Source organism: Methylocystis sp. (assembly GCF_051061285.1).
In the GTDB taxonomy this organism is placed as follows: Bacteria; Pseudomonadota; Alphaproteobacteria; order Rhizobiales; family Beijerinckiaceae; genus Methylocystis.
Window position 1 is genome coordinate 112868 of record NZ_JBPFEA010000012.1, and the last position, 56441, is coordinate 169308.

Annotated in this window: 53 protein-coding genes and 1 pseudogene (2 of these 54 running past the window's edge); 36 read left to right on the plus strand and 18 right to left on the minus strand. The window is 63.4% G+C overall.

The window, feature by feature from the left end; genetic code table 11:
- The 5 genes and pseudogenes from ACR65T_RS04375 to ACR65T_RS04395 all read left to right on the plus strand — a co-directional run.
- Positions 1–860, plus strand: partial view of a TonB-dependent receptor plug domain-containing protein gene (locus ACR65T_RS04375; protein WP_434495335.1) — the 3' end only. It extends 1219 nt beyond the left edge of the window; the window shows 860 of its 2079 coding nt (coding positions 1220–2079); its start codon lies beyond the left edge, outside the window; the stop codon is at positions 858–860.
- 26 nt (positions 861–886) lie between these two features.
- Entirely contained in the window at positions 887–1486 is a 600-nt protein-coding gene (locus tag ACR65T_RS04380) for a DUF7676 family protein (RefSeq protein WP_434495336.1), read from the plus strand.
- Between the two features lie 54 nt (positions 1487–1540).
- Positions 1541–2095: a hypothetical protein gene (locus ACR65T_RS04385; protein WP_434495337.1), complete on the plus strand. Its 555-nt coding sequence runs from the start codon at positions 1541–1543 to the stop codon at positions 2093–2095.
- Between the two features lie 355 nt (positions 2096–2450).
- Positions 2451–2708 (plus strand): annotated as a pseudogene (locus ACR65T_RS04390) (histidine kinase dimerization/phosphoacceptor domain -containing protein); the annotation flags it as partial.
- 39 nt (positions 2709–2747) lie between these two features.
- The gene (locus ACR65T_RS04395) at positions 2748–3098 is read left to right on the plus strand and encodes an ATP-binding protein (RefSeq protein WP_434495453.1); all 351 of its coding nucleotides are present in this window, start codon (positions 2748–2750) and stop codon (positions 3096–3098) included.
- A gap of 131 nt (positions 3099–3229) precedes the next feature.
- Here ACR65T_RS04395 and ACR65T_RS04400 read toward each other — a convergent pair whose 3' ends face one another.
- Entirely contained in the window at positions 3230–4195 is a 966-nt protein-coding gene (locus tag ACR65T_RS04400) for a LysR family transcriptional regulator (RefSeq protein WP_434495338.1), read from the minus strand.
- A gap of 244 nt (positions 4196–4439) precedes the next feature.
- On the opposite strand from ACR65T_RS04400, the gene ACR65T_RS04405 reads away from it, so the two are divergent.
- From ACR65T_RS04405 to ACR65T_RS04425, 5 genes are all read left to right on the plus strand, one after another.
- Positions 4440–5099 carry a DUF938 domain-containing protein gene (locus tag ACR65T_RS04405; RefSeq protein ID WP_434495339.1) on the plus strand — a complete coding sequence of 220 codons (660 nt, stop codon included), beginning with the start codon at positions 4440–4442 and terminating at the stop codon, positions 5097–5099.
- 31 nt (positions 5100–5130) lie between these two features.
- Positions 5131–5877 (plus strand): SDR family NAD(P)-dependent oxidoreductase, encoded by a 747-nt coding sequence (locus ACR65T_RS04410; RefSeq protein WP_434495340.1) that lies wholly within the window; start codon positions 5131–5133, stop codon positions 5875–5877.
- 33 nt (positions 5878–5910) lie between these two features.
- The gene (locus ACR65T_RS04415; RefSeq protein ID WP_434495341.1) at positions 5911–6534 is read left to right on the plus strand and encodes a DUF1326 domain-containing protein; all 624 of its coding nucleotides are present in this window, start codon (positions 5911–5913) and stop codon (positions 6532–6534) included.
- A 17-nt stretch (positions 6535–6551) separates the two neighbouring features.
- Positions 6552–7331, plus strand: a complete 780-nt coding sequence (locus ACR65T_RS04420; RefSeq protein WP_434495342.1) for a DUF2182 domain-containing protein — start codon at positions 6552–6554, stop codon at positions 7329–7331.
- Between the two features lie 348 nt (positions 7332–7679).
- The gene (locus ACR65T_RS04425) at positions 7680–8390 is read left to right on the plus strand and encodes a L,D-transpeptidase (RefSeq protein ID WP_434495343.1); all 711 of its coding nucleotides are present in this window, start codon (positions 7680–7682) and stop codon (positions 8388–8390) included.
- Between the two features lie 70 nt (positions 8391–8460).
- Here the strand turns inward: ACR65T_RS04425 and ACR65T_RS04430 are convergent, their stop codons facing one another.
- Entirely contained in the window at positions 8461–9000 is a 540-nt protein-coding gene (locus ACR65T_RS04430; protein ID WP_434495344.1) for a cob(I)yrinic acid a,c-diamide adenosyltransferase, read from the minus strand.
- 316 nt (positions 9001–9316) lie between these two features.
- Here ACR65T_RS04430 and hemA point away from each other — a divergent pair, with 316 nt between their 5' ends.
- A complete protein-coding gene (gene hemA, locus ACR65T_RS04435) occupies positions 9317–10603 on the plus strand; it encodes a 5-aminolevulinate synthase (RefSeq protein WP_434495345.1) in 1287 nt (428 codons plus the stop codon).
- Between the two features lie 71 nt (positions 10604–10674).
- Here hemA and ACR65T_RS04440 read toward each other — a convergent pair whose 3' ends face one another.
- The 4 genes from ACR65T_RS04440 to ACR65T_RS04455 form a co-directional block, all read right to left on the minus strand.
- Positions 10675–12990: a S8 family peptidase gene (locus ACR65T_RS04440; protein WP_434495346.1), complete on the minus strand. Its 2316-nt coding sequence runs from the start codon at positions 12988–12990 to the stop codon at positions 10675–10677.
- A gap of 284 nt (positions 12991–13274) precedes the next feature.
- Entirely contained in the window at positions 13275–13664 is a 390-nt protein-coding gene (locus ACR65T_RS04445; RefSeq protein ID WP_434495347.1) for a YybH family protein, read from the minus strand.
- Positions 13665–13689: 25 nt separating this feature from the next.
- Positions 13690–14994 (minus strand): UDP-glucose dehydrogenase family protein, encoded by a 1305-nt coding sequence (locus tag ACR65T_RS04450; protein WP_434495348.1) that lies wholly within the window; start codon positions 14992–14994, stop codon positions 13690–13692.
- Between the two features lie 145 nt (positions 14995–15139).
- A complete protein-coding gene (locus ACR65T_RS04455; RefSeq protein ID WP_434495349.1) occupies positions 15140–17434 on the minus strand; it encodes an NADP-dependent malic enzyme in 2295 nt (764 codons plus the stop codon).
- A 290-nt stretch (positions 17435–17724) separates the two neighbouring features.
- On the opposite strand from ACR65T_RS04455, the gene ACR65T_RS04460 reads away from it, so the two are divergent.
- Positions 17725–18651: a hypothetical protein gene (locus ACR65T_RS04460; protein WP_434495350.1), complete on the plus strand. Its 927-nt coding sequence runs from the start codon at positions 17725–17727 to the stop codon at positions 18649–18651.
- A gap of 134 nt (positions 18652–18785) precedes the next feature.
- Here ACR65T_RS04460 and ACR65T_RS04465 read toward each other — a convergent pair whose 3' ends face one another.
- Positions 18786–19613 (minus strand): DUF3616 domain-containing protein, encoded by an 828-nt coding sequence (locus tag ACR65T_RS04465; protein WP_434495351.1) that lies wholly within the window; start codon positions 19611–19613, stop codon positions 18786–18788.
- Positions 19614–19924: 311 nt separating this feature from the next.
- Here ACR65T_RS04465 and mutS point away from each other — a divergent pair, with 311 nt between their 5' ends.
- Positions 19925–22606, plus strand: a complete 2682-nt coding sequence (gene mutS / locus ACR65T_RS04470; protein ID WP_434495454.1) for a DNA mismatch repair protein MutS — start codon at positions 19925–19927, stop codon at positions 22604–22606.
- Between the two features lie 242 nt (positions 22607–22848).
- A complete protein-coding gene (locus ACR65T_RS04475) occupies positions 22849–23271 on the plus strand; it encodes a hypothetical protein (RefSeq protein ID WP_434495352.1) in 423 nt (140 codons plus the stop codon).
- Between the two features lie 26 nt (positions 23272–23297).
- Here the strand turns inward: ACR65T_RS04475 and rsmD are convergent, their stop codons facing one another.
- Both rsmD and ACR65T_RS04485 read right to left on the minus strand, forming a co-directional pair.
- Positions 23298–23855: a 16S rRNA (guanine(966)-N(2))-methyltransferase RsmD gene (gene rsmD / locus ACR65T_RS04480; protein WP_434495353.1), complete on the minus strand. Its 558-nt coding sequence runs from the start codon at positions 23853–23855 to the stop codon at positions 23298–23300.
- Between the two features lie 2 nt (positions 23856–23857).
- The gene (locus ACR65T_RS04485; RefSeq protein ID WP_434495354.1) at positions 23858–25876 is read right to left on the minus strand and encodes a pseudouridine synthase; all 2019 of its coding nucleotides are present in this window, start codon (positions 25874–25876) and stop codon (positions 23858–23860) included.
- Positions 25877–25934: 58 nt separating this feature from the next.
- Here ACR65T_RS04485 and ACR65T_RS04490 point away from each other — a divergent pair, with 58 nt between their 5' ends.
- Positions 25935–26381, plus strand: a complete 447-nt coding sequence (locus tag ACR65T_RS04490) for a nucleoside deaminase (protein WP_434495355.1) — start codon at positions 25935–25937, stop codon at positions 26379–26381.
- Between the two features lie 107 nt (positions 26382–26488).
- Here the strand turns inward: ACR65T_RS04490 and ACR65T_RS04495 are convergent, their stop codons facing one another.
- Positions 26489–27352, minus strand: coding sequence for a patatin-like phospholipase family protein (locus ACR65T_RS04495; RefSeq protein WP_434495356.1), 864 nt, complete (start codon positions 27350–27352; stop codon positions 26489–26491).
- A complete protein-coding gene (locus ACR65T_RS04500; RefSeq protein ID WP_434495357.1) occupies positions 27349–28233 on the minus strand; it encodes an alpha/beta fold hydrolase in 885 nt (294 codons plus the stop codon). The genes ACR65T_RS04495 and ACR65T_RS04500 overlap by 4 nt, the downstream gene beginning before the upstream one ends.
- 210 nt (positions 28234–28443) lie before the next feature.
- On the opposite strand from ACR65T_RS04500, the gene ACR65T_RS04505 reads away from it, so the two are divergent.
- Positions 28444–29028 (plus strand): carbonic anhydrase, encoded by a 585-nt coding sequence (locus tag ACR65T_RS04505; protein ID WP_434495358.1) that lies wholly within the window; start codon positions 28444–28446, stop codon positions 29026–29028.
- A 126-nt stretch (positions 29029–29154) separates the two neighbouring features.
- Here ACR65T_RS04505 and ACR65T_RS04510 read toward each other — a convergent pair whose 3' ends face one another.
- From ACR65T_RS04510 to ACR65T_RS04530, 5 genes are all read right to left on the minus strand, one after another.
- A complete protein-coding gene (locus ACR65T_RS04510; protein ID WP_434495359.1) occupies positions 29155–29499 on the minus strand; it encodes a rhodanese-like domain-containing protein in 345 nt (114 codons plus the stop codon).
- A 17-nt stretch (positions 29500–29516) separates the two neighbouring features.
- Positions 29517–29870, minus strand: a complete 354-nt coding sequence (locus ACR65T_RS04515) for a carboxymuconolactone decarboxylase family protein (RefSeq protein WP_196394169.1) — start codon at positions 29868–29870, stop codon at positions 29517–29519.
- A complete protein-coding gene (locus ACR65T_RS04520) occupies positions 29867–33103 on the minus strand; it encodes an efflux RND transporter permease subunit (protein WP_434495360.1) in 3237 nt (1078 codons plus the stop codon). The genes ACR65T_RS04515 and ACR65T_RS04520 overlap by 4 nt, the downstream gene beginning before the upstream one ends.
- Positions 33100–34089 (minus strand): efflux RND transporter periplasmic adaptor subunit, encoded by a 990-nt coding sequence (locus ACR65T_RS04525; protein ID WP_434495361.1) that lies wholly within the window; start codon positions 34087–34089, stop codon positions 33100–33102. The genes ACR65T_RS04520 and ACR65T_RS04525 overlap by 4 nt, the downstream gene beginning before the upstream one ends.
- A 129-nt stretch (positions 34090–34218) precedes the next feature.
- Positions 34219–34458, minus strand: coding sequence for a high-potential iron-sulfur protein (locus ACR65T_RS04530; RefSeq protein ID WP_434495362.1), 240 nt, complete (start codon positions 34456–34458; stop codon positions 34219–34221).
- A 196-nt stretch (positions 34459–34654) separates the two neighbouring features.
- Between ACR65T_RS04530 and ACR65T_RS04535 the strand changes: the two genes are divergently transcribed.
- The 12 genes from ACR65T_RS04535 (at position 34655) to xth (ending at position 43971) form a co-directional block, all read left to right on the plus strand.
- Positions 34655–35014: an ArsR/SmtB family transcription factor gene (locus ACR65T_RS04535; protein WP_434495363.1), complete on the plus strand. Its 360-nt coding sequence runs from the start codon at positions 34655–34657 to the stop codon at positions 35012–35014.
- 9 nt (positions 35015–35023) lie between these two features.
- On the plus strand, positions 35024–35224 hold the full coding sequence (locus ACR65T_RS04540) for a YgaP family membrane protein (RefSeq protein WP_196404778.1): 201 nt from the start codon (positions 35024–35026) through the stop codon (positions 35222–35224).
- Positions 35225–35290: 66 nt separating this feature from the next.
- Positions 35291–35980: a Crp/Fnr family transcriptional regulator gene (locus ACR65T_RS04545; RefSeq protein ID WP_434495364.1), complete on the plus strand. Its 690-nt coding sequence runs from the start codon at positions 35291–35293 to the stop codon at positions 35978–35980.
- Positions 35981–36078: 98 nt separating this feature from the next.
- On the plus strand, positions 36079–37362 hold the full coding sequence (locus ACR65T_RS04550; protein WP_434495365.1) for an NAD(P)/FAD-dependent oxidoreductase: 1284 nt from the start codon (positions 36079–36081) through the stop codon (positions 37360–37362).
- Between the two features lie 38 nt (positions 37363–37400).
- Positions 37401–37559, plus strand: coding sequence for a cytochrome oxidase putative small subunit CydP (gene cydP / locus ACR65T_RS04555; RefSeq protein ID WP_434495366.1), 159 nt, complete (start codon positions 37401–37403; stop codon positions 37557–37559).
- Positions 37560–37578: 19 nt separating this feature from the next.
- The gene (locus ACR65T_RS04560; RefSeq protein WP_434495367.1) at positions 37579–39156 is read left to right on the plus strand and encodes a cytochrome ubiquinol oxidase subunit I; all 1578 of its coding nucleotides are present in this window, start codon (positions 37579–37581) and stop codon (positions 39154–39156) included.
- Positions 39157–39170: 14 nt separating this feature from the next.
- The gene (gene cydB, locus ACR65T_RS04565) at positions 39171–40310 is read left to right on the plus strand and encodes a cytochrome d ubiquinol oxidase subunit II (protein ID WP_434495368.1); all 1140 of its coding nucleotides are present in this window, start codon (positions 39171–39173) and stop codon (positions 40308–40310) included.
- 17 nt (positions 40311–40327) lie between these two features.
- Positions 40328–40429 carry a cytochrome bd-I oxidase subunit CydX gene (gene cydX / locus ACR65T_RS04570; protein ID WP_434495455.1) on the plus strand — a complete coding sequence of 34 codons (102 nt, stop codon included), beginning with the start codon at positions 40328–40330 and terminating at the stop codon, positions 40427–40429.
- A gap of 93 nt (positions 40430–40522) precedes the next feature.
- Positions 40523–40708 carry a YgaP family membrane protein gene (locus tag ACR65T_RS04575; RefSeq protein WP_434495369.1) on the plus strand — a complete coding sequence of 62 codons (186 nt, stop codon included), beginning with the start codon at positions 40523–40525 and terminating at the stop codon, positions 40706–40708.
- Positions 40709–40810: 102 nt separating this feature from the next.
- Entirely contained in the window at positions 40811–42427 is a 1617-nt protein-coding gene (locus ACR65T_RS04580; RefSeq protein ID WP_434495370.1) for an urease accessory protein UreH domain-containing protein, read from the plus strand.
- Positions 42428–42497: 70 nt separating this feature from the next.
- Positions 42498–43046, plus strand: coding sequence for a hypothetical protein (locus tag ACR65T_RS04585; RefSeq protein WP_434495371.1), 549 nt, complete (start codon positions 42498–42500; stop codon positions 43044–43046).
- Positions 43047–43185: 139 nt separating this feature from the next.
- On the plus strand, positions 43186–43971 hold the full coding sequence (gene xth, locus ACR65T_RS04590; protein ID WP_434495372.1) for an exodeoxyribonuclease III: 786 nt from the start codon (positions 43186–43188) through the stop codon (positions 43969–43971).
- Here the strand turns inward: xth and ACR65T_RS04595 are convergent.
- On the minus strand, positions 43950–44765 hold the full coding sequence (locus tag ACR65T_RS04595) for a sulfite exporter TauE/SafE family protein (protein ID WP_434495373.1): 816 nt from the start codon (positions 44763–44765) through the stop codon (positions 43950–43952). The genes xth and ACR65T_RS04595 overlap by 22 nt on opposite strands.
- A gap of 132 nt (positions 44766–44897) precedes the next feature.
- Here ACR65T_RS04595 and ACR65T_RS04600 point away from each other — a divergent pair, with 132 nt between their 5' ends.
- Complete coding sequence (locus ACR65T_RS04600; RefSeq protein WP_434495374.1) at positions 44898–45785, plus strand: MBL fold metallo-hydrolase; 888 nt, start codon at positions 44898–44900, stop codon at positions 45783–45785.
- Between the two features lie 10 nt (positions 45786–45795).
- On the opposite strand, the gene ACR65T_RS04605 is transcribed toward ACR65T_RS04600, so the two are convergent.
- Positions 45796–46683: a tetratricopeptide repeat protein gene (locus ACR65T_RS04605; RefSeq protein ID WP_434495456.1), complete on the minus strand. Its 888-nt coding sequence runs from the start codon at positions 46681–46683 to the stop codon at positions 45796–45798.
- 392 nt (positions 46684–47075) lie between these two features.
- Between ACR65T_RS04605 and ACR65T_RS04610 the strand changes: the two genes are divergently transcribed.
- The 7 genes from ACR65T_RS04610 to metH all read left to right on the plus strand — a co-directional run.
- Entirely contained in the window at positions 47076–47453 is a 378-nt protein-coding gene (locus tag ACR65T_RS04610) for a c-type cytochrome (RefSeq protein ID WP_434495375.1), read from the plus strand.
- Positions 47454–47617: 164 nt separating this feature from the next.
- On the plus strand, positions 47618–48250 hold the full coding sequence (gene queE, locus ACR65T_RS04615) for a 7-carboxy-7-deazaguanine synthase (RefSeq protein ID WP_434495376.1): 633 nt from the start codon (positions 47618–47620) through the stop codon (positions 48248–48250).
- Positions 48247–48627 carry a 6-pyruvoyl trahydropterin synthase family protein gene (locus ACR65T_RS04620; protein WP_256033398.1) on the plus strand — a complete coding sequence of 127 codons (381 nt, stop codon included), beginning with the start codon at positions 48247–48249 and terminating at the stop codon, positions 48625–48627. The genes queE and ACR65T_RS04620 overlap by 4 nt, the downstream gene beginning before the upstream one ends.
- A gap of 174 nt (positions 48628–48801) precedes the next feature.
- Positions 48802–50763: an acyl CoA:acetate/3-ketoacid CoA transferase gene (locus tag ACR65T_RS04625; protein ID WP_434495377.1), complete on the plus strand. Its 1962-nt coding sequence runs from the start codon at positions 48802–48804 to the stop codon at positions 50761–50763.
- Positions 50764–51337: 574 nt separating this feature from the next.
- Positions 51338–52348, plus strand: coding sequence for an ArsR/SmtB family transcription factor (locus tag ACR65T_RS04630; RefSeq protein WP_434495457.1), 1011 nt, complete (start codon positions 51338–51340; stop codon positions 52346–52348).
- Entirely contained in the window at positions 52348–53247 is a 900-nt protein-coding gene (metF, locus tag ACR65T_RS04635) for a methylenetetrahydrofolate reductase [NAD(P)H] (protein ID WP_434495378.1), read from the plus strand. Before ACR65T_RS04630 ends, metF begins: the two co-directional genes overlap by 1 nt.
- A protein-coding gene (metH, locus tag ACR65T_RS04640; protein WP_434495379.1) for a methionine synthase crosses the window boundary here: on the plus strand, positions 53244–56441 show its 5' portion. 525 nt of this gene lie beyond the right edge of the window; 3198 of the gene's 3723 nt are visible here — the first part of the coding sequence; its start codon is at positions 53244–53246; its stop codon lies beyond the right edge, outside the window. Before metF ends, metH begins: the two co-directional genes overlap by 4 nt.

Consider the following 56441-nt stretch of genomic DNA (forward strand, 5'->3'; position numbering starts at 1 on the left):
CGCCGTCGCGCGCCGTCCAGACGACATGGTCCGGCTATGCGCAGCATCAATTCACGCTCTTCGACCGGCTCGACATTTCCTATGGCGGGCGCGCCGATGCGGTGAGCAAGAACCAAACGTTTCTCACCTGGCGGACGATGGCGAATTTCCGCATCGATGAGATCGGCATGCGGCTGCGCGGCTCCGCCGCCACCGGCGCCAAGACCGCTTCGCTCTATCAGCGGTTCAGCCAGTACGGCGATCCATCGCTCGCGCCCGAACGCGTGCTCGGCTTCGACGCCGGCATAGATCAGAGCTTTTTCGGCGGCTTCGCGACGGCGTCTGCCTCCGTCTTTGCCAATCGCTATGCGAATCTCGTGCAGTTCGGAAAGGCCGAGAGCTGCATGGCGACGCAGATCTTCGGCTGCTATTTCAACGTCGGGCGCGCGGATACGCGCGGCGTCGAATTTTCGGGTGAAGCCAGTCTCGTGCCCGGCGCTCTGCTGTTGCGCGGCAGCTACACGTTTCTTGCCGCGCGAAATCTCGATGATGACGAGGACAGCATCTATGCCGGACGCACGCTGCTGCGCCGTCCGCGCCACAAGGGCATGTGGTCGGTCATTTATACGGGCGCGCCGGGTCTCGAACTTGAGGCGCGCGCCAATATCGTCGGCGCCGCGCATGATTTGGATTTCATCTTCAACAAACGCGTGATGCTCGCGCCCTATGTGCGGCTCGATCTTTTCGCCAATTACAGGCTGACCGACCAGCTGACGCTGCATGGGCGCATCGAGAATGTGGGCAATGCGCTCTACGAGGAAGTCTACAATTATTCGACGACGGCGCGCGCCTTCTATGGCGGCGTGAAATACGCCTGGTGACCAAAGCAACGGCAGAGGAGATCGATATGGAAGCCAACGCGGACGTGACGCCAAGAACAACGCCAAGACGCATCGTCGAGCCCGATGGCGCGGCGCTCGACGTCTTCGCGCTGCCGACAGATCCGGCGAGTCTCGAAGAACTGTTTCGCGACCTTTTCGAACATCGCTGGCGCGACATCGTCTTCGGGCCGATCATTCAAGGCGCGGCGTGGGAGATCCACGCCGATCGCCCGCCGACGCGGATCAGGCTGCTCGACGGCTATCTCACCGTCGCCTTCGGCGTCACGCATTTTCATGTCTGCATCGGCGAGAATAAGGGATCGCGCGCCCGGCCGACGTCTCCCGAACTTGCAAAGCTTAGACGCACGTCGCGCGCCGAACTCTATCGCCGGCGAAACACGAGCTGCGTGCCGATGTCGTGGGGACTGCAGCTGTTCAACGGCGCCGGCGAGCAGCAGATCACCGTGCTGCTGCCCAATCCCTTCCTCGACGCGGAGACCGACAAGGTTCTCAAAGAGCCGGATTGGTCGCGCCTCGCGCTGTGGGACAAATTGCGCGCGCGCTGGTTTGGCCTGCACGAACCCGATCCCATTGATCGTTCAGCAGGCCGGTTGCGAGGCGACTGATCCGTCGCGCTTTTGATTTTCGACTTCCTTAGTGTTCACCTGAAAGGAAACCTCATGTCGCTGACGCTTTCCACTCTTCCGACGACAAACCGCCGCGCGCTCTGGGCCGCGACCTTCATCGCCGCGAGCATTATTTTCAGCTTCGGTTGGGCCTGCGCCTTGCCGCTCGCGGGCTTCGCCGCCGTCGCGGCGCTCACAAGCGCGCGTCGCGAGGCTCTGCTGCTGACGGGCGCCGTCTGGTTCGCCAATCAGGCAGTGGGCTTCCTCTTCCTGCATTATCCGACGGACGCGATGACGCTGTTTTGGGGCGGCGCGCTTGGCGTCATCGCTCTGCTGTCGTGTGAAAGCGCCGGCCTGCTTGCGCGCCGCTTTTCTGGTTTCGCCGGCGGTCTCGCCGCTTTCCTAGCGGCCTTCGTCGTCTATGAGAGTCTGATTCTGGCGGTCACTGCGGCGACAGGACCCGGCGTCGATCATTTCACCGCGCCGGTCGTGACGCGGATCTTTCTCATCAATCTCGGCGCCTTCGTCGCGCTGCTGGTTCTAAGGGCCGCAGGCGCCGCGGTCGCGAAACGCGATCTGGCGAAGCCGTTCGCCTCGCGCCCGATCTAAGCGCGTAGGAGGAGGGGACGAAGGTTGTCGCGACCTTTAGCGGACGTCGTGCTGACTGAGTCACAGTCCGCTTCAGGCCTTGATGCGGCTTTGGTCGAGTCGTTGACTGGTAAGGTCCGGGAAGAAGGAAAGAACAAAGGCCAACTCGCGATGGCCGCGTTCTTTTCTGCGGACAGGGAAGCGCGCCAGCGCGTGCGCTTCGCCTCTGACCGTCTCCACAACGACATACACGACTGAGTTTGTTTCGAAAAATATCCGAACATAAAACAGCCAAGAAGAATTTGCGTGATGCCAAAACAACTTACGCGACGGAGGCGCAATCCTGTTGAATGTTGCATCAGACGGACCGCTGGAATTGAGGCGGGAAATTGCCTCGCTGAGAGCGCAGCTGGTCTCGTCGCAGCAGCGCTACGAAGAGATTTGCCATCGGATCAGAAACGAATTGCAGGTCTTATCGGCTCTCTTTGCCGCGCAGCGGAGACAGTGTGGCCATCCGGCACAATGCGACATCTGCGTTTCGCGCATTTGCGCGACCGCGGCGCTCCACGGCGTGCTCGATACGGATGAGCACGAGATCTGCAGCCTCGGTTCTTTCGTTAGGCTTCTCGTTGAAACTCTGCATTCGGCCTTTGACAGTCGTTATGAGAGCATCGTGGCCGTAGACGGAGACATCGAAATTGACTGCGCGCGCGCAAAAAGCGTCGGCCTTGTGGTCGTCGAGGCGACGGTAAATGCTCTCAAATACGCCCTCGCCGGTCTCGAGAAGGGCAGGATCGAAACGCGCGTCCGGTGTTTCCGGGGCGAGGTCGAGCTGGTCGTTGAAAACGACGGAGCGCCCTTTCCGATAGGAGCATCGTTCCAGTCGACCGAAGTTTCAGGAAAGGGCCTCGCGCTCATGCATGATATTGCGGGGCAACTTGGCGGAGCTTTGGAGATCACGCCGAGCGCCATGGGAACTGCGCTGCGGCTCACTTTTCCGGTCGCTCTCCCGCAGCGATGCTAGGGGCTCGATAGCGACGGCGGGCGAGGACCGTTTGTTTTGAAATTTAAGAATGCCGAGCCGTGCGTCGTCATAGGAACTCCGATAGGCTTCGTTGCAGTGCGGCACGCAGGCTTGCGCCTCGCAATTCGGCTTTAGTGAATATGCGCCTTGGCGCCGCCGCCGGCGTTCGCATCATTGTCGCTGTCGCGGCGGCAGGCCATCCGCACGCGTTCCCGCAGCCACATATGCGCGTGATCTTTTTCGTGGCGCGGATGCCAGAGCATCATCAACGCGTAGCGGGGCAGGTCGATCGGGATCGGCAGGATTTTGAGCGGAGCCAGCTGTACGAACTGCTCGGCCATCCTCTGGGGCAGACAGAGCATGAGGTCGGTCTTCTCGAGAATCCAAGGCGTCGTCAAGAAGTTCGGCAGGACGAGAAATACGTTTCTACGTAGCCCCAACTTCGCGAGACTGTCGTCGATCAGGCCCGTCCCTGCTTCCCGCCAGCTGATCAGCACATGCTTGCATTCCAGAAATTGCGCCAGACTGATGTCGTTGCCCGGGACTGCGGCGTTGGATTTTCTTGTGAGGCAAACGATGCTCTCGGCCATCAATGCCTGCGAGCAGACATGCGGCGTGCTGCCGAAGATTGCGTCGAAGCCGATCGCCAGATCGATATTGTCTTTCTCGAGCACGATGTGGGGCGGCCCGGTTATTGGCTGCCGAATATGTACATCGATATGCGGGGCGATGCGGATCATCGATTCGGCAAGCGTCGGCAACAGGGCGAACCCGACATAGTCGCTTGTGGAGATCACGAAGCGCCGGCAGCTGGTCGCGGGATCAAATTCTGGCGGGGGTTCGACGATCCTTTCGATCTCCCGAAGCACGGCGGCCGTTGGCTCCAGCAGCGCAAGCGCGCGCGCCGTAGGGACCATGCCCGATGCGGACTTCACGAGTATCGGATCGTCGAGCTGGTTGCGCAGCCTGCGCAGAATATGGCTCATGGCGGGCTGGCTCAGACATAGCTTTTCTGCGGCGCGCGAAACGTTCTTCTCTTCGAGAAGCGCCTTCAGCGCCAGCAATAGATTGAGGTCGAAAGACTTGAGGTTGACCATCCTGTCGCTGCCTCTTGCGAATTGAGTCTGCTGTTCCGAACTCGTCGACGGCAGCTCGTCTAGGGGTTTAGTTCCCCGAATGAGTTCATAAGATTTTCGAATTTTACCGCGTCGGCGACAATCGATAAAGCTTTCGACTGCTTGGCCTGAACAACATCCAAAAATGAAAGGCCGCGAAGCGTTCGACGCTTCCGGGCCGCCGGGCGAGCGGCGCAAGCGTCGAGGAAAGCCGAGGAGGACCACCATGTCCATCAATGTGCCCGCAGACCGTCCGCCGATCGATCCGCATCCGCTCAGCCCCTATGTCGCGTGGGCGGGGAATCGAAACCGTGATCCCATTCTCAGCATGTTCAGAGTGATCTTTCCGAACAGCGGCAATGTGCTTGAACTTGCGAGCGGCGCCGGCAACCACATCAACTATTTCGCGCCGCATTTCCCGAATCTGTCGTTTCAGCCTTCTGACTATGACGTCGAAGTGTTCGATTCGATCAAGAAGAAGCGCGACGAAGCAGGCGGCAAGAATATCTTCGATCCCATCAAAATCGATCTGACTGAGCCCAAGACCTGGCCCAGCGCCAGCGATCGGCTCTACGACGCCATTTTCGTCGTGAACCTCTTCCAGGTCGCGCCGGTCTCGATCTGCGACGGCATCGCTCAAGTCGCCGACCGCGTGTTGACCAAGGATGGCTTTGTCGCGATCTATGGGCCTTTCAAGGTTGACGGCAGTTATACGACCGAATCAAACGCCGCTTTCGATCAGGAAATCCTCGCGCCCAAGATTGCCGAATGGGGCCTTAAGGATGTGCGTGACCTCGAGCGCGCCGCCAACGCACACAATATCGCGCTTAAGAAAATTATGGACATGCCGGCGAACAACTTCATTCTTCTCTTTCGGCGCGCATGAGGCGAGCGCGGCCGAAGAGAATTGACGCGCCATGACAGAACCGGCGATGGCGAATAGGGGGGTGGCGCTCGTGATTGGCGTCGGCGCCGAGTCAGGCCTCGGCGCCGCGCTGGCGCGGCGTTTCGCGCGCGAAGGGCTCCGCGTCATGGTCGCGGGCCGCACGCCGGAGCGGCTGCGAATCGTCGCCGAGCAGATTGCCGCGACGCGCGGCGCGGTCGCGATCAAGGTCGCAGACGCCACGAGCGAAGCCGATGTCGCCGCCCTCTTCGACGAAGCAGACCGCGACGGCGACCTCGCGCTGGTCGCCTACAATGTTGGGAATAATATCGCGGCTTCTGCTCAGGACACGACGCCCGAACTCTTCGAGCGCCTTTGGCGACAAAACGCCCTCGGCGGCTTCGTCGTCGGGCGGGAGGCGGCCCGGCGCTTCTCCCAGCGCGGGCAAGGCACGATCCTTTTCACCGGCGCAACGGCGTCCTTGCGCGCGCGTCCGCCCTTTCTTGCCTTCGCCGCCGCCAAGGCCGCCTTGCGTGCCGTCGCCCAAGGCCTCGCCCGCGAGTTCGGCTCAACGGGCGTTCATGTCGTCCATATCGTCATCGACGGCGTGATCGCGGGCGAATATGCGGCGACGAATTTCGCCGACTACGTGCGCTCCAAAGGCGCGGACGGCGTCCTTGCCGTGGACGACATCGCCGACGCCTATTGGGCGCTGCACTGTCAGAAGCGCAGCGCCTGGACTCACGAAATGGACCTTCGGCCCTTCAAGGAGCCTTTCTAGGTCCGCACATTACGGCCGCGGAGAAAACAGAAAATGGCGACGCGAACAAAGTGGCGCTTTGTCGGCGACTATCTCGAGAACTGCAATTGCGACATCGTCTGTCCCTGCCTGGTCTCGACGAAGGCCATGATGGCGACGCCGACGCAGGGGTGCTGCGACAACATTTTGGCGTTCCACATCGACAAAGGCCATTATGGCGACGTGGCGCTGGATGGGCTGAATGTGGCGCTTGCGGCGCATGCGCCGGGGCCCATGGCGGAGGGCGACTGGACGCTCGCCGTCTATATCGACGAGCGCGCAACCGACGATCAGACAGCCGCTCTGGGCGCGATTTTCGGCGGCGAGGAAGGCGGACCGATGGCGGCTTTCGCGCCTTTGGTCGGAACGCATCTCGGCGTTAGGAAGACGTCGATCCATTACACGATCGAGGGCAAATCACGCGCGGTCGAAATCCCGGGCGTTCTCGCCGTCGCCGTCGATCCGCTCGCCAGCATGCATCCGAGCGGCGAAATCTGGGGCATGACCGGACATCCGCTCGCGCCGGAGAAAATCGCTTTCGGCGTTGGCCGCACGGGAAATCATTTCAGCGACCACGGCATGGACTGGAATAATTCGGGCCGGAACGGGCATTACGCGCCGATCGAGTGGTCGAATTGACGGATGGCGCCCCCCGCATGGCACAGACGCGCGTGGACCTGATCGCGCTTCAGCGTAACGCGATCCTGGCCTTGCTGATCGCCTTGTCGGTCGCGGCGTGGGCGCTTCTGATCTGGCAAGGCGCAGGTCATGACGCCCATAGCGGCATGGCCTCGCCGTCCATGGGACTCGGCGCGCCGCTCTTCATCGCTGTCTGGCTGGCGATGACGATTGCGATGATGTTTCCGACGGTGGCGCCGATGGCGCTCACCTTCCACAAGGCGCAGGCCGCGCGGCGCAAACGGGGACAGGCTTTCGTCGGAACATGGGCTTTCCTCGCCGGCTATCTGCTCGTCTGGATGGCGTCTGGCCTCCTCGCTTATATTGGCGCGATCGCCGCGGAGGCTGTCGCCGCGCGCCTGGATCTTTCGGCGGAGGCGCAGGCGCGCGTCGGCGGGTTGATCCTTGTCGCCGCCGGGCTCTACCAGCTCACGCCGTTGAAAGAGCTCTGCCTGACCAAATGCCGCACGCCGATCGGCTTCATCATGACCTCCTGGCGCGAGGGGACGCTCGGCGCCCTGCAGATGGGCGCGCACCACGGCGCCTGGTGCCTTGGCTGTTGCTGGCTGCTATGCGCAATCATGTTTCCTCTCGGCATGATGAACGTCGCCGCGCTTGCGAGCGTGACGGTGATCGTTTTCGCCGAGAAGACCTTGCCATGGGGTCCCGTCGTGGCGCAGGCCATGGGCATCGCCATCCTCGTCTATGGTCTCTTGATCATGATCCAGCCTCAGGCGCTTCCGATCTTCCATGGATGATGGGGCTTCGCTGGGCCGCGCATGTCCGCTTTGCTGATCGGCAAGTCGCGCCGGCGCGAACCACAAATCGCTCAGGCGATTGAGATAGGCGAGCGCGCTCTCGGGCGCGAGCGGCCGCATCGAGCGCAGCCTCGCCAGATGCAAGATCGAGCTGCCGCGCTTTGGCGCTGACGATGGCGCTGATTTGTAAAATCGCCGCCACAGAATGACCGGAATTTCCGATCAAAGCCGATGTTCTTTACATTCCGAAAAGCAAGTGATGGCAAGGTCTCGGCTCGGCAAAGACGTTCAGCGGGTTCAGGCCGGAGTATTCTTTGGTCGGCGGCTGGACATGGGAACTCCAAAATCATGATCGCAGACAATGGGATCGCCGATGCCGGCGAAGGAAACGTGGAAGCGCCGCGCGGGCTTGCGCCGGGGCGTCTCAACCGCCGGTCGTTTCTGGTCGGCTCCGCCGCCGGTCTCGGCGCGGCCGGTCTCGCCGGTTGCGTGTCGTCCGACGACATGATGCGCGCCGAGGCGGCGAAGCTTTACGGGCCGGTGCCCAACGACAAATTCGCGATCCCCGCGGTCGATATCAGCAGGGTCGATCCGAAATATTTTCGCCAGAAAGTGCGCTACGCCTCCAAGGAAGCGCCCGGCACGATCATCATCGATCCCGGCAAATTCCATCTTTACCGCATCGAAGGCGACGGAATGGCCACCCGCTATGGCGCCAATGTCAGCCGCCCCGGGTTCTTGTGGAGCGGTGAAGTTTATATCGGGCGCAAGGCCGAATGGCCCACCTGGACGCCGCCCAAGGAGATGATCGCGCGCCAGCCAGAGGCGCGCAAATATGCCGGCGGCATGCCGGGAGGTCTGGAAAATCCGCTCGGCGCCCGCGTGCTGTATCTCTATAAGAACGGCGTCTACACGGTCTACACGATCTATAGCACCAGCGACCCCGACACGATCGGGCAGGGAATCACGAGCGGCTGCACCGGCCTCCTCAGTCAGGACATGATCGACCTCTATTCGCGAACGCCGGTCAAGACGAAGGTGGTCATGCTGCCGGCATAGCCGAGGGCGTCAGCCTCCGGTCCAGGCGTCGGCGGCGCAAAGCGCTACCCCGTCCCCGCCCCAAAAATCCTTACCCGCCGAGCATCCGGTCCGCGTGTCCGCTGTGCAGATCCGCGAGCCGCGCCAGCGCGAACAATAAATCGCTCAGGCGATTGAGATAGGCGAGGGCGCTCTCGGGCGCCGGCGGCGCTTCGAGCGCGGCGACGCTGCGCTCGGCCCGCCGGGCGACGGCGCGCGCCATATGGAGACGCGCGCTCGCCTCGGCCTCTCCCGGATAGATGAAATCGCGCAAGGGCGGCAGAGCGTCGGTGGCGCGGTCAATCTCGGCTTCGAGCGCCGCGGTCTCGGCGTCGTCGAAGGCAAGATCGATCTTCCGCGCTTCGGCGCTGACAATTGCGCTGATCGTATAGAGCGCCTTTTGCGCGCCGCTCAAAAGATCGTTCGCCTCGGGGAAGACGACGCGCGCCAGACCCAGGCTCGCCGACAATTCGTCGAGATCGCCGACCGCCGCGACGCGCGGATCGAATTTCGCCGCCCGCCGGCCTGAGAAGAGACTCGTCTGGCCTCTGTCGCCTTTTTTCGTATAGAGCTTCATCGCCGTCACGCGCACCCCCGTCTCTTCATTACCTCACGCGAGGCCGGATGGTCATCCCATAAACGCTTCTCTCGAGAAAGCCGCGGCGACGGCGGCGCCAGGCAAGGCGCTGCTTTGACGCCGCCGTGCGGCGCCGCCAATGCGTGGCGCCATTGTTTTTATTGGCGGTGGCCCGGCGTCGCGCAAGAAAAGAGGCGCGGGCGCGTCATTCGGCCACTCGCCTTTCAGGCGCGGATCGGCTATGTAAGAAAACGTCCAAACTAGACGGCGGGCAGGACGGGGGCCTTGTCGTCGGTTTCGGGGGCAAAGAGAAAAATCAAAGGGTTGGAGCATGGTCTATCGGCGTTACTTCGAGGCCGCCGTCTCCCGTCTAAAGGACGAGCGCCGCTATCGCGTCTTCGCGCATCTGGAGCGCGACGTCGAAGCTTTTCCCCTCGCCAATTGGCATCGCGACGACGGCTCGGTCGAGCCCGTGACCATATGGTGCTCCAATGACTATCTCGGCATGGGTCAGCACCCCGACGTGATCGCCGCGATGGTCGACACGGCTGGCCGGGTCGGCGCCGGCTCCGGCGGCACCCGCAACATTTCCGGCACCAGCCACGCCATCGTCGAGCTTGAACGCGAACTCGCCGATCTTCACGGCAAGGAAGCCGCGCTCGTCTTCACCTCGGGCTGGATTTCCAATCTCGCGGCGATTTCGACGATCGCCGACCTTCTGCCCAATTGCGTCATTCTCTCCGACGCCTCGAATCATAATTCGATGATCGAAGGCGTGAAGCGCTCGCGCGCCGAGAAGAAGATCTTTCGCCATAACGATCTTGCGCATCTCGAAGAGCTGCTGATCGAAGCGGGCGATCGGCCCAAGCTCGTCGTCTTCGAAAGCCTCTATTCGATGAACGGCAATATCGCGCCCGTCGGCGACATCGTCGCGCTGGCCGAGCGCTATGGCGCGATGACCTATGTCGACGAGGTGCATGCGGTCGGCATGTATGGCGCACGCGGCGGCGGCGTCTGCGAACGCGAAGGCGTAATGGCGCGCGTCCACGTGATCGAGGGCACGCTCGCCAAGGGCTTCGGCACTATGGGCGGCTATATCGCTGGCGACGCCGTGATCATTGACGCGATCCGGTCCTACGCGGCCTCCTTCATCTTCACGACGGCGCTGCCGCCGGCGGTCGCCGCCGCGGCCTGCGCCGCGGTGCGCCTGCTCAAGCGCCGGCCGGATTTGCGCGCGGCGCATCAGCGCGCCTCGCATATCACCAAGCACGCGCTCGCCGCCGCCGGCCTGCCCGTGTTGGAAAACGGCTCGCATATCGTGCCGGTGATGGTGCGCAACGCCGAGCTCTGCAAGGCTGCGAGTGACATGCTGCTCGATCGCCACTCGATCTACATTCAGCCGATCAACTATCCGACGGTGGCCAAGGGAAGCGAGCGGCTGCGCGTCACGCCGACGCCCTGCCACACGCCGGCGCATATCGCGAACCTCGTCGAGTCGCTCGTCGACGTCTGGCACACGCTCGGCATTCCCTTCGTCGAGCCGCCGTCGCATCTCCACGTCGGAGAGAAGAGCGACGAGAAGTGCAGCTATCCGGAGATCAAGCTCGCGGCGCAGTAGGCGTCGCTCACAAACGCAACAAAGCGCCGGCCTATGGCCGGCGCTTTCTTTCTTTGTGAGGACGCCGCTTGTTATTGCGGCTTGCGCGGCGGCGCGAGACGCCAGGTCACGCGGCCGACTTCCTCGTCGCCATACATCTGCCGCGCGTAGATTTCGAACTCCTGCTTGCGCATATCCTCGGGAATTTTTACGAGGAGGCGCATCGGAATTCGCGCTTTCGCCGGGAAGACCACATCGGCGAACGTCGTGCGTCCCGCCGTTTTGATGGCGACGGCGCCGCGCCGCTCGCGAGCGTCGCCCTTGAGGGGCCGCGCGGCGATCATCACGAGTTCCGCCCACTCCAACGGCATCTCAAGCATCGCTTCCGCCTTCACGGGAAGACGGCTGGCGATCTCCAGCCGCATGCGGCGGGCCTTGTCCGGCGCGCCGGCCATAAGGAAGGGCAGCGCGACGAAGCCCGGAGGTTGGGCGCCCGCCGGCGGCGTATTGTTCACGACGTTGAAGTTGCGCCAGGTCACATTGTTGTTGTTGCGGATGAAGCTGCGGAAATTATCCCAGTCGAGGAAATCCGCGGGCGCCGGGGCCGGATCGCCCGTCGCGCCGATCAGCGCCACGAAGCAATAATGTCCGGGCGCCGGAATGTCGGCGGCCTGCCACTGGATCGCATCCGAAACCGTGAGCTGATCGCCGGTCGGCACGGACGGCAGAGTGGTCGATCCCAACGGATTCCATTGGTCGGGCGTCAGCAGCGTCGAGGGCGGCGCCCAAAAGACTGTCGCCTCGACGTTGTTCGCCGCCGAGCCGCCGCGATTGCGCATGCGGACATAGACGAAATTGTCCTGGCCCGCCTCCGCCTCATAACCGAGCGTGGCGCTGTTCTCGACGCCGCTGCCTTGGCCGAAGGCGGCTTGCGGATCAGCGACCGCGTTCTGACGCAGGATGACGTCGGGGCTCGCCGAGATCGCGCCCATATGGGCGTCGCCGCTATCGCCGACGAAATCGCGCAGATAGACGTCGGGCGCCAGACTGAGCACGTCGCCGTCGATGATCGCGCGCAGATTGGGCATCACGCCGATGCGGTCGACCGCAGGAGTCTGCGATGGCGTGCCATTGGCGGGATGACTCAAGATCTGACGCAACTGCCACGGGGCGAAGCGATGGCCGAGAGCGGCTTGCGCCAGACCCTGTACGGCGAGCGCCGCGCCCGTCACGATGGGCGACGCGCTCGACGTGCCGTTGAACCCGGTCGTATAGAGGTTCGTCGCGACGTTAGAGTTGTCGGAAGAGAGCGTATCGACATTCTCGCCCCAGCCATAGCAGTCGATGCGGCTGCCGAAGCAGGAGAAGCCGAGACGCGTATGCGGCGCGGTCGACGATCCCGCGCCGACAATGATGGCGCCGGAATCCTTGAAGTCGGCGCTGGCGCGATTGAAGACGAGCTCACCGCTCACACTGACCGTATCCAAATCGACGCCGCCATTGCCGCCGGCTTCAACCACCACAACGCCGAGCGCCGTCGCGAGCCGAATGACGTCGAACACCGCGGGCTCGATCTCCACCGGCACTTTGACGTAGCCGGCGAAGCTCGTCTGCGCCTCGAGCAGAAGCACGTCGCCGAAATTCATGACCGCGACGGCGTCGAGAATGGGCTGAGATGTGCTGTAGCCGCCGCCCGAGAGCCATTGACCGACGACGCGCACCGACCCGAGCTTCGGCGTGACGCCGACGCAGCCCACCATATTGTCGATCGCGCAGATTTCTCCGAGCACGCCGGAGCCGTGGAAGAAGAAGGAATTGTTCAGTCCGGAAATGATCGAGATGTTATGCGCCGCGAGATCTTCGTGATTGAGCGTCCAGCCCCATTCGAGATCGACCAGCGCCTGATCGGCGCCGTCGCCGCCGGCGAAAAGCCATGCGTATTCCGCGTCAATGCCGTCTGGCGCAGGGTCGAGATAACCCTGGTTCATGCTGCGCGGATCGTCGGCGGCGTTGACCAGCGGCGGCTCGACGGGCTTTGGCTCGACATAGGCTTTTTCGACGGACGGCCACTGCGAAACGATCCTCGCGACCATCTCCGGCGCCGCGTCGTCCGGCACATTGAGCACGAAATAGCCGAGGAAATCCGGGGCGTGATAGCTCGGATCGCTGACTTCGGCGCGCGCCATCAGGTCGCGAATCTCGTCGGCTTTTTTTGAAGCGAAGAGAGGCGCCATGGAAATGCCCTTGAACTGCTCGGCAAGGCGCGTCCATGCGCCATGAAACCGACGCTCGATTTCCTTCTCCACCGTGGCGTCGTAGGGCAGCTCGATGCGATCGCGGAATTTGACGACGACTCGTGGATGGTAGCTTCCAACGCGCGCGTCTTTTGGGGCAACTTGCTTAGCCATATAAACCTCCATGAAAAAAATGCGCCTGGCCGCATCGCGAGCAGGGCGATGCAAACTCGCTTAGGCGCGCGTCGCACGCTGTGCGCCGCCGCACAATGGTTGGAGGTTGGCGCGGCAGTCGATGGAGATCTCGGCGGGGGCCTCTCCTCAACGTCTTGCGACGCGGAGGCCTTGTCGAACCGCCGTCGCGTGTCGAAAAAAAGCGCGACGGGACGTGCAGCTATCCGGAGATCAAACTCGCGGCGCGATAGCAGCGCGAGACGAGGGTTGAAAGACTTTTCGGCTCAGGATTTTTCCGCAGCCAAAAGATTTGCGTCTCTGGCCAGCCGCCATCGTCCATCGGCTTCCTTGCGTAGAATCGACAAGGTATGCCCGGTCCGATGCAAAGGCGCGCCTCCGTGTAGAGGCGTCGCTGTCATGTCCATGTAATTGCGCAGATACGCCCAGTCGCCAAAAATGCAGAGCTCCTGGATTTCGCTGCGCCCCTCGATTGCGACGTTCTTCATGTTTTTCGAAGCGGCTGCGAAAGCCTCCTTGCCGAATGGCTTTCCCCCCGGCGTCAAAAAAATCACGTCATCCGTCATCAGATCGAGCAGCGCTGAAAGGTCGCCTGCTTTGCTGCAGGCCATCCAGGCTTCGACCAATTCGCGAATGGCTCTTTCGTCGTCCGTCACGCCACAATCCTCCGCGTGATTCCTCTCACATCCGTCCGACGCTCACATAGGTGAAGCCGCGCTTGCGCACGTCGCCGGGGCGATAGACGTTGCGCAGATCGACGATGATCGGCTGCTTCAAGAGGCTCCTGACCCGATCGAGATCGAGCGCGCGGAAGGCGTCCCATTCGGTGACGATGGCGAGCGCGTCGGCGCCTTCCAGCGCCGAATAGGCGTTGTCGTGGAAGGTGACCTCCGGCATCAGCGGACGCGCCTGCGCCATGCTCTCGGGGTCATAGGCATGCACCTGCGCCCCGTCGCCGGCGAGCGAGGCGACGATGGCGAGCGAAGGCGCGTCGCGCATGTCGTCGGTGTTGGGCTTGAAGGCCAGTCCGAGGAGCGCGATCTTCTTGCCGCGCACCGAGCCGCCGAGCGCGTTGATCACTTTGCGCGCCATCGCCCGCTTGCGCGCGTCATTGACGGCGACCACCGTTTCGACGATGCGCAGCGCCGCGCCCTCGTCCTGTCCGGTCTTGATCAGCGCCAGCGTATCCTTGGGAAAGCAGGAGCCGCCATAGCCCGGTCCCGCATGCAGGAATTTCGCGCCGATGCGCTTGTCGAGTCCGATGCCGCGCGCGACCTCCTGCACGTCGGCGCCGACCTTCTCGCACAGATCGGCGATTTCGTTGATGAAGGTGATCTTCGTCGCCAGAAAGGCGTTGGCCGCGTATTTCGTCAGTTCCGACGTGCGGCGCCCGACGAAGACCAGCGGCGGCGCGTTGAGCGACAGCGGACGATAGATTTCCTCCATCACTTCGCGCGCGCGCGGATCTTCGATGCCGATGACGACCCGGTCGGGGCGTTTGAAATCCTCGATCGCCGCGCCTTCGCGCAAGAATTCAGGATTGGAGACGACGGTGAAATCGGCGTCCGGATTGACTTCGCGAATGATGCGCTCGACTTCGTCGCCGGTGCCGACGGGGACGGTCGATTTGTTGACGACGACCGTGAATCCTTCGAGCGCTTTGGCGATGGTCTGTGCGGCGGCGTAGACGAAGGACAAATCCGCATGGCCGTCGCCGCGCCGCGATGGCGTGCCGACCGCGATGAACACCGCGTCGGCGCCTTTGACCGCCGGTTCGAGTGCGGTGGTGAAGGAAAGGCGGTTCTGTTCGACGTTATTGGCGACGAGTTCGTCGAGGCCGGGCTCAAAGATCGGAATCTCGCCGCGCTTCAGGCGCTCGATCTTGGTCGCGTCGGCGTCGACGCAAATGACGTTATGGCCGAAGTCGGCGAAACAGGCGCCCGAGACCAGACCTACATAGCCCGAACCAATCATCGTAATATTCATCAGCGTCAGTCTCTTGCTTCATGTGCGATCGCCTCCCAAGGGAGGTCGCGCGGGAAAGCCGCGCGGGTGGGGTGAGCAGGGTGCGCGACGCGCGGTTCACCCCACCCTGCGCCTACGGCGCGACTCTACCCGTCAAGGGGGTGGGTCATCCGCCGACGCCGAAGGCGGCGAGCGCCGCCATATTGACGATCTCCGTGTCCGTCGCGCCGAGTTGGACGATTTGAACCGGTTTGTCGAGTCCGACGATCAGCGGACCGAGGACGGTCGCGCCGCCCAGTTCCTGTAACATTTTTGTCGAAATAGCCGCCGAATGAAACGCTGGCATGACAAGGACGTTCGCCGTATCGGTGAGTCGCGAAAATGGATAGGCGTTCATGAGATCCTTATTGAGCGCAATGTCCGCGCCCATCTCGCCCTCATATTCGAAATCGACGCGCCGTTGGTCGAGAACGTTGACCGCCTGATGCACGCGCGCCGTGCGCTCGCCCGGCGGATAGCCGAATGTCGAAAAGGCCAGCATGGCGACCCGCGGCTCGAGTCCGATGCGGCGCGCGACGCCGGCCGCCTCGATGGCGATTTCGGCCAGCTCGTGGGCGTCGGGCATTTCGGTGATCGCCGTATCGGCAACGACGACGACGCGGCCGTTGGCGAGAATGATCGACGCGCCGATGACGCGGTGGCCGGGCTTGTGGTCGATGACGCGGCGCACGTCTTCAAGCGCGTGGGAGAAATTGCGCGTCACGCCCGTCACCATGGCGTCGGCGTCGCCCTGCGCCACCATCGCGGCGGCGAAATGATTGCGGTCCTGATTGATCAGCCGTTGGCAGTCGCGCATCAGAAAGCCCTTGCGCTGCAGGCGCTCGAACAGGAACTGCGCATAGACTGCGTTACGGTTCGAGAGTTTGGCGTTGTGGATTTCGATCTCTGCGGGAAGTTCAAGGCCGGCGTTTCCCGCCGCCTCCTTGACGCGATCCTCCCGGCCGACAAGCACGGCGCGTCCAAAGCCCTGGTTGACGAAAGCAAGCGCGGCGCGGATCACCTGCTCCTCTTCGCCCTCGGCGAAGACGACGCGCTTGGGATCACGCTGCACGCGTTCGTGAATGGTCTGCATCAACCCGGCGATCGGATCGCGACGCGCCGATAGCTCGGCGCGATAGGCCTTCATGTCGACGATGGGGCGGCGCGCGACGCCGGTGTCCATCGCCGCGAGCGCCACGGCGGGCGGAATGATGGAGATGAGGCGCGGGTCGAACGGCGCCGGGATAATATAGTCACGGCCGAAACGCGGCCGGGCGCCACGGTAGGCGTTTGCGACTTCGTCCGGCACGTCCTCGCGCGCGAGATCGGCGAGCGCCTTCGTCGCAGCGATCTTCATCTCCATGTTGATCGTCTTGGCGCGCACGTCGAGCGCGCCCCGGAAAATATAGGGAAAGCCCAGAACATTATTGATCTGGTTGGGATAGTCGGAACGGCCGGTGGCGATGATCACGTCGGCGCGCGTGGCGCGCGCTTCTTCCGGCGTGATCTCCGGGTCGGGATTGGCCATGGCGAAGACGATCGGATTTTTCGCCATGCTGCGAAGCATGTTCGGCGTCAGGGCGCCCTTGACGGAGAGGCCGTAGAAGATGTCGGCGCCTTCCAGCGCCTCGGCGAGCGTTCGCGCCGTGGTGTCGACGGCGTGCGCGCTCTTCCACTGGTTCATCCCCTCCTGGCGGCCGCGATAGACGACGCCCTTGGTGTCGCACAGGATGACATTGCGCGGATCGAAACCCATCGCTTTGGCGAGATCGAGACAAGCAATGCCGGCGGCGCCGGCGCCGTTGCAGACGAGCTTCGCCGATCCGATGTCGCGGCCCGTCAGCAGCAGCGCGTTGAGCATGCCGGCGGCGGAGATGATCGCCGTGCCGTGCTGATCGTCATGGAAGACCGGAATGTCCATGAGGTCGCGTAGCCGCTCCTCGATGACGAAACATTCCGGCGCCTTGATGTCTTCGAGATTGATGCCGCCGAATGAGGGGCCGAGATAGCGCACGGCGTTGACGAATGCGTCGACCTCCTTCGCGTCGATCTCGAGATCAATGGAATCGATGTCGGCGAAGCGCTTGAACAGCGCGGCCTTGCCTTCCATCACCGGCTTCGCCGCCAGCGCGCCGAGATCGCCGAGCCCGAGGATCGCGGTGCCGTTGGTGATGACGGCGACCATGTTGCCGCGGGTCGTATAATCGAACGCCGCGGAAGGATCCTTGGCGATGGCCAGCACCGGCGCGGCGACGCCCGGCGAATAGGCGAGCGACAGGTCGCGCTGAGTCGCCATGGGCTTCGAGGCGATGACGGCGAGTTTGCCGGGCCGGCCGCGCGAATGGAACAGCAGCGCCTCCTTGTCCGATATCGTCGCGCGCTGTTCCCCTTCCGCCCGATTCTCCGCCATGTCGTCGGCCATCTCCGCCCCTTTGCTGTTGCGACGCAACACAGCGACCATAACCGGAGCGTGGCTGCGTCCACAAGCGTTCGCCGATCCAGGGCGGCCGCGCAAAGCGTCACGGAACAATGACGAAGCGTCAGCGTTTTAGGGCATGCGCGGCTGTCCATGCGGCGGCTCAGGTCAGGATTCCGGGCGGCAGCGGTCGAAGCGGAGGTTTCAAAATGAATGGCATCATTTATCTCGTCGGACTCGTCGTCGTCGTCCTGGCGATTTTATCATTTCTTGGCCTGCGCTGAGGAGATGGCGGAATGACTGACTTCGCGCAAACGGGACTCGACGTCAGGCCGTCGCGTGGCGAATCGGCCGCCGTGACGGCCGCTGAGGAGATATCGGGTCGCTCGACCAACACCGATTGGGCGGCCATTATCGCCGGCGCCATGATCGCCGGCGCAATTTCCTTCATCATGGGGGCCTTCGGCTCGGCGATCGGCCTGTCGATGACCTCGCCTTATGGCGGCGCGTCCTTGATCGTGCATCTGATCGCGTTGACGCTCTGGGTGCTCTGGATCACCGTTTCGAGCTTTGCGGTCGGCGGCTACGTCACGGGACGGCTGCGCCGGCGCGCCGGAGACGTTTCGCAGGAAGAGGTGGAGGTCCGCGACGGCGTCCATGGTCTGGTGCTCTGGGCCGCGGCGATCGTGGTGTTCGCGCTCATCGCCGGATTCTCCATATTCCAGGTGGCGAAGACCGGCGTTTCCGCCGCGGCGTCTGCAGAAGGCGCAAAAGCCGAGACCTCAGCGCTTGCGCCCACCGTCACTCCGGTCGAGGAGCGGGTCGATTTTCTGTTGCGCGGCGATGGCGACGTGAACGCACGGGGCGTGACGACGCCGGCCGAATATCCGCGCGCGATCGTCAAGCGAATCGTCGAGCGCGGCTTGGCGACAGGCGAAATCTCCGGAGAAGATCGCGCCTATCTCGTCAATGTTCTCGCTTCGCGCTCCGGCCTCGCCCCGCAGGAAGCGGAAAGGCGCGTGGATCTGAGCGCCGAACGTCTGCGTGAAGATCAGGCGAAGGCGAAGGAGACCGCCGAGACCGCGCGCAAGACCGGCATCCTGCTCGCCTTCCTTTCCGCGGCGACAATGCTCATCGGCGCGGTGGCGGCCTGGTACGGCGCAACGCTCGGCGGGCGCCATCGCGATGAAAACGTCGGCGTCGCGGCGCTCTCTCGCTTCTAACTGGAGGTGTGAAATGTTCCGGTCGGTCTTGCTGTGGATGCTCGGGGTTCCGATACCGATCATCATCCTGCTGGCGCTATGGCGATGACATGATGCGAGAAAGCCCCGGAAGAGCGTTCTTCCGGGGCTTCCTTTTATGGCTTGCGGGAAATGTTGAAGACCAGCGGCGCGCCGTCTTCGCCTCCATCCGAGAGCACGAGCAGGCGATAGCGTCTTGGGTTCAGCTCAAGCAGGGCAATGGCTTCCGGCTTGATGAGTGCGCCTTTCTTCCCTAGCGGAGCATTCTGCAGATCGAGCGTTGCGAGTTCTTTTGGCTGCACCGCCACGCCGGTCGTCAGTCCGCGCAACTCGACGATCGAATAGTCCGCTGACGATTCGGCGTCGCTGGGCCCAACGAGAGCGAGCGCCACGCCGTCCGCGATTGCGAGATCTCGAAAGCCCTTATTGGCGCCTAAAGGAATCTGTGCAAGCGAGGGTCTAAGATCGCCTCCCTCGAAAAGAGCCCTTGCATCGACGCTGACGATGTAGGCGTTCCCGTCGACGTTCGGCGCGCGCAAGGCGAAAAACAGCCGCCCCCTCGCCGCCGCCATGCCCTCGATGTCGACGCGGTTACGGCCAGGGGCCCTGTCGCAGCGGCAGTCGCCGGGAACGGCATCGGACGCAAGTTCGGGAAGGCTGCGCATCGCGTCCCATAAGCGCTCGCTGTGCGCCATCGTTCCGAGATGGCCGTTCTCGTCGGTCGTCAGCCGGTAGACATGTCGGCTGTCGGAATTGTCGCAGCATGTTTCGCGCTTTGCGGCGTGTGATCCGGCCACGTAAAAATAGCCGCCGTCGACGGCCGCAGCTTCGGCGTCGAGCTCCTTCTCCACGCCATCGAATTCGAAGGGCTCCCCGACATAGACGAGCCGCTCGCCATTGATGCGCATGAAGGCGCCCTGGCGGCCTTCATCGACGGCGAGCACACATATGCCGCTCGTCGCGCAGGCAAAGCCGCTGAACGCTTCATTCGCCCTTTTCGCCCTAAAGGGGTTTTTGTCGACCTGCCACGGGATTGGCGATTCTGGCGGGACGCGCTGCGCGGCGATAGCGGCCGAACAAAGCCAAGCGGCGGCTGCGGCAAGGGCAATAGGACGATAGATGGCGGCGATCATCGAAGTCCCCAATCGCAATCAGGCAAGCAAGCGGCGAATCTAGGCCCGGGCGGACGCGTCGTCCACATGCAAGCGCATGCCGCGCGTGGCGCTTGCGCCGCGACGCCGTTACACTGACGGGCATGAAACACGCGGCGCCCGTTCCTGCTCAAAATCTCGGTATCGAGGCGCAGACGCGCGCGACCCCAATGATCGCCCAATATATCGAGATCAAGGCGGCGAACGCCGATTGCCTGCTGTTCTATCGCATGGGCGATTTCTACGAGCTGTTTTTTGAAGACGCGCAGACCGCGTCGCGCGCGCTTGGCATCATGCTAACGAAGCGCGGCAAGCATCTTGGCGAAGACATTCCGATGTGCGGCGTGCCAGTCGAGCGCGCCAATGATTATCTGCAAAAGCTCATTGCGCTCGGACATCGCGTCGCCGTCTGCGAGCAGATCGAAGACCCGGCGGAAGCCAAAAAACGCGGCGCGAAATCGGTGGTGCGGCGCGACGTCGTGCGGCTTGTCACGCCCGGCACGATCACCGAAGACGCGCTGCTCGATCCAGCGAGACATAACGCCTTTCTGGCGATCGCGCGCTTGCGCGGGGAGGACGGGCGCTGGCGATACGGCCTGGCAAGCGTCGATATTTCGACGGGCGCCTTTACGGTCTGTGAGCGGGACGAGAATGCGCTCGGCGCCGAGATCGCGCGTCTGGAGCCTCGCGAAATCATCGCCGTCGACGCGCTGTGCCGGGACCCATCGCTTTCGACGCTCTTCGAAGGCGCCGGCGCGCCCATCGCGCCGATCGGCCGCGACATCGGCGACGGCGCCGACGCGGCGCGACGCCTCATGGCGTTCTACGCTGTGGCGACGCTCGAGGGCTTCGGCGCTTTCAGCGACTGTGAGCTCGCCGCCGCCGCGACGGCGATTTTCTATGTCGAGCGCACGCAAAAGGGACAGCGCCCGGCGCTTTCGCGTCCGACAAGTCTGCGCGCGCTGACGGCGCTTGAAATCGACGCGGCGACGCGCGCTAATCTCGAGCTGACGCGCACCCTGTCCGGCGCGCGCGAGGGCTCGCTGCTCTGGGTCGTCGACCTCACCGTCACGCCCGGCGGCGCGAGGCTCTTGGCCGAGCGGATCGCGGCGCCCTTGACGGACGCGCGATTGATCGCGGCGCGTCTCGACGCCGTCGCCTGCTTTTTCGAAAAGCCGGATCTGCGCGCCGCGCTTCGCGCGAAGCTCGCGCGCGCGCCGGATCTTTCTCGCGCCTTGTCGCGTCTTTCGTTGGAGCGCGGCGGCCCGCGCGATCTTGCAAGCGTCGGCGTCGCGCTGGACGCTGCGCAGGACATCGCGGGTCTTTTCGCGCAGCTCGATCCGCCGTCGGAGATCGCTGCGGAGGCCCAAGCGCTTTCTCAAGCGGACATCGCGCTGGCCCGCGAAATCGCCGCAGCTTTGAAAGACAGCCTGCCGCTCGACAGGCGCAACGGCGACTTCATTCGTGAGGGGCGCGACTCCGAGTTGGACGAAGCGAGACGGCTACGCGACGCAAGTCGTAAGGTGATCGCCGAGCTGCAGGGACGCTACGCCGAACTCACCGAGACGAAGCTCAGGATCAAGCACAATAATTTTCTCGGCTTTTTTCTCGAGGTGTCGCTGGCGAACGGCGAAAGGCTGCTGCGACCGCCTTTCGACGCGACGTTCACGCATCGCCAGACCATGGCCGACGCGATGCGTTTCTCGACGCGCGAACTCGTCGAGCTCGAAGCGAAGATCGCTTCGGCGGCCGATCGCGCTCTGGCGCGCGAATTGGCGATCTTCGACGCGCTGGTCGCAAACGTTTGCGCGCGCGCCGACGACTTGCGGCGTCTCGCCGAAGCGTTCGCGCGGCTCGATCTCTACGGCGCGCTCGCCGAAGTCGCAGAGAAGAGCGGCTGGACGAGGCCAATGATCGACGCTTCGCTCGATTTCCAGATTGTCGGCGGCCGACATCCCGTCGTTGAAGCTTCGCTACAGTCGCAAGGCAAGGCATTCGCCGCGAATGACTGTGATCTTTGCGCAGCGGAGGGCGGCCGAATCGCCGTCGTCACCGGGCCGAACATGGCGGGCAAGTCGACCTATCTGCGTCAGAACGCGCTCATCGCGCTCCTGGCGCAGACGGGCTCCTACGTTCCCGCGCAGTCCGCCCGCATCGGCGTCATCGACAGGCTGTTCTCGCGTGTCGGCGCCTCTGACGATCTCGCCCGTGGTCGCTCGACCTTCATGGTCGAGATGGTCGAAACTGCGGCGATCCTGAACTGCGCGAGCCCGCGTTCGCTCGTCATTCTCGATGAAATCGGTCGTGGCACGGCGACATTCGACGGACTTTCGATCGCCTGGGCGACGATCGAACATCTCCACGAAGTGAATCGCTCGCGCGCGATCTTCGCCACGCATTTCCATGAATTGACGCAGCTTGCGAAGCGGCTGCCGCGACTCGTCAATCTGACGATGAAGGTGACCGATCACGCCGGCGATGTGGTGTTTCTGCATGAGGTGATCAAAGGCGCAGCCGACCGCTCCTATGGCGTGCATGTCGCGCAGCTCGCGGGACTGCCGGCGAGCGTCGTCGCGCGTGCGCATGCAATTCTCGCAGAATTGGAAGCGGCCGACCGACGCGCGCCGGTCGAGACCTTGATCGACGACCTGCCGCTCTTCGCACGCCTCGCTGAGGCGTCGGCGCCAAAGGACGCGTTGCGCGACGCGCTTCAAGAGATTGATCCGGACCAGATGACGCCGCGCGAAGCGCTCGCCGCGCTCTACGAATTGAAGAAGAAGCTTTGAAAGCGTCTTTGCGGTCTGAAGCCAAGCTTCAAGGCCCGTGACTAAGTCGCAGACCGCGCTGCGTTCGAAGCACACACTCAAATCCATCGAGCCTCGTTGCGTTCTTCCATCGACGGCGAAGCATGTCGAACGAAGACGCAAAGATCGGGGCTATACGCCGGCGCCGCCTGCGGCCTTTGCTCAGCATGTCCGTCTCTCATCCGACGGCGCCATCAAACTACTCTGACATCGGAGAACCAGTCATGATTCTCGTGTTGATCTTCGTCGGCGTCGCTTTGGCGACGGGCGGCGTGCTCTCCTTGCTCGACGGACAGTTCAGGGTCAGCAAGGTGACGGCGGTCATGGCCTTCGTCGGCGGATTGATCATGGTCGTTGGCGCGGAAGCCGGATTGATTGGCTCCAGCTCGTCCTTTTTCAAGGCGCAGCAGATTAAAACGTCGGCCTGCGAATTGGACGGCGAGTCGGCATATCCCGAAAATCGCCGCTTGGATCCAAATCACCTGATCCGCAAATATATTCTGGGTTGCATGGCGCAGTCAGGCTATGCTTGGACAAGCGATCACGAGCACTGCAAGGAAGCGCCGCTCGCCACAAATCCGCTGTGTTATCTGCCGACCGGCCTTTTCGATCGCACGGTGACGCGAGTCCAAGTCGCCTTCGAGTAGGACACGCTAGGCGGTATCCGCCAACGCTAATGAGAATAGCGCGCGAAGACGAATTGCGTGTCGCCGTAGCGGCGTTCGTCTTCGCGCAGCAAATTCGCCGGCAGGTTGATGTGCGCCTTGGCGCTTTCTTCGACGACGACGACGGCGTCCGGCGCAAGCCAGCCGCCGTCGACAAGCGCGATGAGCGCTGGCGTCACGAGATTTTTGCCATAGGGCGGATCGAGGAAGGCGAGCGAAAACCTTTCGCCCGCCGGCGCGGCGCCGAGCTTGGTGGCGTCTCGGCGAAAGATGCGGGTGACGCCGCCAAGTCCCAGCGCTTCAATATTGGCGCGCAGCAGCGCGCGCGCCTCGGCGCCGTCATCGACGAAAAGCGCCCGCGCCGCGCCGCGCGACACGGCCTCAAGCCCGAGCGCGCCGGCGCCGGCGAAGAGATCGACGACATTCGCGCCCGCAACCGGATCGCCGAAGCGATGCGCGAGAATGTCAAAAACCGATTCGCGCAGCCGTTCGGAGGTTGGTCGAATGGCCTGCGAACGTGGTCCCGAAAGCGCTCGACCGCGTAGGGCGCCGCCGACGATGCGCATAGTTATGCGCCGCGCGGCTTGCGGGGTCCCTTCGGCGGCCCTTTGCGCGGTCCCTTGAAGGGTCCTTTAGGCGGTCCTTTGCGCGGCGCGCCTCGACCGCCCGCGGGACCTTTGCCTGGTCCGCTGCGTGGACCTTTGTGCGGGCCCCGAGACGGTCCGCCGCTGCGCGAGGGCCGCGCGTCTCCGCCAGAGCGAGGCTGATCGAATTTGCGCTCGCGAGGCGCGCGGTCGCCAGCCGAAAATTCGCGCTCGCCGCCGCGCGCCGGGCGCTTGTCGAATGTCCGCGGCCGCTCCTGGCGCGTCGTCGCGCTGGCGCCGCGCGTATCCCGTCGCGCCTCGTCGCCGTCGCGACGCGGCGGACGCTTTTCGAACCGCGCGTCATCGCGATTGGCCGCGCGATAATTTCTCTGACCGCTGGCGCGGTCGTCCGGCCGCTTCTCGAATCTCTGCGTGTTGCGCGGGCGTTCGTCGCGTCCCTCGGCTCCCCGCTCGCGCGGCGCGCGCGTCGCCGGACGCGCCCCGCGCTGTTCGTCGAAGCGCGGCGCACGGCGCTGCTCGGGCGCGGCCCGCTCGTCGCGGCGACGCCCGTCCGCGCGCGGGAAACGCTCTCCGCGCGGTTTGCTGTCGTGCGAGGGGCGTTCGGATCGCGCCTTCGGCTGTTGCGGCGCGCCATCGGCGCGCATCGCATCGAAGCGCCGGGCGTTGCGCGAAGGCGCCGCCGCCTCGTCGCGCCGTCTCGTCGGCGTCACCCGCTCCACGGCGACGGCGCGGCCCTTGCGATCGGCGACCGCGCCGCGCGTCACGCGCGCCCGCGGTCCGGCGTCGCGTCGCTCGTCCTTCTCTTTGCGCAGCGTGGAGACATGTTTGCGCGGCCGCTTCTCGGCGCGCGCACGAATCTCCTGCTGTTCCGCCGGCTCCTTCTCGCGCAGCGGCGCGGCGAAATCGACGCCGGCAAGTTCGGCGAGCGATTTGCCCAATTGCTCGCGCAGCGTTTTCAGCCGCACTTCTTCGACGGCGCCTTCCGCGAGATCGCCAAGCTGGAAGGGCCCGTATGACACCCGAATGAGCCGCGTCACGTCGAGCCCGAGATGCGCCATGACGCGCTTGATCTCGCGGTTCTTGCCTTCGGTGAGGTTCATCGCGATCCAGACGTTGGCGCCTTGCTCGCGTTCGAGCCGCGCCTCGATCGGCGCATAGTGGACGCCGTCGATCGTCACGCCGTCGCCCAATGAATCGAGCTGCGCCTGATCGATCGCGCCATGCGCCCGCACGCGATAGCGCCGCGTCCAACCCGTCGCGGGCAGTTCGAGCGTGCGCGCGAGGCCGCCGTCATTGGTGAGCAGCAGCAGCCCTTCGGTATTGATGTCGAGCCGGCCGACGCTGACGAGCCGCGGCAAGTCCGGATGATGTTCCTCAAGATAAGAGAACACAGTGGCGCGGCCTTCTTCGTCGCGCGCGGTGGTGACAAAGCCGGCGGGCTTGTGAAACAGAAAGAGTCGCGTGCGCTCGCGCGCCTGCATTGGCGCGCCGTCGACCGTGATCTTGTCGCTGTCGCTGACGTTGAAGGCGGGACTCGTTTGCACGCGGCCGTTGACGGCGACGCGGCCTTCCGCGATCCAACGCTCCGCGTCGCGTCGCGAACAGACTCCGGCGCGCGCCATAACCTTGGCGATGCGATCGCCTTCGAAGGCGCCTTCGCGAGGCGCGGGCGCAGGCGCGGCGACGCGCTGCTTGACGGGGGACTTGGCGGGGGACTTGGCGGGCGGCTTGCCGAGGGTCTTGCCGGGGCGCTTCCCGCGCGCGCTTTCGGCGTCGCGCGCGGCGGGTTTGTCGAAGCGAGGTTTGTCCAAGCGAGGTTTGTCAAGGCGAGGTTTGTCAAGGCGAGGTTTGTCGAAGCGTGGCTTTGCGGGCCTCGTGTCGTCGCGCGCGGCATGTGCGGCCGGCGTCTTCTTGGCGGGTCGGCGCAGGGGCCGATCGCCGCCGGCGGAGCCGGTGCGGGTATTTCGGTTCTTTTCGGTCATGGGTTCTGATAGCAGGCGCCAAGCGCGCTTTGAAGCGGGGTTCGCTTAAGAGATGCAAATGAATGGCAAGGACCCTTTCAGCGCCGCCTTCGAGCAGGCGCGGGTTGCCGCGGCGGCGGGCGAAGTTCCGGTCGGCGCAGCGCTCATGCGCAATGGCGAAATCATCGCCGCCGCCGGAAATCGCACGCTGCGCGATCGCGATCCGACGGCGCACGCCGAAATGCTTGTGATTCGCCAAGTCTGCGCCGCGATCGGCTCGGAGCGCCTCGTCGACTGCGATCTCTATGTGACGCTCGAGCCCTGCGCCATGTGCGCGGCCGCGATTTCCTTCGCGCGCATCCGGCGGCTCTATTATGCGGCAAGCGATCCGAAGGGGGGCGCCGTGGAGCACGGGCCGCGGTTTTTCGCGCAGCCGACCTGCCACCATCGGCCCGACGTCTATGGCGGCATTCGCGAAAGCGAGGCGGCGCTGCTCCTGCGCGAATTCTTTCAGGCGCGGCGCTAAAGCGCGGCTCGCGAAAAAGTGGAATCCGGTTTTTCGCTTAAGGCGCGCTCTGATTTAAAGGATGGAGCAGGATTCACGTTTGAGGCGGATCGCATCTGCGATCCGCCTCAAACGATCTTGCTCCGAGCCTCTAACCGCAGCGCCGCCTGCGCCAGTCCCTGGCGCAGCGTGTCGCGGCAGGCGTCGCCGGCGGCGAAAATGCGCGACGCCTTGAAGAGGTCCAGCGCGAGATATTGATGCACTTCCGGTCGGATGAGCACGTCGGGCGGCCGCTCGGCGATCATGCGCGAGCTGATCGCGTTCATCATGATCTGGCTCGCGACGATCATCGTCTCGAAGGCGGACGGCGGCCCCTTGCCGGTCTCGACGCCGAAATTGCCGGAGACGTCGACGGCGATGACGATGTCGGCAAGGCCCCAGAGATGGTCATAAGGAAGCGGATTGACCAATCCGCCATCGACGAAATAGCCGTGATCGCTTGCGGCGGCCCGCACGATGCCCGGAATAGCCATCGACCCAGCCACGGCGGGACGCAATGGTCCCGTGGCGAAGACCGCCTCGATGCGGCGGCGAAAATCGGTGGCGACGACCTGCAGCGGAATGTTTAGATCTTCAAAGCGCTCCGGCACGCCTTCGGGCCAGAAGGCGTGGAGAAAGCGCTCGCCGTCGAACAACAGCGGATGCGCGACGCGGGACAGCAGCCGCTTTCGCCCCCGCGCCCGCGCATGAAGCAGCCGGCGTGCGAGTCCGATGCGGTTCTTGAGTATGGCCTGAGTGTGGGCGCGCAGCTCCGCGCCCGAGAAGCCTGCGGCATAGGCGGCGCCGACGATGGCGCCGATCGAGGCGCCGGCGATGGCGACCGGCCGTACGCCGAGGTCGTCCAGCGCTTCGAGCACGCAGATATGGGCAAGCCCGCGGGCGCCGCCGCCGCCAAGGGCGAGCGCGACGGTCTTGCCGCGATAGAGGCTCACAGGAATTTCTCCAGGGCGACGAGCGTCTCCGCCGGCGCCTCCTCCATCGGATAAAGGCCGGACTCGACGCGCGCCTCGGCGATGTCGTCGCTCCATTCGCGCCACGCGTTGAGAAGCGAAGGGCCATCCGTTGGGAATGTCGCCTCGCCGGCGACAATGAGCGTCGGCATGACGAGCTTCTTGCCCTCGGCCTTGTCGGCCGCAAGCTGCTCGCGATCGATGTTGGCGCCGGCGCGAAAATCCTCGCAGAAGGCGTGAATGCGCGCCGGGTCGTTGAAGGCTTGGCGATAGGCGGCGAGCGCTTCCGCGCCGAACGGCTCCAGCGACTTCGATTTCGTTGCGTTCATCAGCGCATCGTCGAGAAAGCCGATCGGATCGAGCCCGATCAGCTCTTCCGGTTTGGGGGCCTCTGCGGCGAGGAAACGCGCGCGTCCGACGCGCTGCAAATCCCCATCGCCGAAGTCATCATCAATCGGCGCGATATTGATGAGCGCAATCTTATCGAGCCGACCGGGCTGATCGAGCGCGAGGCGCTGGCCGACGCGTGCGCCCCTGTCGTGACCGATCAGTGTGAAGCGCACATGGCCGAGCGATTCCATGACCGCGACGACGTCGGCGGCCATTTCGCGCTTCGTATACTGCTCGCCCTTCTCGCTCGCCGGAACCGACGACCAGCCATAGCCGCGCAGATCCATCGCAACGACGCTGAAGCGTTTGGCGAGCGCCGGCGCAATTTTGCGCCAGGCGACATGCGTCTCGCCGAACCCGTGCAACAGAACCACGGGCCGGCCCTCGCCGTGGACGCGGGCGAATATCTTTCCAGCCGGCGCATCGATCCAATGCGAAGCGAATCCAGGAAAAAAATCTGCGAAATCGGACATTCGTTACAACCATCTCCCTTAGACGTGCGCAGCTGCGCGAACGTTATACAGTATCAGCGCCGACGCTCCCGAAATATATATCGCGGATCGTCAAGAGACTATGTCACGAAGATCGTGCGTCTTGTCTGCTTGAAAAGGAAGCTGAAGCGCTTCAATGTTGAGGAAGGTCAAAAAACTTCGAAGCAACACGGCAACAAGGGAGAGAGACACATGGCAAGCCAGATCGTCAGCGAGGTCGTAACGGCGAACAATGCTTACGTCGCCAATTTCGGAAGCAAGAGCGAACTTGCGCTGCCGCCGGCGCGTGGTTTTGCGATCCTGACCTGCATGGACGCACGTCTCGATCCCGCAAAATACGCCGGCCTGTCGGAAGGCGACGCGCATGTGATCCGCAACGCCGGAGGGCGCGCCTCGGACGATGCGATTCGCTCGCTCGTCATTTCTCACAAGCTGCTCGGCACCAAGGAGTGGTTCGTCATTCACCACACCAATTGCGGCATGGAGCTGTTCTGCGACGAGGTCATGAGCGACTTGCTGGATGATAATCTCGCGACGGCGAATTTCGACGGCAAGAACTGGTCGAACCCGCAACATGGCGGCGGCTGTTCAGCCGGCCATTTCGTCAAATGGCACACGATCGAGAATCAGGAGGAAAGCGTCGCGCAGGACGTCGCGCGCATCCGTTCGCATCCGCTGGTGCCGAAAAACATTCCGATCTACGGCTACATCTATGATGTGAAGACCGGCAAGATCAACGAGGTGACGGAAGCGACCAAGCTTGGCAAGGCGGCGTAACCCGCTTCAGGCTGAGCCCCGACGCTTCGCTTAGCGAAGCGATCGTGACTTACGTGATATCTGGATCCCCGATCGCGCTACGCGCGTCGGGGATGACAGATCGCGCAGGTCAACCCGCCGGGTTGCCTATTCCACCGCGCCGCCGCGCGCGCGCCAGCCGCCAGTGCCCGGCGCGTAATGGCGAAGATCCTTACGTCCGGCGCCTTCGGCCAGCGCCAGCGCCTTGGCCGAACGCCCGCCCGCCTGGCAAATGAGGACAACGTCGCCCTTCGGAAGCTTCGTCGGATCGAAGCTCGAGAGCGGCATGTTCTTGGCGCCCGGCACATGGCCGGCGCCATATTCATGCGGCTCGCGCACATCGACGATGGCGCAGGATTTGTCCGCGACGATGCGGCAGAAATCGTCATGCTCGATCGTCGGCGCGCCGCCGCCGCCGCCCGCGAGTTTCGACAAGAGAGAGCCCAGAGCCATTGTTCGTTCCTTTCTTCTTAGGCCTGCTTTTCGGCGTCGAACTGGGCGAAGGCGGCGAGCGCGTGGCTCGCATACATCACCGACGGTCCGGCGCCCATGTAGATGCTCATGGCGAGCGTCTCCATCACCTCCTCGCGCGTCGCGCCGCGCTGTGATGCGGCTTTGGCGTGGAAAGCGATGCAATCGTCGCAGCGCACCGCGACGCTGACCGCAAGCGCGATCAGTTCCTTTGTCTTGGGGTCGAGCGCGCCTTGCGCGCCCGCCGATATCGCCATCGCCGAAAAGGCTTTCATCACCTCGGGCGAACCGACGCGCAATTCTCTTATGTCGGCGGAGAGCTTCTTGGCGAGCGCCGCCCAGTCTTCGATCATGAGGCCCTCCTTGTGACTTCGTCGTCGCGCAAGACGACATAGATCGCGGGGATGACGAGCAGGGTCAGCGCCGTCGATGAGGCGAGGCCAAAGACCAGCGAAATGGCGAGGCCCTGAAAGATCGGATCGGTAAGGATAAAGGCCGCGCCGATGATCGCCGCGGCGGCGGTGAGAAATATCGGCTTGAAGCGGACGGCGCCCGCCTCGATCAGCGCCGCGCGCAAGCTCATGCCGCCGGCGCGCAAATGCCGGATGAAATCGACGAGCAGAATTGAATTGCGCACGACGATTCCGGCGAGCGCGATGAAGCCGATCATCGAGGTGGCGGTGAAGGCGGCGTTGAACAAAATATGGCCGATGACGATGCCGACGAGCGTCAACGGCACCGGCGCCAGGATGACCAGCGGCAGTTTGAACGAGCCGAACTGCGCGACGACGAGAAGATAGATGCCGAGCAGCGCCACCATGAAGGCGGCGCCCATGTCGCGGAAGGTGACATAGGTCACCTCCCACTCGCCGTCCCAGAGCAGCGTGGGCTTGGAATCATCGAGCGGCTGGCCGTGATATTTGATCGTCGGCGGACCTGAGGCGCCCCAATCGATCTTGTCGATCGCGTCTTCGACCGCGAGCATGCCATAGATCGGCGCTTCGAAACGTCCGGCGACCTCGGCGCTGACCATTTCAGCGAAGCGGCCGTTATGCCGGAAAATCGGATAGGACCCGAGTTCGCGCGTCGCCTTGACGACGTCGCCGAGCTCGACATTGGCGCCCTGACGCGCCGTGCCGCCGGCAGGCAGCGGCGTCGACAGGATGCGCTCGCTCGGCGTCATGGCCCCGCGCGGCAACGCCACGGAAATATCGATGGGCTTCGCGCCGCCGCCCTTTTGCGAAAATCCGATCTTCACGCCGCCGACCAGGGCGCCGATCGTGTCGTAGACGGCGCGCTCTTCGACGCCGTGATATTCGAGCGCTTCCTGATCGATCTCGAAGCGCAGGCGCTCGGCGCGCTGGCCGAAGCTGTCGTCGGTATCGACGACGAAATCGACCGCGTCAAAAGCCTTGCGCACTTTCGCCGCGAGATCGCGCCGCGACTGCGCGTCCGGACCATAGACTTCGGCGAGCAGCGTCGACAGCACGGGCGGACCCGGCGGCACTTCGACGACCTTGATCGCGGTATGCTCCGGCGCGGGCAGGCCTTCGAGCCGCTTGCGAATGTCGAGCGCGATCGCATGGCTCGCGCGGCTGCGCTCGGCCTTCGGCTGCAGATTGATCGCCAGATCGCCCATCTCCGGCGCCTTGCGCATATAATAATGCCGCACGAGACCGTTGAAATTGAAGGGCGCGGCGGTCCCGGCATAGGACTGGATGGAGGTCAGCTCCGGAATGTCCTTTAAGCGCTCGGCCGCCGCCGTCAGCACGCGATCCGTTTCTTCGAGCGACGCGCCGCGCGGCAGATCGACGACGACCGCGATCTCCGACTTGTTATCGAAAGGCAGCAGCTTCACGCGGACGGTTTTCGTCACGAAAAGCCCCATGGAGAGAAGAGTCGCGAGGCCGACGGCCGTAAGAAACCATTGCGAGCGCTTGCGGCCCTTCAGCAAAGGCGTCGCGACGCGCACATAGAAATTGCCCATGGGGCCGCGTGCATGCGCGTGATCGACGCCGTCGCCGCGCTCCTGTGCGAAACGCTTGCCGGCGACCTTGAGCAGAAGCCAGGGCGTGATGGTCATGGCGACAAAAAAGGAAAAGATCATCGCGAGCGAGGCGTTCGCGGGAATGGGGCTCATATAGGGCCCCATCAGACCCGAGACGAACATCATCGGCAGCAGCGCGGCGACGATGGTGAGCGTCGCGACGATGGTCGGATTGCCGACTTCCGCCACAGCCTCGACAGCCGTATCGATCAGGCTGCGGGAGCCGCGCATATGCCAGTGGCGCACGATGTTTTCAACGACGACGATGGCGTCATCGACCAGAATGCCGATCGAGAAGATCAGCGCGAAAAGACTGACGCGATTGATCGTGTAGCCCATCAGCCATGAAGCAAAGAGCGTGAGCAGAATGGTCGTTGGGATGATGACCAGGACGACGACGCCCTCGCGCCAGCCGACCATCACCACGATGAGCGCGACGATCGAGACGGTCGCAAGCGCCAGATGGAAGAGCAGCTCATTGGCCTTTTCGGTCGCCGTCTCGCCATAGTCGCGCGTCACCGCGATCTCGATATCGTCGGGGACGATGCGGCCCTTGACCGCCTCGAGCCGATGCATGATCTCGTCGGCGACGATCACGGCGTTGGCGCCCTTCCGCTTGGCGATGGCGATGCTGACGGCGGGACGCTTATCGAGACCGGCCGCTGCATTGCGGGTCATGGTCCAGCTGCGGCGGTCGGGCTCGGCGGCGCCGACGCGCACATCGGCGACGTCTTTTACATAGACTGGCCGTCCGTCTCTCGTGGTGAGCAGCAGCAGGCCGATGTCGGGAACGCCCTGCAGAGTTTGGCCGGCGACGACCGGCACGGCACGATTGGCCTCGCGAAACGCGCCGACGAGAAAGGAGCGGTTGGCGTTGGTCAGCTTGTCGATGAGCTGATTGAGCGTCACCCCATATTGCGACAGGCGCTCCGGATCGGGTTCGACGCGAATCTGATTGGGGCTGCCGCCGACGATATAACTTAAGCCGACGTCATTGACCTTGGTGAGGTCGTGCTGCAATTCCTCGGCGACCTGATAGAGGCCGTTGTCGGTCCATCTGTCGGCGCGCTCGGGCTTCGCGGAGAGCGTCAGCACAACGATCGCCACGTCGTCGATGCCGCGGCCGACGATCAGCGGCTCCGGAATGCCCTTTGGCAATTCGCCGATATTGGCGCGTATCTTGTCGTGAATGCGCAGCACGGCGTTGTCCTGCGGCGTGCCGACATAAAAGCGCGCCGTGACGACCACATTGTCATCGCGCGTCTGCGAATAGACATGCTCGACGCCATTGACGCCCTTGATGATGTCCTCGAGCGGGCGGGTGATGAGTTCGATCGCATCTTCAGCCTTATAGCCGTTGGCCGACACCATGATGTCGACCATCGGCACGGAGATCTGCGGCTCCTCCTCGCGCGGCAGCGAGCGCAGCGCGATCAGTCCAACGAGGATCGAAGCGAGCAGCAGCAGCGGCGTCAGTGGCGAATTGATGAAGACGCGGGTCAGCGTGCCGGAAATGCCGGGACGAAATTCATCGCTCATGGCGTCGACACCACGTCGCCGTCATGGAGGCCGGAAAGAATCTCGACGCCGTCGCCGCGCGCTTCGCCAAGCTGAATGACGACTTCTTCGCCGGAAGCGAGTCGGACGAAATCCACTCCGGCGCGTCGATAGACCGCGTTGCGCGGGATGATGATTGTGTCACGCTTGCCCGTCGTGACGTAAACCCGCGCCCGTTCGCCGACGAAATAGTCGCCGAGCCCTACGACGTCAACGTCGGCGATGACGCGGCCGCCTTGAATTTCGGGATAGACGATGCGCACGCGACCCTGCTTGCGCCCACCGCTCGCCTCCGCGTGCAAGCCGCGCGCGCCGATCTCGACCTTGTCGCCGGCGCGCATGAAACGCGCGTGGCGCTCGGGCAATTGCAAACGCAGGATATATTTGTCTTCGGCGATCGTCGCGATGGTTTCGCCCGGCATGACAACGCGGCCGACGGAAACCGGAATGGTGAGGATGCGGCCAGGCCCCGGCGCGCGCACCGAGCCTTCCGCCGCCTGCTGTTCGATCACGCTGCGATCGGAGCGCAGCGCCGAGAGGTTGCGGTCGGCGACGTCGAGCGCCGTCTTCGCCTGATCAAACAGCGCCTTGGTATAGACTCCACGCCGAAACAGTTCCTGCGCGCGGCCGAAATCGCCCTGCGCCTTATCGCGCTGCGCCTGCTGAGAGCGGATGCGCTGATCGAGCGCCTCCATCTGCAGAAAAAGCTTCTGATCGACGACCGAAGCGATCTCCGCGCCGCCGGCGACGTCATCGCCCTCTTTGATCTTGAGCGCGCTCACGGTGCCGCCGATCCGCGCCCGCGCCGTCAACTGATGCGCCGGCTCGACCGAGGCGACGACCGCCTTGAGGTCATCCACCGGGGCGACCCGGATTGTGACCTCTCCGGCATTCGCGCCCAAGGAAGCGCCCAAGGAATACGTCAGCGCTGCGAGGAGCGCCGTCGGCGCAAGATAAGAGCGGCCCATCTGTCTCATGCGCTTAGTTATATGCAGAAAACATAAATTAGCAATAGCGAATTTAATGCCATGCGCGCCTGTCCCTATAAAAGCAGAAAGGGCGGCGCGCCGGCCTCGAACTCTCCTTATGAGGCTTTGTCAGCCCCAAAGGGTGCACCAGCCGCGCGCGCTGACGGGACCGCTCACCACGCCGCACCCCGAGGGCGCGTTGAAGTAGGAACAATTGACGCAGCTTTGCCGGCCGTTTGGCGCGCCGCGATAGGCGGCGGCGGCTTTGCTCGTCCTGGCTTGCGCTCTCGTCGCTGCGCCAATCCCTGCGATGGCGGCGCCCAACATCAAAAGCAATGATCGACGCGTCGGCGCGCGAAATTCAATCATTGGAGTCTCCCTTGCCAATTCGCTCGATGTCGCATGATCCGATTAAATTAGGCGCACATAATATACCGGCGAGGCCTTCGGAATGAATGCGACATATCGCTCTTAACGCCTCGCCCCTGGCGCGTCGCGCACGGCGCGTCCCATCCGGCGCGTTTCCGGCTTGACAATTATATTCAATAATTGTAATTTAGTAACTATGAATGTAAATCTGCTTGCGCTCGCGCCGAAAGCTGCGGAGGCCGAAAGCTTTCTCAAGGCGCTCGCCAATCGCCATCGGTTGATGGTGCTCTGCCAGCTGCATGGGGGCGAACTCTCGGTGACAAAGCTGCAGGAGGCGATCGGGCTCAGCCAATCATCGCTGTCGCAGCACCTTGCGCGGCTCCGCGAGGACAAGCTCGTCAAGACACGCCGAGAATCGCAAACGATTTACTATTCCTTGGCCGACGGCAATGTCTCGCGGATCATCGGACTGCTCTATGAAATGTTCTGCGCCGAGCAGTGCGGCAAGCCGACTAAACCGCGCGCACGCGCCAAATCGAAGGAACTCACGCGATGAGCATTCGTCATGAGCATTGATCGCATCGTTATGGCTTTCGCCGGGACCATGGTCCTCCTGAGCCTGCTCTTGGCGCAGTTGTTTAGTCCGTGGTGGCTCCTGCTCACCGCTTTCGTCGGCGTCAATCTGCTGCAGGCGGCCTTCACCGGCCTCTGCCCGTTGGCGATGGCGCTGAAGCGGTACGGCGCCAAATCAGGCGCCGCCTTCTAGGCGTCATCGACGTTCAGCATGGGCGCGTTAATCGTTCGCAGCGCGCTTAAGTGACGACTTTGGATCGTGAGCGACGAAGGGCAGATGATGGCGTCCGATTGGGTCGACGAAACGCCTTCCTTGCGCAGCCTTGACGCTGCGACGAAGACTCTTCTGCGCGACTCGGTCGTGCGCAAGCAAATCCCGCGCGGCGCGGTGCTGTTTCGGCCGGGCGATCAATGCGTCCATTTTCCGCTGATCGTCTCGGGCTCGGTGCGCGTGCAGCGGGTGACCGAATCGGGCCGGGAAATCGTGCTCTACCGGGTCGGCGCAAATGAAACCTGCGTTCTGACGACTGCCTCGCTGCTTTCGGACGACGCCTACGCGGCCGAGGGGGTCGCCGAAACTGACGTCATCGCCTATGTCGTGCCCGCTGATCGTTTCAACGCGCTGATGAACACGTCCGAAGGTTTCCGTGGGCTGGTGTTCGAGGGCTACGGCAAGCGTCTCGCCACGCTAATGTCGCGCATCGAGGAAATCGTGTGCACGCGCATCAATGTTCGCCTGGCCGAACGTCTTCTCGCGCTGCGCGGCGCAGGCGACAAGATCGCCGCTACGCAGCAGGCGCTCGCCGCCGATCTCGGCACCGCGCGCGAAGTCGTCGGCCGCACGCTGAAAGCATTTGAGCGCTGCGGCTGGGTAAAATTGTCGCGCGGCGGCGCCGAGATCGTCAATCTGGCGGCATTGCGTTCGCTCTGCGACGCACAGCGTGACTAAGTCGCGGACATGCGCGCGACAAGCGTGCATGTCGTCGCCAACGAGCGCAACCGTCAGCGCGAAACTTAATGCGCGCAAAGCGCAAAGGGGGGACTGAAATGGCTCACATCGTCATCATGGGCGCGGGGATCGGCGGCGTCGCCGCGGCGATCGAGGTCCGAGAGGGACTTTCCAAGCAACATCAGGTCACGGTCGTTTCGGATCTCGAGAATTTCCAGTTCACGCCGTCCAACCCGTGGCTCGCGGTGCAATGGCGCAAGCCGGAAGAACTCAAGGTTCCGCTCGCGCCGGTCTTCAAGAAGAAGAAGATCAATTTTATTCCCGTCGGCGCAAAGCGCGTTCTGCCTGACGAAAACCGTCTCGAACTGCAGAATGGCGAGAGCGTCGCTTACGATTACCTCGTCATTGCGACCGGGCCGAAACTTGCCTTTGAGGAATTGCCCGGACTTGGACCTCACGGCGGACACACGCATTCGATCTGCACCCTGCAACATGCCGAGACCGCATCGAAAGCCTATGAGGAGTTCTGTAAGAATCCCGGCCCGATCATCATCGGCGCGGCGCCCGGCGTCTCATGTTTTGGTCCGGCGTATGAATACGCCATGATCCTTTCCACCGATTTGCGTCGTCGCGGCATCCGCGACAAGGTGCCGATGACGTACATCACGTCCGAGCCCTATGTCGGCCATCTGGGTTTGGGCGGCGTCGGCGATACGAAGGGAATGCTCGAATCGGCGTTCCGCGATCGCGACATCAAATGGATCGTCAACGCCAAGACGACCGCCATCGAACCGGGCCTTCTCAAATGCGCCGAGCTCGACGACCAGGGACAGGTCAAGAAAGAGCACGAAGTGCCGTTCAAATTCGCCATGGTGATGCCGGCCTTCAAAGGCGTTGACGCGCTGATGGGCGTCGAGGGACTGGTCAATCCGCGCGGCTTCGTCATCATCGACAAGAATCAACGCAATCCGAAATATCGAAATGTTTTCGGCGTCGGCGTCTGCGTTGCGATCCCGCCTGTCGAGGCGACGCCGGTGCCGACGGGCACGCCGAAGACCGGCTATATGATCGAGTCGATGGTCACGGCGACGGCGCATAATATCGCCGCGCTGATCGCCGGACGCGAAGCAAAGGAAGAAGGCACGTGGAATGCGGTTTGCTTGGCGGATTTCGGCGACAAGGGCGTCGCCTTCGTCGCCAAGCCGCAGATTCCGCCGCGCAACGTCAATTGGTCGAGCGAGGGGCGGTGGGTGCATCTCGCCAAGATCGCCTATGAGAAATACTTCCTGCGTAAGGTCCGCAAGGGACAGAGCGAGCCTGTCTATGAGCGCTACATCATGAAACTGCTCGGCATCGAACGGCTGCGCCGCGCCCTGTCATAAGGCTGCGTCGGAGCCATGCAACGCTAGGGGATGAGTCGATGCGCACAAGGCGAATAGGACGCGAGATCGCCATCGCGCTTGGGTTCAAGTTGCTGGCGCTCGTCGCGCTCTACGTTGTGTTCTTCGGCCCCGCGCATCGCATTAGGGTGACGCCGGCGCAGATGGCGGAAGCGCTGTCCGCCACTGCGCCGCGTTGACATCGATCAGGAGCTCAAAATGTTCGAATTCGACGTCGTCACGCTCTCGCGCCTGCAATTCGCGCTGACGGCGATGTATCACTTCCTGTTCGTGCCGCTGACGTTGGGCCTTTCCCTTCTCCTCGCCATCATGGAGAGCGTCTATGTGATGACCGGACGAAAAGTCTGGAAAGAGGCGACGCAGTTCTGGGGCACGCTGTTTGGCATCAATTTCGCCATGGGCGTCGCCACCGGCGTCACCATGGAATTTCAGTTCGGCACCAATTGGGCCTATTACTCCCACTACGTCGGCGACATTTTCGGCGCGCCGCTCGCCATCGAAGGATTGATGGCGTTCTTCCTCGAAGCGACCTTCGTCGGGCTGTTCTTCTTCGGCTGGAATCGCTTGAGCAAGGTGCAGCATCTCATCGTCACCTGGCTCGTCGCGCTCGGCGCCAATTTCTCGGCGCTGTGGATTCTCGTCGCCAACGCCTGGATGCAGAATCCGGTCGGCGCGGCGTTTAATCCGCAGACCATGCGGATGGAGCTGACCTCCTTCACGGAGGTGCTGTTCAATCCCGTCGCGCAGTCGAAATTCGTGCACACGGTCAGCGCCGGCTATGTCACCGGCGCGATGTTCGTCCTGTCGATCGGCGCCTATTACATCCTGCGCCGCCGTCATGTCGACATCGCCCGCCGCTCGCTCACTGTCGCCGCGAGCTTCGGCCTCGCCTCCGCGCTTTCGGTCGTCGTGCTTGGCGACGAGAGCGGCTACACTGCGGGCGAGAACCAGAAGATGAAAATCGCGGCGATCGAGGCGATGTGGGAAACCGAGCCGCCGCCGGCGTCTTTCACCCTCTTCGGCATTCCAGATCTCAAGAGCGAAACGACGAAATACGAGATCAAAATTCCTTGGGTCTTGGGCCTGATCGCGACGCGTTCGCTCGATAAGCCCGTCGAAGGCGTCAAGGCGCTCGTCGAACGTTCCGAAGTGCGCATCCGCGACGGCTTGGCCGGCTATCAGTGGCTCGCGAAAGAAGGCGGCCATCCCAACGCCGCCGTTCCGCCGGAACTCGAAGCCTCGATGCGCGACGTCGGCCATTCGCTGCTCCTCAAGCGTATTCGGCCGGATATCGAGAATGCGACCGACGCGCAGATTCACGAAGCGGCGCTGTCGACGATTCCCGACGTGCCGGTGCTGTTCTGGTCGTTCCGCATCATGGTGGCGCTGGGGTTCTATTTCATCGGGCTCTTCGCCGTCGCTTTCTATCTCTCCAGCCGGCGCCGCTGCGGCAAGCCCTGGTTCCTGCGCATGACCATGTATAGCCTGCCGCTGCCCTGGGTCGCCGCCGAACTCGGCTGGATCGTCGCCGAATATGGCCGGCAGCCGTGGATCATCGACGCGACGATGCCGACGTTCCTCGGCGTCTCCAATGTCCCCGCGTCGAATGTCGCGGCGAGCCTCGCGGCCTTCGTGCTGTTCTACAGCGCGCTCGCCATCATCGATGTCGCGCTGATCGTCAAATATGTCCGCATCGGCCCGCGGGAGGCCGAGGCCGACCTCCAAGCCAACGGCGCGCCGCTGCTCCCCGCGCCGGCGCCGGCGCAAACGCGATAGGAAAGGCGAAAGCGATGTTCGACTATATGACGCTTCGCCTCATCTGGTGGGCGATTCTCGGCGTCTTGCTGGTGGGCTTCGCCGTCATGGACGGTTTCGACATTGGCGTCGCCATGCTGCATCCTTTCGTTGCGCGCAATGACACGCAGCGGCGCGTGACGCTGAACACGATCGGTCCCGTCTGGGAAGGCAATCAGGTCTGGTTCATTCTCGGCGGCGGGGCCGTCTTCGCGGCCTGGCCGCCGCTTTATGCGGTGTCCTTCTCCGGCTTCTATCTTGCAATGCTGCTGGTGCTGATCGGCCTCATTCTACGACCGGTGGCGATCACCTTCCGCGACAAAAGACCGGAGACCGGCTGGCGCGAAACCTGGGACTGGCTGTTCTTCGTCTCCGGTTTTGTCCCCGCGCTGATTTTCGGCGTCGCCTTCGGCAATCTTCTGCAGGGCGTTCCCTTCCATTTCGATCAGGCGCTGCGCGCGACCTATGAGGGCGGCCTCCTTGGTCTGCTTAATCCATTCGCCTTGCTCTGCGGCCTCGTGAGCGTGGCGATGCTCACGATGCAGGGCGCCGCCTGGCTCAGCGTGAAAAGCGAGGGTGAGGTTTCCGTCCGCGCCCGCCGATCTGGCGCGCTCGCGGCGATCCTGCTTGTTCTGCTCATTTCCACTGCGGGACTGTGGACCATGCTGGGCGTCGAAGGATTTCGCATCGACGGCGTCATCGAACATGCAGGTCCGTCCAATCCGTTGGCGAAGTCGGTGACGCGCGAAGCCGGCGCCTGGCTCGACAATTACCGCGCCTACCCGTGGATGATCGCTGCGCCCGCGCTGGCGTATACGGGCGCGCTCGTTGCGGCGTTGGCCTTCGCCTTCTCGGCGGGCAGGATCGCGTTTCTCGCCAGCAGCCTTTCGGTCGCGGGAGTCGCAACCATGGCGGGCTTCAGCATGTTCCCGTTCCTGCTGCCGTCATCGACACACCCGAGCCAAAGTCTGACGGTCTGGGACGCGTCGTCGAGCAAAGCGACGCTCTCGCTCATGCTCATCGCGGTGATCGTCTTTCTGCCGATCGTCCTTGCCTACACCAGCTGGGTCTACTACGTGCTGCGCGGCGCTGTGAGCGAGGCGGCGATCCGTCGCGGCGACGATTACTATTATTGAGCGGGAGGAAACGCGGCATGTGGTATTTTTCCTGGATCCTAGGGCTGGGGCTCGCCTGCGCCTTCGCCATTCTCAACGCCATGTGGCTCGAGCTCGACGACGACGGCAGGCAGAAATAGCAGCCGCGCCTCAAGCGAGACTTAGTCGCTGTGCGATCTCACGCGAGGCGATAGCCTGACATTGCGATCGCCGCGGGAGAAGGGAGATTAGTCATGGTAGCCAATATCGGAAGGACCGACCGGATCATCCGCATCGTCGCCGGACTGCTCTTGCTCAGCCTCGTCTTCATCGGTCCGCAGACGTTATGGGGACTGATCGGGCTCATCCCGCTGACCACGGCCTTCGTCAACTTCTGCCCCGCTTATAAGCTTCTGGGCATGGATACGCTCGGCAAGTAACTCGGCAAGTAATCCAACTCGCGCACCGGCCACAGCGCGAAGACGGAAGCTCGCGACGCCAGCCGGCAGTCCGACGCTGCGCGGCGAGGCGTTAAACCTCAGATGAACGAAACGGCGATCACCTTTCACGCGCGCGGCATGCATTGCCACGGCTGCGAGCATGTCATCGAGGCGGCGGTCAGAAAGCTCGCCGGCGTGCGCAGCGTCTCGGCCAGCTATCCGACCGAGACGGTCGTCGTCGACTATGACGCCGATGCGACCAATTTCAGCGCGATTCGCAACAGCGTCGAGCAGAACGGCTATCGCGTCGTTCTGAGGGAAGAGGCGCAGCGCCGACGTTCGCCTTTCGTCAGACTGGCGATCATCGTCGCCGCCCTCGCCGCCCTCGCCGCCTTAATTCTATTTGATACGCGCTGGATCAGCGCCGAGGGCGAGCCGGACATCGCTCAGCATATGAGTCTCGGCCTCCTGTTTCTGTTGGGCCTGCTGACGGGTTTTCATTGCGTCGGCATGTGCGGCGGCTTCGTTGTGGGTTATGCGGCGGCCGACGCGCGGGCGGGGCGCTCGTCCTTCGTCTCACACCTCGCCTATGGGGCGGGAAAGACGCTTTCCTACGCCACGATCGGCGCCGCCTTCGGCTGGCTTGGCGCCTTCATCGCGTTCACGCCCATGCTGCGCGGCGTCGCCGGCGTCGCGGCGGGCGCGTTTCTTCTCATCTTCGGGCTCAATATGCTTGGCCTGTTCGCGCCGCTGCGCCGCTTCCGGCTCGGACTGCCGCAGCCGCTCCAGAACTGGGTGAACCGCGAGGCGAGCGGCGCGCGACATCGACCGTTCGTGATCGGTCTTCTCAACGGTCTGATGATCGCCTGCGGACCGTTGCAGGCGATGTATGTGATGGCGGCCGGGACCGGCAGCCCCGTTGAAGGCGCGAAGACGCTCTTCGTCTTCGGCCTTGGAACCTTGCCGGTGATGCTCGCCTTCGGCGCGCTGACGACAGTGCTCTCGGGGGCGGTGACGCATCGCCTGCTGACTGCGTCCGGCGTGATCGTCGTCGCGCTCGGCGCGGTGATGATCAATCGGGGACTGATCCTCACAGGCTCGGGCGCCGATCTCGCGTCGCTGACGACGAGCTGGCGAAGCCCGGCGCCCGTTGAACGCGCCCAACTACAGCAGGATTCCGCCGCGCCGAAGACGCAGACGATCGAGATGGAGGCCAATGGCCTTGGCTTTACGCCCACCCGCTTCACGCTGCGGCGCGGCGTGCCGGTCAAATGGGTGATCAACGCGACGCAAGTGACGACCTGCAATAATCGTATCCTGGTTCCCTCCTTGAAGCTCGAATTCGACGTCAAGCCGGGACGGCAGACGATCGAGTTCACGCCGGAAAAGACAGGGGTCATTCCCTGGAGCTGCTGGATGGGCATGTTGCGCGGGGAGTTCGTCGTCGTTGACGCAAAGCCGGCCGCGCCATCTCAGCCATCCGCCCCTGTCGCCTCGCCGGTTCAGGGCGCGCCTCAAGCGACGCAAAGCCCGCCAGCGTCGGTCGCTGTGCAGAAGACCTATACGGTGCGACGCGGCGACACGCTGCGCGCGATCGCCAAGCGACTCTATGGCGACGAAAAGCGCTGGCGCGACATCGCCGCCGCCAATCCGGCGCTCAATCGTAAAAAATTGCGGCAGGGCCAAATCATCACTCTGCCCGCCGACGCGCAGCCGTGACGATTCGTCCCGCGCGCGGCGCCGCCTGGCGCGCTAGGCTCGCCGTTGTCACATGAAGGGGGAGGCCAGAATGGGAAAACTTTTCTTCGCCGCGGCATGCGGACTCTCGTTGTTCGCCGCCGCCGCTATCGCGGGCGACGACACCGACGATCACAGCGCGCATATGAAGCAGATGAACATGGAGCATATGAAAATGTCGCCGAAGATGAGCGACGCGCGCCAGGAGGTCGACCTTCCGGCGCCGATGCGCGCGCATATGCTCGCCAATATGCGCGGACATGCGGAGGCGGTCGCCGAGATCCTGGCGGCTTTGGGCAAGGGCGACGGCGCGGGCGCGGCGAAAATCGCCGACGCGCGCCTCGGCATGGCGTCGTCCGGCGCGGCGGCGTGCAAGCCGAACGCCAAGAGCGGCGAACTTGGCGATATGCCGGCGATGATGGCGCATCACATGCCCGACGAGATGCGTGCGCTCGGTCTGACGATGCATGAGCAGGCGAGCAAATTCGCGCAGGAGGCGGCCAAGATCGGGCCCGGCGGCGACATGCGTCCGGCGCTTGCCGAACTGTCGCAAGTCGTGCAAGCCTGCAACGCCTGCCACGCCACATATCGCCTCGATTAACGCGCGCGGCGATAGAGCGCGCTCGCGAAAAAGTGGATGCCGGTTTTTCGCGCCAAGCGCGCTCTAAATTTATGTGAACGATCACGTCATCTGGATTTGGGCGAATTCGCCCAAATCCAGCGTGATCTAGGAGCCGACGGTGCGCATCGCGACTTGGAACGTCAATTCTGTCAGGCAGCGCCTCGCGCCGCTTCTCGCCTTTCTGCGCGAGGCCGCGCCGGACGCGCTGTGCCTGCAGGAAACGAAGTGCGAGGATCACGTTTTTCCGCGACTCGAAATCGAAGACGCTGGATATAACGTCGCTGTCCACGGGCAGAAGGGATTTAACGGCGTCGCAATCCTCTCCAAGTCGCCGCTTCAGGACGTCACTCTCGGTCTGCCGGGCTTCGACGGCGAGGCGCAGTCGCGCTACATTGAAGCGGTCATCGCCGATGGCGCCGGCGGCGTCATGCGCGTCGCCTCGATCTATGCGCCGAACGGCAATCCGCGGCACACGCAGAAATATCTCTACAAGCTCGCCTTCATGGAGACGCTGACGCGCCATGCGGAGGCGCTGCTTGGCCTCGAAGAGCCGACGGTTCTCGCCGGCGACTACAATGTCATCCCGGAGGCGCGGGACGTCTATGAGGCGTCGGCCTGGATTGGCGACGCGTTATTCCTGCCGCAGACGCGGGCCGCCTATCAGCGCCTGGTCAATCTCGGCTATGCGGACGCTCTTCGAGCGACCTCCGACGAAGGCGGGCTCTATACGTTCTGGGATTATCAGGCCGGCGCCTGGCAGAAGAACAAGGGGCTTCGCATCGATCATCTCCTGCTCTCGCCGCAAGCGGCTGATCGGCTGGCGCGCGTAGAGATCGTCAAATCGATGCGGGCCGGCGACAAACCTTCCGATCACGTCGCGATCTACGCCGATTTCGCCGCGTGATCGAGTAGACCGAGCGCGCCGCCGCTTCGCCAGAGGACATAAAGCGCCACCGCAAAGATGACCGTCGCGAAGACGGCGCTCAGCGCCCCGCGCATCTTCGACAGCCGTCGCGCCGCCGCGGCGCCGATCAGCCCGCCAAACGCGCCGCCGAGCACGAGCGTCGCGGCAAGCTCCCAGTCCACGAGGTCCGAAAAAGCGTAGTTCGCCGCCGTTGTCACCGCGAAGGCGGCGACGGCGACGAGCGACGAGCCGATGGCGTTCAAAATGGGCATATCGGACGCAAACATCAGCCCGGGCACGATCAGGAAGCCGCCACCGATGCCGAAGAAGCCCGAAAGCGCGCCGGCCGTAGCGCCCGCGCCGACGAGCCGCGGGAAATTCTCCCGGTTGAGCCTGACGCCTGGATAGCCCAGCGCGCCCCGGCGCCGGAGCATCAGATAGGATACGACCACCATCAGCAGCGCGAACAGCGCCAGCAGCTTCTCGCCGTCGATGATCTTGCCGAGCGTCGATCCGCCGAATGCGCCAGCAACCCCGAAAACTGCGAAGACAGAGGCGCAGCGCCATTTGATGGTCCTTGCGCGGGCATGATTGGCGAGACTCATCAGGGCGTTGACGGCGACGGCCGCGGCGCTTGAGCCGATCGCGATATGTGGATTGGGCACGCCGACAAGATAGACGAGAAGCGGCACGGCCAGCACCGAGCCGCCGCCGCCGACGAGCGCCAGCGTAAAGCCGACGAGTCCGCCGGAAATCAGACCAAGCACGGCGTCCAGAGGAAGAGCCGTCAGCATGTCGCTCCTTCGCGCGTATAATATTAGCTATTGCTTATTTAGCTATAGCGCATATATCTGACGGCGCAAGCAGGAAAGGCGAAAGCACGAACGAAGAGAAGTGCTTGAGCGCTGCAAATGAAGGAGAGATCGATGCCGCAGGCGCCGTCCGTGAGGGCCTTCTTTGACGAGCCCACAAACACGATCACCTATATCGTCAGCGACCCCGCCACGAAGCGCGCGGCGATCGTCGATCCCGTGCTCGATTATGACCCGGCGAGCGGAGTCGCCGATACGCATTCCATCGACGCCATCCTCGCCGAGGCGGCGCGGGAAGGATTAACGATCGATTGGGTTCTCGAAACTCATGCGCACGCCGATCATCTTACCGCCGCCCAGATCGTCAAAACGGCGACGGGCGCGAAGATCGGCATCGGCGAACACATCGACAAGGTCCAGGCGATCTTCAAGCCGGTGTTCGGGGCTGAGGACGTAAAGGCCGACGGCGGCTGCTTCGACCACCTCTTCAAGGACGGCGAGCGGTTCAAGATCGGCGAACTCGAGGGTGAAACGATCTACACGCCCGGCCATACGCCGGCCGACGTCGCCTATAAGATCGGCGACGCGGTGTTTGTCGGCGACACCCTGTTCATGCCCGACTATGGGACGGCGCGCGCGGATTTCCCTGGCGGCGACGCGCATGCGCTTTACCAGTCGATCCGCCGCATTCTTTCGCTGCCTCCGCAGACGCGGCTCTTCATGTGTCACGACTACAAGGCGCCGGGACGAGACGTCTATGCCTGGGAGACGACGGTCGCCGAGCAGCGCGCCAAGAACGTGCAGATCAAGGACGGCGTCAGCGAGGAAAACTTCGTGGCCGGGCGACAGAAGCGGGATCAGGAGCTTGCCGCGCCGCGGCTGCTGCTGCCGTCGATTCAGGTGAACATTCGCGCCGGCAAGTTTCCGCCGCCGCGCGGGGATGGCGCGCGCTTCCTGAGCATTCCGGTGAAGTTCAAAGGCGCTGCGGCGCAAGCCGGCTGAAAACTGAACGTCAGTTGCGTTCGCGCAGATAGCCTTCGAGCATGGTGACGGCCGCGCTACGGTCGGCGTCGCTGGCGGAATTCAACGCTTCGGCGTGCAAATCGGCGATCCATTGGTCGCGGGTCGCGCCGCCAGCTGCGTCGCGCGCCAGCGTCAGAAACATGAGTCCGCGCGCGCGTTCGGGTTCGCCGCTCGCCTCGCCGGTGAACATCATACGGCCGAGCATCGCCTGCGCCTGCGGATGGCCCTTGCGCGCCGCGAGCTCCAGCCAATTCACGCCCTGGCGGACGTTCTTCTTCACGCCGATCCCTTCGAGATACATGCGCGCCAGATTGTACTGCGCGTCGGCGTTGCTGAAATACGTCGCCGCATAACGGAACAGATCAAACGCGCGATCGAGATCGGGCTTGATCTTTCCGCTTGGAACGCCGTCACGCAGATAAATGCCCACGGCGACGAAGGCGCTTGCCGCCATCGAACGCTCGCGCGGATCCGGCTCGTCGTCGGCGTAGTGGTCGACGATTTGCGCGAAATATTCATAGGCCTTGGCGTCGTCGCGAACGACGCCGTCGCCTTCGGCGTACATTCGGCCAAGCTTCCATTTGGCCAGCGGCTCGCCGCCCTCGGCGGCGTAGCGTAGCGCGGCGATGGAGGTCGCGGCGTCGCCGGCATGGTAGCTCTCGAGTCCGGCGCGCAGCGCCGCGCGCGGATCCTTGAACATCGGCAGAGGCTGCGACTCGGCTCTCGCGGCCGTTCGAGGCGCGTCAAGAGCGGGCGCCGGCGCGACAAAAGCCGTCACCAGCATGCCCAGGCTCGTCGCGAAAAGGCAGAGCGGCAAAGCCCCGCGCTTCTTGCGCCTAAAGGCTGAAATCACGCCCGTATGAACGCTTCCGACCATAATGTTCCGACTTTCCTCACCCCAGAAGACGCCCGACGTCTTTAAGGCCATACGCCAGCCGTCACCGCTGATCAGCGAGAAGGAAAGAAGGAACCTGCGGCCGAAAGCGAAATCTTTCGGCGCCTGTCTCCGCATCTCGAATGAGCTTGTGACCCGATCACCTTAGCTCAGCTTTTGTGTCTGAAAAGGGGCTGGCGCAGCGACAATCGTGAGCAGAATGCTAATCTGCTATACTGTTGCAATCAGATCACATGACTGTTGCAAAAATGCAGCAGCGCCTCGAGGCGGCGCGTCGTCCTGACGCAAGCTCGAATGAGAGGCGCTGATACCCAGCGGGCCGCGCTTGTGCTTTCATGCGAGCGAATCGACAGCTCCCCGCTTAAGGAAATCACATGCAGCTTCGACGCCTTATGCTCGCTACGGCCCTCGTCGGCGGGAGCGCCGCTTTCGCAACTTTGGCGCTTGCGGCGGGCGACGCCCAGCGCGGCGCGATCGTCGCGAAGCGATGGTGCGCATCCTGCCATGTGGTGACGTCGGATCAGACCAGCGCCTCGGCCGACGCGCCGTCCTTCTTCGATATCGCCCGGCGCCGGACGGACAAAAAGAAGCTTGGCCATTTCCTGATGGATCCGCATCCGCCGATGCCCGACATGCATCTCTCGCGCAAGGAGATCGACGACATCGTCTCCTATATCCGTAGCCTCGACCCGCGTCCGCAGCCCGCGCCCGAGCCTGAGGGCAAGGACAAGGAGCTTCCCAAGAACGGGTAAGCGTCTTGCCTCGCTTTACGCCGCGCGGCGTCCCCGCTAGAGCGCGGCTCGCGAAAAAGTGGATGCCGGTTTTTCGCGTAAAGCGCGCTCTAGAACTTTGAGATCGATCACGTTACTGCATTTGGGCGATCTCGCCCAAATGCAGCGTGATCTAGAGCGGGCAAATGGCCTACATCGTCAAGGAAGCCTTCAAAACCCTGCAGGGCGAGGGCGTTAACGCGGGCCGCGCCGCGGTCTTTTGCCGCTTCGCCGGCTGCAACCTGTGGAGCGGGCGGGAAGCGGACCGCGCCGCCGCGCAGTGCCAGTTCTGCGACACGGATTTCGTCGGCTTCGAGGGCGAGGGCGGGGGAAAGTTCGCCGACGCCACGGCGCTTGCGGGCCATTTGGCGACGCTGTGGGGAGAGGGCCGCGCGCAACGCTTCACGGTGCTGACCGGCGGCGAGCCGATGCTGCAGATCGATGAGGCTTTGGTTTCGGCGCTGCACGGGCAAGGATTTGAGATCGCCATCGAGACCAACGGCACGTTGCCCGTCATCCCGGAGATAGACTGGATCTGCGTGTCGCCCAAGGCCGGCGCGCCGCTGGCCCAGACGCGCGGCGCGGAATTGAAGCTGGTCTTCCCCCAGCAGGGCGTCGACCCCGCCGCCTATGAGCGGCTCGACTTCACGCATTTTCTGCTGCAGCCCATGGACGGGCCGGATGTTTCGCGCAATACGGAGGCCGCGGTCAGCTACTGCCTGGCGCATCCGCGCTGGCGTCTGTCTGTCCAAACCCACAAGGCGATCGGGGTGAAGTGACGGTGTCGAGTTTCGAGGTTTACCGCGAGTTTTATTTCGAGGCGGCGCACGCGCTCTACGATCCCGAGGCTCCAGAGGGCGGCAAATACCGCAATCTGCATGGCCACTCCTTTCGCGTGCGCGTCACCCTGCGCGGCGAGCCCACTGTAGAAGAGCAATGGGTGATGGACCTCGGCAAGCTTGGCCGTAGGCTCGCGGAGCTGCGCGAACGCCTCGATCACTCATTTCTCAATGATCTTGAAGGGCTGGGAAAGCCGACGCTCGAAAATCTCTGCGCCTATATCTGGCGCGATCTCGCGCCCACATTGCCGGGTCTTGCCGAAGTCGGGGTCTTTCGCGACAGCTGTTTCGAGGGCTGCGTCTACCGCGGCGACTGACGGCCAATCTCCCGCGCGTTGGCGAGGTTGCGGCCGGTCTGCGGCGCATAGCCGCTATTGCGCAAGAGCGGCCCGGTCTCTACGGTTGAGCGCTCATTTTGAGCAAAACGCCCACCAGAGCGGCGACGTCAACGGTCCGCAATAAAGAGTGGGGAGCGAGGGAACCCTGAGGACATGGCGAACAATAAGGTCATTACCGCCGACGAGGCGATTGCGCTCATTCGCGACAATGACGTCGTAACCACCACGGGCTTCGTCCAGAGCTGCATTCCCGAGGCCTTGCACGCCGCTTTGGAAAAGCGCTTCGTCGAGAGTCAGCATCCGCGCGACCTCACGCTGATCATGACGGCCGGCGCCGGCGACTCCAAGGGCCTCGGCACGGGGCGCTTCCATCACGAAGGATTGCTGCGCCGGGTGATCGCCGCCAATTTCGGCCGCATGCCGAAGGTCGCGCAGGCGGCGCAGGAGAACAAGATCTGCGGCTACAATCTCCCGCAGGGCGTCATCTCGCAGCTTTACCGCGCCTGCGCCGCGGGCCAGCCGGGCCTCTTCTCCAAAGTCGGCCTCTACACCTATGTCGATCCGCGCTTTGGCGGCGGCAAGGTGAACGACCGCACCAAGGAGGACATGGTCAAATACCACAACATCATGGGCGAGGAGTGGCTGTTCTATATCGCCACCAAGATCGACGTCGCCTTCATTCGCGGCACCTCGGCCGATCCTTCCGGCAATATTTCGATGGAGCGCGAGGCGCTCGTGCTCGACAATCTCGCTCAGGCCATGGCCGCCCATAACAGTGGCGGGCTCGTCATCGCGCAGGTCGAGCGCATCGTCGAACAAGGTTCGATCAAACCGAAAGAGGTGCATATACCGGGCATTCTCGTCTCGGCCGTCGTCGTCGCCGATCCGCCGGAAATGCACCGGATGAACTATGGGGTGATCCACAATCCGGCGCTTTCCGGCGAAATCCGCGTGCCGGTCGAGAAATTCGCCAAAATGCCGCTCGACGAGCGCAAGGTGATCGCGCGGCGCGCCAGTTTCGAGCTGCCGCCGAACGGCGTGGTTAATCTTGGCGTTGGCGCGCCGGAAGGCATCGCCGCCGTCGCCAACGAAGAAAAGATGACGCCCTACATCACTCTGACGACGGAAGCCGGAGCCATCGGCGGCGTGCTCGCGGCCGGTTCGAGCTTCGGGGCCGCGACCAACGCCGACGCGATCATTCAGCAGAACCAGCAGTTCGACTTCTATGACGGCGGCGGTCTCGACATGACCTGCCTCGGCATGGCCGAGTGCGACCTGCAGGGCAACGTCAATACGTCGAAATTCGGCGGACGCCTCAACGGCTGCGGCGGCTTCATCAATATCAGCCAGAACGCGCGACTCGTCGTTTACGCCGGCACCTTCACCAATGGCGGGCTGCGCGTCGAGATCGCCGACGGCAAGGTGAACATTCTGCAGGAAGGCAGGAACAAGAAGTTCCTCAACGCCGTCGAGCAGATCACCTTCTCCGGCAAATTCGCGCAAAAGCGCAAGCAGCCGGTCTATTACGTGACCGAGCGCTGCGTGTTTAAACTCGTCGACAAGGGGCTTGAACTGATCGAGGTCGCGCCGGGGATCGATATCGACAAGGACATCCTGGCGCATATGGATTTCAAGCCCATCATCGAACATGCCGAACTGATGGATAAGCGCATCTTCGTCGACGAGCCGATGGGGCTGCTCGCCGACCTGATCAATCTCAACATGTCCGACCGCGTCACTTACGACGCCGACCGCAACATCCTGTTCGTCAATCTCGAGGGCTGGCACGCGCGCACCAAGAAGGACATCGACGATCTGCGCAAGACGCTGATCGAGGCGTCGGACAAGGTCGGCAAGCGCGTCAACTCGGTCGTCAATCACGACGGCTGGAAGATCAATGAGGCGCTCTACGACGATTACGCCGAAATGATCGACTATATGAGCCAGCGCTATTATCTGACGACGACCCGCTATGCGACGAGCGCCTTCGCGCGCCTGAAGATGAAGGAGGCGCTGTCCAAACGCGGGCTGCAGCCGCATGTCTTCGAGCGGCGCGAGGCGGCGGAGAGCTTCCTCGAAGTCGTCAGCCAGGAAGAAGAAAAGGCGCCGGCGTAACCCGGCCCGGCGGCTATTTCCGAGCCTTGAAGGGCGAGGGGCCGACGTCGCCTTCGGCTTCCGCCCGGAACACTGACCCTCTAGCTGCTGGAAAATAAAACAGGCCCCGTGGCGTAGAACTCACGGGGCCGTTTGCTTCTCTTGGAAGCTAGTCTGGATTGTCCAGTCCATGATCGGGCGCCCGATGCTTGGCCTTTGCGTTCGGCCGCCCGGAAGATTGTCGATTTGTCTCAGAGGATGGACGGATCAAGCAGCTGCTCCTGATCGCCCAGTGACCGGAACCAAACGCCGGTCAATTGGTCTGACCCGGTGGCGTCATGCTCCTCTCGCAACACTGTTGCTCGGTTCGGCCCATCAACAGGGGGTTTCTGAGCCTATCCTGGATCGCGTTCGCATCGAGGTCCCGCCCGAGCGAACCTGCCGATCATGCTGTCAGATCGACAGGTGCGATGTAACAAAAGATGAACCTGGTTTGGGATTCGGTCAAGAACATTCCGTCGTCTAAAAACGGCGACCGTGGTTGCGTCCGGTAAATTTGACGTATATAGATATCTTTATGTCTAACGTAGAAATCATGAAATCCGTCGCCAAATTGGCCCTCGACCCGACGCTTGCGGCGCTGAACGCCGCTGGAGAGGAGACGCGCCTGCGTCTTCTGGCGTTGCTCGCCCAGTCGGAGCTGACCGTCAGCGAGGTCGTGGCGATCCTGGGCCAGTCTCAGCCGCGCGTCTCGCGCCATCTTAAGCTCCTCGTCGAGGCCGGCCTCGTCGAGCGCCGCCGCGAAGGGGCGTGGGCCTTTTTCCGTCTGTCGCCGGCCGGCCCGGCGGGCGCCCTCGCGCGCGCCATCGTCGGTTGGCTCGAGGCTGACGATGCGCTGCTCGCCGGCGATCGCGCGAGACTCGCCCAGGTGCGCCAGGCGCGCGCCGAGAACGCCGCGCGTTATTTCGCCGCGCATGCCGAGGAGTGGGACCGCATTCGCGCGCTGCACGTCCCCGAGGAGAGCGTCGAGGAGGCGATGCGCCAGGTCGTGGGCGAGAGAGCCGTGCGCAATCTGCTCGATCTCGGGGCCGGGGCCGGACGGATGCTGGAGCTTTTCGCGCCCCAGGCGGAACGCGCCGTCGGCGTCGATCTTTCCTCCGCCATGCTCGGCGTCGCGCGCGGCCGTCTCGAAGAGACCGGCTTCGACAATGTGCAGCTGCGCCAGGGCGACATCTATGCGCTGCCGATCGAGCGCAACTCCATCGACCTCGCGATCATGCATCAGGTTCTGCACTTTCTCGACGATCCAGGCCGCGCTCTGCGCGAGGCGGCGCGGGTGCTCGCGCCCGGCGGCCGGCTGCTCGTCGTCGACTTCGCGCCGCATCAGGAAGAGACGCTGCGCGACAAGCACGCGCATCGCCGTCTCGGTTTTTCCGACGCTGAAATCACCGGACTGCTCGCGCAGGCAGGCCTCGACATTGTTCAACGCCGGCAACTGGCGCCCGACCCTAGCGAAGGCGCCAAGCTCACCGTGTCCTTGTGGCTGGCGCGCGATCCGCGCGTCATCGCCGATCCCATTCCCACAGCATCTTATGAGACAGCCTGATGTTTAACGCTCTTCATCCCACGGCGTCGCCCAACCAATTTGCGATCTCCTATGAATTCTTCCCGCCCAAGACGCCGGAGATGGAGACGCAACTCTGGCAGACGATCAATCGGCTGGCGGCGCTCAAACCGCATTTCGTCTCCGTCACCTATGGCGCCGGCGGCACCACCCGCGAGCGCACCCATTCGATCGTCGCGCGCATCGTGCGCGAAACTGAGATGAAGCCAGCCGCGCATCTCACCTGCGTTTCCGCCGCGCGTGAAGACGTCGACGCGATCCTGCGCGACTATTGGGACGCCGGCGTTCGCCATATCGTGGCGCTGCGCGGCGATCCGCCGACAGGCGTGGGGTCGAAATTTGAGGCGCATCCGAAAGGCTACGCCACATCAACCGATCTCGTGAGCGGCATTCGTCGGATCGGCGATTTTGAGATTTCCGTGTCGACCTATCCCGAAGGCCATCCGGAAAGCGTCTCGATCGAACAGGATCTCGACGCGCTTCAGGCGAAGGTCGACGCCGGCGCGACGCGCGCCATCACGCAGTTCTTCTTCGACAATGACGTCTACTTCAAATTCCTCGACAAGGCGCGTGGGCGCGGGATTACGATTCCGATCGTTCCCGGCATCATGCCGATCCGCAATTTCAAGCAGGTCGCCGGCTTCGCGCAAAAGGCCGGGGCGAGCCTGCCGCGCTGGCTCGCTGAGCGCTTTGATGGACTGGACGAAGACCCGGAGACTCGCGCGCTCATCGCCGCCACGACGGCCGTCGAGCAGGTGATGAGCCTGGCGCGCGCCGGCGTCAATGAATTCCACTTCTACACCAATAATCGCGCCGACCTGGTCTTCGCCATTTGCCATTTGCTTGGCGTGCGTCCCGTTCGTGAAAGGGCCATCGCATGATTTTCGACAAAGCTTACGGCCCCAATATTCTCCAGACCTTGGAAGAGGCCGCGTCGCGCCGAATCCTCATTCTCGACGGCGCCATGGGCACGATGATCCAGCGACACAAATTCGAGGAGGCCGACTTCCGCGGCGCGCGCTTCACAGATCACGCCAAGGACTTGCGCGGCAACAACGACCTGCTGACGCTGACGCAGCCCGACGCGATCAAGGCGATCCATGTCGCCTATCTCGAAGCGGGCGCCGACATCATCGAGACCAACACGTTTTCGTCGACGACCATCGCTCAGGCCGATTACGGGCTCGAACATCTCGCTTTTGAGCTTAATCGCGAGGGCGCGCGGCTGGCGCGCGCGGCCGCCGATGAAGTCGCGGCGAAGACCGGCGTGCGCCGCTTCGTCGCTGGCTCGCTTGGCCCGACCAATCGCACCGCGTCGATTTCTCCCGACGTGTCGAATCCGGGCTTCCGCGCCGTCACCTTCGACGAGCTTCGCGCCGCCTATAAGGAAGCGGCGCTCGGCCTCCTTGAAGGCGGCGCCGACATCCTGCTCGTCGAAACTGTCTTCGATACGCTCAACGCCAAGGCGGCGCTCTATGCGCTCGAGGACGCATTCGACGAGGTCGGAACCCGTTTTCCGATCATGATCTCCGGCACGATCACCGATCTCTCGGGAAGGACGCTGTCCGGTCAGACGGCGGTCGCCTTCTGGAATTCGCTCGCCCACGCCAAGCCTTTTTCGATCGGCTTCAACTGCGCGCTCGGCGCCCGCGAGATGCGCCAGCATATCGCCGAGATCGGCCGCATCGCCGATACGCGCGTCTGCGCCTTCCCCAACGCCGGTCTGCCCAATGAATTCGGGCTTTACGACGAAAGCCCCGAATATATGGCGGAGCTCGTCGGCGAATTCGCGACCGCCGGTCTCGTCAATGTGCTTGGCGGCTGCTGCGGCACGACGCCGGACCATATCGCCGCGATCGCCGGCGCCGTGAAAGGCGTCGCCCCGCGCGCGATCCCGACGATCGAGCCGATGCTGCGTCTTGCTGGATTGGAGCCCTTCACGCTGACCAAGGACATTCCCTTCGTCAATGTCGGCGAGCGCACCAATGTCACGGGTTCGGCGAAGTTCCGCAAGCTCATCACCAATGGCGACTATGCCGCGGCGCTCGACGTCGCGCGCGATCAGGTGGCGAACGGGGCGCAGGTCATCGACGTCAATATGGACGAAGGCCTGCTCGATTCCGAACGCGCCATGGTGGAATTTCTCAATCTCGTCGCCGCCGAGCCCGACATCGCCCGCGTGCCGGTGATGGTCGATTCATCTAAATTCGCCGTGATTGAAGCCGGCCTGAAATGTCTACAGGGCAAGGGCGTCGTCAATTCGATCTCGATGAAGGAAGGCGAAGAGAAATTCATCGCCGACGCGCAAAAGGTGCGCCGCTATGGCGCCGCCGTCGTCGTCATGGCCTTCGATGAAAAGGGCCAGGCCGACACCTTCGCCCGCAAGACCGAGATTTGCACGCGGGCCTATAAAATCTTGACCGACATCGTCGGTTTTCCGCCCCAGGACATCATCTTCGATCCCAATATTTTCGCGGTCGCGACGGGCATTGAAGAGCATGAGAATTACGGCGTCGATTTCATCGAGGCCACACGCGTCATCAAGCGCGATCTGCCGCATGTGCATGTGTCGGGCGGCGTCTCGAACCTGTCCTTCTCATTCCGCGGCAACGAGCCCGTGCGCGAGGCGATGCATTCGGTGTTCCTCTATCACGCCATTCAGGCGGGGATGGATATGGGCATCGTCAACGCTGGCCAGCTTGCCGTCTATGGCGAGATCGATCCCGAGCTGCGCGAGCTTTGCGAAGACGTGGTCTTGAATCGCCGCAAGGATTCGACCGAGCGCCTCGTCGAACTGGCTGAAAAGTTCAAGGGCGCGGCGGGCAAGACACAGGAAAAGGACGCCGCTTGGCGCGAGAACACCGTCGAGAAGCGTCTCGAATATGCGCTGGTCAATGGCGTCACCGATTACGTCGAAGCGGATGTGGAAGAGGCGCGTCAGCGCTCCACGCGCCCGCTTGACGTGATCGAAGGCCCGCTGATGACCGGCATGAATGTTGTCGGCGATCTCTTTGGCACTGGCAAGATGTTCCTGCCGCAGGTGGTCAAATCGGCGCGCGTGATGAAACAGGCGGTGGCCTATCTCATGCCCTTCATGGAGGCCGACAAGAGCGAACGCTCCACTGCCGGCAAAATCCTGCTGGCGACGGTAAAGGGCGACGTTCACGACATCGGCAAGAATATCGTCGGCGTTGTGCTCGGCTGCAACAACTTCGAGGTGATCGACCTTGGTGTCATGACGCCCTGCGCGAAGATTCTCGAAGTCGCCAAGAAGGAAAAGGTCGATCTCATCGGTCTTTCCGGCCTCATCACGCCGTCGCTCGACGAGATGTGCTTCGTCGCTTCTGAGCTCGAGCGCGAAGGTCTCGACACGCCGCTCCTCATCGGCGGCGCGACGACGAGCCGTGTGCATACGGCGGTGAAGATCAGCCCAAATTATCGTCGCGGCCAGGCGGTCTATGTCACCGACGCGAGCCGCGCCGTTGGCGTCGCGCAGGCGCTCGTCTCCGACAAGACGCGTCCTGACTATGTCGCGCAAACGCGCGCCGAATATGAGCGCCTCGCTGAGGCGCATGCCCGCGCGCAGGCCGACAAGCTGCGCGCGCCGCTCGCGCAGGCGCGCGCCAACGCTTATAAAATCGACTGGGCCGCCTATGAGCCGCCGAAGCCCTCCTTCAGCGGCGCGCGCGCTTTTGCGAGCTATGACGTCGGCGAGCTCGTCCCCTACATCGACTGGACGCCCTTCTTCCAGACCTGGGAATTCAAGGGGCGCTATCCGTCGCTGCTCGATGATCCCGAGCGCGGCGAGGCGGCGCGCACGCTGTACGAAGACGCCCGCGCCATGTTGAAGCGAATTGTCGAAGAGCGCTGGTTCACGCCCAAAGCCGTCATCGGCTTCTGGCCGGCGAATTCCATCGGCGACGACATCGCGCTCTACAATGGCGAGTCGCGCAACGAAACGATCGCGACGCTGCACACCTTACGCCAGCAATTGCAAAAGCGCGACGGCAAGGCCAATCTCGCGCTGGCCGATTTCGTCGCGCCCAAGGAGAGCGGCAAGGCGGATTATGTCGGC

Coding starts and splice junctions, on each gene's coding strand:
- ACR65T_RS04560 (WP_434495367.1), top strand. CDS start 37,579: ATGTTCGAATTCGACGTCGTCACGCTCTCGCGCCTGCAATTCGCGCTG.
- ACR65T_RS04475 (WP_434495352.1), top strand. CDS start 22,849: ATGATTCTCGTGTTGATCTTCGTCGGCGTCGCTTTGGCGACGGGCGGC.
- cydP (WP_434495366.1), top strand. CDS start 37,401: ATGCGCACAAGGCGAATAGGACGCGAGATCGCCATCGCGCTTGGGTTC.
- ACR65T_RS04550 (WP_434495365.1), top strand. CDS start 36,079: ATGGCTCACATCGTCATCATGGGCGCGGGGATCGGCGGCGTCGCCGCG.
- ACR65T_RS04500 (WP_434495357.1), bottom strand. CDS start 28,233: ATGTCCGATTTCGCAGATTTTTTTCCTGGATTCGCTTCGCATTGGATC.
- ACR65T_RS04380 (WP_434495336.1), top strand. CDS start 887: ATGGAAGCCAACGCGGACGTGACGCCAAGAACAACGCCAAGACGCATC.
- ACR65T_RS04415 (WP_434495341.1), top strand. CDS start 5,911: ATGGCGACGCGAACAAAGTGGCGCTTTGTCGGCGACTATCTCGAGAAC.
- ACR65T_RS04630 (WP_434495457.1), top strand. CDS start 51,338: ATGAAATCCGTCGCCAAATTGGCCCTCGACCCGACGCTTGCGGCGCTG.
- cydB (WP_434495368.1), top strand. CDS start 39,171: ATGTTCGACTATATGACGCTTCGCCTCATCTGGTGGGCGATTCTCGGC.
- ACR65T_RS04440 (WP_434495346.1), bottom strand. CDS start 12,990: ATGGCTAAGCAAGTTGCCCCAAAAGACGCGCGCGTTGGAAGCTACCAT.
- mutS (WP_434495454.1), top strand. CDS start 19,925: ATGAAACACGCGGCGCCCGTTCCTGCTCAAAATCTCGGTATCGAGGCG.
- ACR65T_RS04540 (WP_196404778.1), top strand. CDS start 35,024: ATGAGCATTGATCGCATCGTTATGGCTTTCGCCGGGACCATGGTCCTC.
- ACR65T_RS04490 (WP_434495355.1), top strand. CDS start 25,935: ATGAATGGCAAGGACCCTTTCAGCGCCGCCTTCGAGCAGGCGCGGGTT.
- ACR65T_RS04600 (WP_434495374.1), top strand. CDS start 44,898: ATGCCGCAGGCGCCGTCCGTGAGGGCCTTCTTTGACGAGCCCACAAAC.
- ACR65T_RS04625 (WP_434495377.1), top strand. CDS start 48,802: ATGGCGAACAATAAGGTCATTACCGCCGACGAGGCGATTGCGCTCATT.
- ACR65T_RS04405 (WP_434495339.1), top strand. CDS start 4,440: ATGTCCATCAATGTGCCCGCAGACCGTCCGCCGATCGATCCGCATCCG.
- ACR65T_RS04595 (WP_434495373.1), bottom strand. CDS start 44,765: ATGCTGACGGCTCTTCCTCTGGACGCCGTGCTTGGTCTGATTTCCGGC.
- ACR65T_RS04410 (WP_434495340.1), top strand. CDS start 5,131: ATGACAGAACCGGCGATGGCGAATAGGGGGGTGGCGCTCGTGATTGGC.
- ACR65T_RS04520 (WP_434495360.1), bottom strand. CDS start 33,103: ATGAGCGATGAATTTCGTCCCGGCATTTCCGGCACGCTGACCCGCGTC.
- ACR65T_RS04610 (WP_434495375.1), top strand. CDS start 47,076: ATGCAGCTTCGACGCCTTATGCTCGCTACGGCCCTCGTCGGCGGGAGC.
- metF (WP_434495378.1), top strand. CDS start 52,348: ATGTTTAACGCTCTTCATCCCACGGCGTCGCCCAACCAATTTGCGATC.
- ACR65T_RS04425 (WP_434495343.1), top strand. CDS start 7,680: ATGATCGCAGACAATGGGATCGCCGATGCCGGCGAAGGAAACGTGGAA.
- ACR65T_RS04535 (WP_434495363.1), top strand. CDS start 34,655: ATGAATGTAAATCTGCTTGCGCTCGCGCCGAAAGCTGCGGAGGCCGAA.
- ACR65T_RS04385 (WP_434495337.1), top strand. CDS start 1,541: ATGTCGCTGACGCTTTCCACTCTTCCGACGACAAACCGCCGCGCGCTC.
- ACR65T_RS04525 (WP_434495361.1), bottom strand. CDS start 34,089: ATGGGCCGCTCTTATCTTGCGCCGACGGCGCTCCTCGCAGCGCTGACG.
- hemA (WP_434495345.1), top strand. CDS start 9,317: ATGGTCTATCGGCGTTACTTCGAGGCCGCCGTCTCCCGTCTAAAGGAC.
- ACR65T_RS04605 (WP_434495456.1), bottom strand. CDS start 46,683: ATGGTCGGAAGCGTTCATACGGGCGTGATTTCAGCCTTTAGGCGCAAG.
- ACR65T_RS04420 (WP_434495342.1), top strand. CDS start 6,552: ATGGCACAGACGCGCGTGGACCTGATCGCGCTTCAGCGTAACGCGATC.
- ACR65T_RS04505 (WP_434495358.1), top strand. CDS start 28,444: ATGGCAAGCCAGATCGTCAGCGAGGTCGTAACGGCGAACAATGCTTAC.
- ACR65T_RS04460 (WP_434495350.1), top strand. CDS start 17,725: ATGACTGACTTCGCGCAAACGGGACTCGACGTCAGGCCGTCGCGTGGC.
- ACR65T_RS04575 (WP_434495369.1), top strand. CDS start 40,523: ATGGTAGCCAATATCGGAAGGACCGACCGGATCATCCGCATCGTCGCC.
- ACR65T_RS04515 (WP_196394169.1), bottom strand. CDS start 29,870: ATGATCGAAGACTGGGCGGCGCTCGCCAAGAAGCTCTCCGCCGACATA.
- ACR65T_RS04400 (WP_434495338.1), bottom strand. CDS start 4,195: ATGGTCAACCTCAAGTCTTTCGACCTCAATCTATTGCTGGCGCTGAAG.
- queE (WP_434495376.1), top strand. CDS start 47,618: ATGGCCTACATCGTCAAGGAAGCCTTCAAAACCCTGCAGGGCGAGGGC.
- ACR65T_RS04530 (WP_434495362.1), bottom strand. CDS start 34,458: ATGATTGAATTTCGCGCGCCGACGCGTCGATCATTGCTTTTGATGTTG.
- ACR65T_RS04485 (WP_434495354.1), bottom strand. CDS start 25,876: ATGACCGAAAAGAACCGAAATACCCGCACCGGCTCCGCCGGCGGCGAT.
- ACR65T_RS04510 (WP_434495359.1), bottom strand. CDS start 29,499: ATGGCTCTGGGCTCTCTCTTGTCGAAACTCGCGGGCGGCGGCGGCGGC.
- ACR65T_RS04580 (WP_434495370.1), top strand. CDS start 40,811: ATGAACGAAACGGCGATCACCTTTCACGCGCGCGGCATGCATTGCCAC.
- rsmD (WP_434495353.1), bottom strand. CDS start 23,855: ATGCGCATCGTCGGCGGCGCCCTACGCGGTCGAGCGCTTTCGGGACCA.
- ACR65T_RS04450 (WP_434495348.1), bottom strand. CDS start 14,994: ATGAATATTACGATGATTGGTTCGGGCTATGTAGGTCTGGTCTCGGGC.
- cydX (WP_434495455.1), top strand. CDS start 40,328: ATGTGGTATTTTTCCTGGATCCTAGGGCTGGGGCTCGCCTGCGCCTTC.
- ACR65T_RS04585 (WP_434495371.1), top strand. CDS start 42,498: ATGGGAAAACTTTTCTTCGCCGCGGCATGCGGACTCTCGTTGTTCGCC.
- ACR65T_RS04455 (WP_434495349.1), bottom strand. CDS start 17,434: ATGGCCGACGACATGGCGGAGAATCGGGCGGAAGGGGAACAGCGCGCG.